This window comes from Lederbergia lenta NBRC 16444, from assembly GCF_001591545.1.
Classification (GTDB): Bacteria; Bacillota; Bacilli; order Bacillales; family Bacillaceae_C; genus Lederbergia; species Lederbergia lenta.
The window spans coordinates 1-57,671 of record NZ_BCVC01000005.1 but is presented as its reverse complement, the minus strand read 5'-3'; the positions used below and the strand labels follow the sequence as shown (position 1 = coordinate 57,671).

The 57,671-nt window shown below is 34.2% G+C and carries 43 protein-coding genes and 1 pseudogene (1 of these 44 running past the window's edge); 10 read left to right on the top strand and 34 right to left on the bottom strand.

Features of this window, described 5'->3' with window-relative positions; genetic code table 11:
• The 11 genes from BLE01S_RS15390 to BLE01S_RS15340 all read right to left on the bottom strand — a co-directional run.
• A protein-coding gene (locus tag BLE01S_RS15390) for an O-antigen polymerase (protein ID WP_066144282.1) crosses the window boundary here: on the bottom strand, nt 1-1,059 show its 5' portion. Its footprint begins 330 nt before the window's first position; 1,059 of the gene's 1,389 nt are visible here — the first part of the coding sequence; the start codon lies at nt 1,057-1,059; its stop codon lies beyond the left edge, outside the window.
• 219 nt (nt 1,060-1,278) lie between these two features.
• Complete coding sequence (locus tag BLE01S_RS15385; protein WP_066144279.1) at nt 1,279-2,430, bottom strand: glycosyltransferase family protein; 1,152 nt, start codon at nt 2,428-2,430, stop codon at nt 1,279-1,281.
• Nucleotides 2,431-2,627: 197 nt separating this feature from the next.
• Nucleotides 2,628-3,758, bottom strand: coding sequence for a glycosyltransferase (locus BLE01S_RS15380; RefSeq protein WP_066144276.1), 1,131 nt, complete (start codon nt 3,756-3,758; stop codon nt 2,628-2,630).
• A 167-nt stretch (nt 3,759-3,925) separates the two neighbouring features.
• The gene (locus BLE01S_RS15375; protein ID WP_066144273.1) at nt 3,926-5,782 is read right to left on the bottom strand and encodes a heparinase II/III domain-containing protein; all 1,857 of its coding nucleotides are present in this window, start codon (nt 5,780-5,782) and stop codon (nt 3,926-3,928) included.
• The gene (locus BLE01S_RS15370; protein WP_231955857.1) at nt 5,779-7,056 is read right to left on the bottom strand and encodes a glycosyltransferase family 4 protein; all 1,278 of its coding nucleotides are present in this window, start codon (nt 7,054-7,056) and stop codon (nt 5,779-5,781) included. The genes BLE01S_RS15375 and BLE01S_RS15370 overlap by 4 nt, the downstream gene beginning before the upstream one ends.
• A gap of 14 nt (nt 7,057-7,070) precedes the next feature.
• Nucleotides 7,071-7,919 carry an NAD-dependent epimerase/dehydratase family protein gene (locus BLE01S_RS15365; RefSeq protein ID WP_066144270.1) on the bottom strand — a complete coding sequence of 283 codons (849 nt, stop codon included), beginning with the start codon at nt 7,917-7,919 and terminating at the stop codon, nt 7,071-7,073.
• A complete protein-coding gene (locus BLE01S_RS15360) occupies nt 7,916-8,542 on the bottom strand; it encodes a sugar transferase (protein WP_066144267.1) in 627 nt (208 codons plus the stop codon). The genes BLE01S_RS15365 and BLE01S_RS15360 overlap by 4 nt, the downstream gene beginning before the upstream one ends.
• Nucleotides 8,543-9,265: 723 nt before the next feature.
• Entirely contained in the window at nt 9,266-11,089 is a 1,824-nt protein-coding gene (locus BLE01S_RS15355; protein ID WP_066144532.1) for a polysaccharide biosynthesis protein, read from the bottom strand.
• Between the two features lie 292 nt (nt 11,090-11,381).
• A complete protein-coding gene (locus BLE01S_RS15350) occupies nt 11,382-12,149 on the bottom strand; it encodes a tyrosine-protein phosphatase (protein WP_066144264.1) in 768 nt (255 codons plus the stop codon).
• Nucleotides 12,150-12,249: 100 nt separating this feature from the next.
• The gene (locus BLE01S_RS15345; protein ID WP_066144261.1) at nt 12,250-12,948 is read right to left on the bottom strand and encodes a CpsD/CapB family tyrosine-protein kinase; all 699 of its coding nucleotides are present in this window, start codon (nt 12,946-12,948) and stop codon (nt 12,250-12,252) included.
• Nucleotides 12,941-13,681, bottom strand: coding sequence for a YveK family protein (locus BLE01S_RS15340; RefSeq protein ID WP_066144258.1), 741 nt, complete (start codon nt 13,679-13,681; stop codon nt 12,941-12,943). Before BLE01S_RS15340 ends, BLE01S_RS15345 begins: the two co-directional genes overlap by 8 nt.
• Before the next feature lie 171 nt (nt 13,682-13,852).
• Here BLE01S_RS15340 and BLE01S_RS15335 point away from each other — a divergent pair, with 171 nt between their 5' ends.
• Entirely contained in the window at nt 13,853-14,650 is a 798-nt protein-coding gene (locus tag BLE01S_RS15335; protein WP_066144255.1) for an SGNH/GDSL hydrolase family protein, read from the top strand.
• Nucleotides 14,651-14,731: 81 nt separating this feature from the next.
• Here the strand turns inward: BLE01S_RS15335 and BLE01S_RS15330 are convergent, their stop codons facing one another.
• The 12 genes from BLE01S_RS15330 to BLE01S_RS15275 form a co-directional block, all read right to left on the bottom strand.
• Nucleotides 14,732-16,222: a response regulator gene (locus BLE01S_RS15330; protein WP_066144253.1), complete on the bottom strand. Its 1,491-nt coding sequence runs from the start codon at nt 16,220-16,222 to the stop codon at nt 14,732-14,734.
• Nucleotides 16,215-18,065: a sensor histidine kinase gene (locus BLE01S_RS15325; protein WP_066144250.1), complete on the bottom strand. Its 1,851-nt coding sequence runs from the start codon at nt 18,063-18,065 to the stop codon at nt 16,215-16,217. The genes BLE01S_RS15330 and BLE01S_RS15325 overlap by 8 nt, the downstream gene beginning before the upstream one ends.
• A 168-nt stretch (nt 18,066-18,233) precedes the next feature.
• Nucleotides 18,234-19,883 carry an extracellular solute-binding protein gene (locus BLE01S_RS15320; RefSeq protein WP_066144248.1) on the bottom strand — a complete coding sequence of 550 codons (1,650 nt, stop codon included), beginning with the start codon at nt 19,881-19,883 and terminating at the stop codon, nt 18,234-18,236.
• A 29-nt stretch (nt 19,884-19,912) separates the two neighbouring features.
• Nucleotides 19,913-20,812, bottom strand: a complete 900-nt coding sequence (locus BLE01S_RS15315) for a carbohydrate ABC transporter permease (protein WP_174521739.1) — start codon at nt 20,810-20,812, stop codon at nt 19,913-19,915.
• A 12-nt stretch (nt 20,813-20,824) separates the two neighbouring features.
• Nucleotides 20,825-21,733, bottom strand: coding sequence for an ABC transporter permease (locus BLE01S_RS15310; protein WP_066144528.1), 909 nt, complete (start codon nt 21,731-21,733; stop codon nt 20,825-20,827).
• A gap of 294 nt (nt 21,734-22,027) precedes the next feature.
• Nucleotides 22,028-22,996: a nuclease-related domain-containing protein gene (locus tag BLE01S_RS15305; RefSeq protein WP_066144245.1), complete on the bottom strand. Its 969-nt coding sequence runs from the start codon at nt 22,994-22,996 to the stop codon at nt 22,028-22,030.
• 258 nt (nt 22,997-23,254) lie between these two features.
• The gene (locus tag BLE01S_RS15300; protein ID WP_066144243.1) at nt 23,255-24,019 is read right to left on the bottom strand and encodes a tyrosine-protein phosphatase; all 765 of its coding nucleotides are present in this window, start codon (nt 24,017-24,019) and stop codon (nt 23,255-23,257) included.
• Nucleotides 24,020-24,115: 96 nt separating this feature from the next.
• Complete coding sequence (locus BLE01S_RS15295) at nt 24,116-25,270, bottom strand: CDP-glycerol glycerophosphotransferase family protein (protein ID WP_066144240.1); 1,155 nt, start codon at nt 25,268-25,270, stop codon at nt 24,116-24,118.
• A 13-nt stretch (nt 25,271-25,283) separates the two neighbouring features.
• Nucleotides 25,284-26,555 (bottom strand): CDP-glycerol glycerophosphotransferase family protein, encoded by a 1,272-nt coding sequence (locus BLE01S_RS15290; protein ID WP_066144237.1) that lies wholly within the window; start codon nt 26,553-26,555, stop codon nt 25,284-25,286.
• A gap of 24 nt (nt 26,556-26,579) precedes the next feature.
• A complete protein-coding gene (locus BLE01S_RS15285) occupies nt 26,580-27,320 on the bottom strand; it encodes an SDR family NAD(P)-dependent oxidoreductase (protein WP_066144231.1) in 741 nt (246 codons plus the stop codon).
• A 3-nt stretch (nt 27,321-27,323) separates the two neighbouring features.
• Nucleotides 27,324-28,010 (bottom strand): IspD/TarI family cytidylyltransferase, encoded by a 687-nt coding sequence (locus BLE01S_RS15280; protein ID WP_066144227.1) that lies wholly within the window; start codon nt 28,008-28,010, stop codon nt 27,324-27,326.
• Between the two features lie 239 nt (nt 28,011-28,249).
• Nucleotides 28,250-30,565: an N-acetylmuramoyl-L-alanine amidase gene (locus BLE01S_RS15275; protein WP_066144224.1), complete on the bottom strand. Its 2,316-nt coding sequence runs from the start codon at nt 30,563-30,565 to the stop codon at nt 28,250-28,252.
• A 397-nt stretch (nt 30,566-30,962) separates the two neighbouring features.
• Between BLE01S_RS15275 and BLE01S_RS15270 the strand changes: the two genes are divergently transcribed.
• Nucleotides 30,963-32,498, top strand: a complete 1,536-nt coding sequence (locus BLE01S_RS15270; protein ID WP_066144221.1) for a glycosyltransferase family 2 protein — start codon at nt 30,963-30,965, stop codon at nt 32,496-32,498.
• A 43-nt stretch (nt 32,499-32,541) separates the two neighbouring features.
• A complete protein-coding gene (locus BLE01S_RS15265; RefSeq protein ID WP_066144218.1) occupies nt 32,542-33,552 on the top strand; it encodes an acyltransferase in 1,011 nt (336 codons plus the stop codon).
• Nucleotides 33,553-33,592: 40 nt separating this feature from the next.
• Here BLE01S_RS15265 and BLE01S_RS15260 read toward each other — a convergent pair whose 3' ends face one another.
• The 6 genes and pseudogenes from BLE01S_RS15260 to BLE01S_RS15235 form a co-directional block, all read right to left on the bottom strand.
• On the bottom strand, nt 33,593-36,187 hold the full coding sequence (locus BLE01S_RS15260) for a C39 family peptidase (protein ID WP_066144214.1): 2,595 nt from the start codon (nt 36,185-36,187) through the stop codon (nt 33,593-33,595).
• A 241-nt stretch (nt 36,188-36,428) separates the two neighbouring features.
• The gene (gene tagH / locus BLE01S_RS15255) at nt 36,429-37,229 is read right to left on the bottom strand and encodes a teichoic acids export ABC transporter ATP-binding subunit TagH (protein ID WP_066144211.1); all 801 of its coding nucleotides are present in this window, start codon (nt 37,227-37,229) and stop codon (nt 36,429-36,431) included.
• Nucleotides 37,230-37,244: 15 nt separating this feature from the next.
• A complete protein-coding gene (locus BLE01S_RS15250) occupies nt 37,245-38,063 on the bottom strand; it encodes an ABC transporter permease (protein WP_066144208.1) in 819 nt (272 codons plus the stop codon).
• 136 nt (nt 38,064-38,199) lie between these two features.
• Nucleotides 38,200-39,381, bottom strand: a pseudogene (locus BLE01S_RS15245) (CDP-glycerol glycerophosphotransferase family protein); the annotation flags it as partial.
• Nucleotides 39,382-39,453: 72 nt separating this feature from the next.
• Entirely contained in the window at nt 39,454-42,765 is a 3,312-nt protein-coding gene (locus BLE01S_RS15240) for a CDP-glycerol glycerophosphotransferase family protein (RefSeq protein WP_066144202.1), read from the bottom strand.
• Nucleotides 42,766-42,865: 100 nt separating this feature from the next.
• Nucleotides 42,866-44,041: an O-antigen ligase family protein gene (locus tag BLE01S_RS15235; RefSeq protein ID WP_066144199.1), complete on the bottom strand. Its 1,176-nt coding sequence runs from the start codon at nt 44,039-44,041 to the stop codon at nt 42,866-42,868.
• Nucleotides 44,042-44,520: 479 nt separating this feature from the next.
• Between BLE01S_RS15235 and BLE01S_RS15230 the strand changes: the two genes are divergently transcribed.
• The 3 genes from BLE01S_RS15230 (at nt 44,521) to BLE01S_RS15220 (ending at nt 48,687) form a co-directional block, all read left to right on the top strand.
• The gene (locus BLE01S_RS15230; protein ID WP_066144196.1) at nt 44,521-46,929 is read left to right on the top strand and encodes an SH3 domain-containing protein; all 2,409 of its coding nucleotides are present in this window, start codon (nt 44,521-44,523) and stop codon (nt 46,927-46,929) included.
• Nucleotides 46,930-47,123: 194 nt separating this feature from the next.
• Nucleotides 47,124-47,522, top strand: coding sequence for a glycerol-3-phosphate cytidylyltransferase (tagD, locus tag BLE01S_RS15225; protein ID WP_066144193.1), 399 nt, complete (start codon nt 47,124-47,126; stop codon nt 47,520-47,522).
• Nucleotides 47,515-48,687, top strand: a complete 1,173-nt coding sequence (locus BLE01S_RS15220) for a CDP-glycerol glycerophosphotransferase family protein (RefSeq protein ID WP_066144190.1) — start codon at nt 47,515-47,517, stop codon at nt 48,685-48,687. Before tagD ends, BLE01S_RS15220 begins: the two co-directional genes overlap by 8 nt.
• A 37-nt stretch (nt 48,688-48,724) precedes the next feature.
• Here the strand turns inward: BLE01S_RS15220 and BLE01S_RS15215 are convergent, their stop codons facing one another.
• Nucleotides 48,725-49,765, bottom strand: a complete 1,041-nt coding sequence (locus BLE01S_RS15215; protein ID WP_066144187.1) for a phage baseplate protein — start codon at nt 49,763-49,765, stop codon at nt 48,725-48,727.
• 210 nt (nt 49,766-49,975) lie between these two features.
• Here BLE01S_RS15215 and BLE01S_RS15210 point away from each other — a divergent pair, with 210 nt between their 5' ends.
• A complete protein-coding gene (locus tag BLE01S_RS15210) occupies nt 49,976-51,016 on the top strand; it encodes an LCP family protein (protein WP_066144182.1) in 1,041 nt (346 codons plus the stop codon).
• A gap of 144 nt (nt 51,017-51,160) precedes the next feature.
• On the opposite strand, the gene BLE01S_RS15205 is transcribed toward BLE01S_RS15210, so the two are convergent.
• Both BLE01S_RS15205 and BLE01S_RS15200 read right to left on the bottom strand, forming a co-directional pair.
• Complete coding sequence (locus tag BLE01S_RS15205; protein ID WP_066144179.1) at nt 51,161-52,216, bottom strand: glycosyltransferase family 4 protein; 1,056 nt, start codon at nt 52,214-52,216, stop codon at nt 51,161-51,163.
• Between the two features lie 132 nt (nt 52,217-52,348).
• On the bottom strand, nt 52,349-53,080 hold the full coding sequence (locus BLE01S_RS15200) for a WecB/TagA/CpsF family glycosyltransferase (RefSeq protein ID WP_066144176.1): 732 nt from the start codon (nt 53,078-53,080) through the stop codon (nt 52,349-52,351).
• 177 nt (nt 53,081-53,257) lie between these two features.
• On the opposite strand from BLE01S_RS15200, the gene BLE01S_RS15195 reads away from it, so the two are divergent.
• Both BLE01S_RS15195 and BLE01S_RS15190 read left to right on the top strand, forming a co-directional pair.
• On the top strand, nt 53,258-53,920 hold the full coding sequence (locus BLE01S_RS15195; RefSeq protein WP_066144172.1) for a hypothetical protein: 663 nt from the start codon (nt 53,258-53,260) through the stop codon (nt 53,918-53,920).
• Nucleotides 53,921-53,941: 21 nt separating this feature from the next.
• On the top strand, nt 53,942-55,186 hold the full coding sequence (locus BLE01S_RS15190) for an efflux RND transporter periplasmic adaptor subunit (protein WP_145981939.1): 1,245 nt from the start codon (nt 53,942-53,944) through the stop codon (nt 55,184-55,186).
• A 43-nt stretch (nt 55,187-55,229) separates the two neighbouring features.
• Here the strand turns inward: BLE01S_RS15190 and BLE01S_RS15185 are convergent, their stop codons facing one another.
• Entirely contained in the window at nt 55,230-55,703 is a 474-nt protein-coding gene (locus tag BLE01S_RS15185; RefSeq protein ID WP_066144166.1) for a hypothetical protein, read from the bottom strand.
• Between the two features lie 160 nt (nt 55,704-55,863).
• On the opposite strand from BLE01S_RS15185, the gene BLE01S_RS15180 reads away from it, so the two are divergent.
• The gene (locus tag BLE01S_RS15180) at nt 55,864-56,268 is read left to right on the top strand and encodes a helix-turn-helix domain-containing protein (RefSeq protein WP_066144163.1); all 405 of its coding nucleotides are present in this window, start codon (nt 55,864-55,866) and stop codon (nt 56,266-56,268) included.
• Between the two features lie 65 nt (nt 56,269-56,333).
• Here BLE01S_RS15180 and BLE01S_RS15175 read toward each other — a convergent pair whose 3' ends face one another.
• Nucleotides 56,334-57,314 (bottom strand): nuclease-related domain-containing protein, encoded by a 981-nt coding sequence (locus BLE01S_RS15175; protein ID WP_066144160.1) that lies wholly within the window; start codon nt 57,312-57,314, stop codon nt 56,334-56,336.
• Nucleotides 57,315-57,671: the final 357 nt, after the last annotated feature.

Genomic DNA, 57,671 nt, shown 5'->3' with positions numbered 1-57,671 from the left:
TCTCCAATTACTCCCATTAAAAAATTCTGACGTATTCTCATATGAAACCTCAAATCCTATACCAGGTAAAAGTCCTACTATATCATTAAACACATCTTTATAATATCTAAAATCATAAAAGCTGACTAATTCTCTAATATTTAAACCTAAACTCATAGGAAATGAAAATTGCCTAAGATATTGCAAATAATTGATTTCTGTGGTTACCCAAACCTGGGTTTGAAAAAAGATAAAAATATAATTAAAAATATCTAAGAGCGGAAAGCAAGCAATCCCCACAAAAATAATCTTAAGCCAAACTCTATTAAAAAATTTTTTCGCAATAAAATATAAAAATATAATTAAAAAGGTCATTAAAGGAGTTCGTCCTGCAAAAGATAAATATAATAAAACTGATAAAATAAATGAAATACTAAATAAAAATTTATCTGAGAATTTCTTTCTATTTAGGATTAAGTAAAAGTACATAATTGGTGCTATTGTAACAATACGGGCTATAATTTTACTTATCCCTGCTAAATAATTAAACTCAGCTACGGATACTTCAAACCCTCTAGTGGTTTCTGCTAATTTTAGGGCATTTCCAATACCACCTACAAAGATAAAGAATAAAATCAAAGCAGATCCGCCAATAATAAGAGTTGAATGAGCTCCAAAATTAATAATCTTTAATAAAGTATTATTAAAATTACGATTATTATTAATCTTTCCTCTTGAAACTCTATCTTTAACTATAGTTTTATATTTTTTTAAAAATACAATACTATATCCAAAGTTGAAACTTATAAAACCAATTACCACTATCAGGATTAAAAAAAGAAAGCTTTCTGAACCCTTAGTAAAAATAAACTGGATTAACTTGTCAAAACCATATCCGGTATTTGTTTTATAGGCATCTTCACAAAGTATAATGATTATAGGTATGAATACATAATAAACTAACATACTAAAGGTAAATCCAGCATATCCACCTACAAATCCTAATCTTTTATTTTTTTTATATAAATAGCGAATTACAATGCACCCAATTATTATATAAAGAAATAGTATTAAATACATGTATTTCCAACTCCAAATGTTATTAAAGGTCTTTTAAATCGATATGTTCTTGTTTATGTCTGACTTTTTATTTTGTCACCATCTGTTATTAAATTACCTTTTCGCATGTTTTTTAGGGAACTAATCTGAAGTAGAGAAAACGTTCGAAATTCACAGAGAATAAATTTGAAGCAATCAAACGGAATGTTTATTCGTAATAGCTATCTAGATTCTATCTAATTAAATTAAATCAATAAATTTCTGTGCTATATACTTTGGTTCAAATTCCTTACAAGGCATAAATTCTTTATTACTGGACATTATCTCTTTAATTTTATTAGATATACTATTAACATTATTCTCACACATATAATATCTGTTAAATGATTCTAGATACTCTTTCATTTCTTCCTTTTGATCTCCATCTAAGATCACTAGTATAGGTTTATTTGTTGCAGCATAATGATAAACTTTTCCTGGAATTTGAGTACCTCTACTATTTAGCATACAAACCAACAGATCTACTTTTTCTTCATAACTCGATACGTTCCCTCTAGGCTGGATATTTACATTATTAGTTTCTGTTAAAGTGATATCCGAATCCCCAATTATATCTAAGTGAATTTGTCCCCCTAATTCTAAACAACTATTATACAAAGGCATAATATTTCTAACTCTACTACTATAGGCTCCATAATAACCAATTACAAACTTCTTATTTTGTGATCTCGGGTAATACTTCTTTTCAAGATAAGGAACAGGGAGAAAATGCATTTTATTCGCAATGTTGGGAAATGTTTTTTTTTGCTTATTTAAAGTAAATGGTGAAACATAGACAATCTTATCAGCTTCATCTAATAAAGCTAACTCCTTTTTCGCAATAAACCAACTGGGATAAACCGATTTATTTGTGATGTCATAAGTCATAGGGTCCCCCCAATACTGTATCCATTTCCCATATTTTAAACCTTGGGCAATCAACCTTTGTATCGCAATATGTGAAGTCTTTGGATCAGAAACAGAAATAATAACATCATAATGATCATTCTTTAAAAGTGATATATTAACCCTTTTAGCAATTGAATAAGTATAATTATAAAGAGATAGTTTATGGTAAATTTTCCTCAGCATTCCAACTGATAGTTTTGCTATTCTCCCTTTTTTTCTTTTCGAAATAACTGAATCATAATTTGTATTAGCGCTAGTTCTTATAATATTGATTTTATCTAAAAAAGTGTAACCACTTGCCTTAACATGTGTATCACTTATTGGAATTGTTAAAAAATCAATATTATGTCCTAAGGAAATCAAACCTTTTGTTAAAGATAAGGTTCTGATCATCGATGAATTTAATCCTTCTATTGGTGATAATTTCACTATAAGAAATTTCATTTTTTCACCTTCCTAAATAATTATCTTCCAACTAAGATTATAAGAAATTTATAAAATTTCACTATTATGTCTCTATCCAAGTTTTAACTTTAAATATATCACCTATTATCAGATTCATTCAGTTCTAAAATAATATAACAGTACAATTATCCATACAAAATAAAGTTAAATCTTACAAGTGGGTGATTATTTATCATTTATGATTCAATTGCATTTATTAATTCTTTATTAAAATTCTCTAAAATCCATTTATTACTTAAATGCGACATATTATTCTTAATCCCTTTAATTTTTCTTTCATCATCTTTCAAACTATTAATAACTTCTACTAAATCTTTAATGTCATTGTATTGGATCGTTTCTCCAATATTATATTCCTCAACTAACTCCCCTAAGTATGTATCTTTTGCTACAATAATTGGAGTTTGCGTATAAATAGCTTCATATAATCTATTTGGAAGAGCTATTTGCACATTTTTCATACTTGCATTATACACTGAATAAATACAGTCTACTTTTTCATATAGTAATTTTATCTCTTTATCATATTCATATTCTCCGTATATTTGAACATATTCTTTTCCTCTTGCGTATTTTTTAACTCTTTCGTAATCTATTCCTTTTCCCGCAATAAATACTTCTACATCAGTGAGCTCAGCTGCATCAATAAGCATTTCTATTTGTTCAGCATACCTAACAATTCCAATAAACCCGATAGTTAGACGTTTATTTTCTTTACGTTTTAAATTTTTAAATATCGTAGGATCTGGAGTGTTAGGGATGAATAGAGTCTTTTTTGCTTCAATAAAGTTTTGATAATAATATTTATAAAAATATTCAGAAGTCACAATAAGCAATTTAATATTTTTGCATAGAAACTTTTCTATTTTATTAAGAATCTTTGATATTATTTTTCTAGAAATTATCTTTTGTTCATCAATCATTAATGAATGTATATCGCTTACCTCATACACTATTTCTACATTATTATTAAAAAAGCGTTTATAGATATAACCTATCAATAACATATCTGTTTTAGATATATACAAATACATTGGCTTTGCTCTTCGAATAAGTTTTAATGCATCTATCATAACTTTTATAGTTGTTCCCACGCGTTTCAAAGGATTACCTTCGTTGGCATTTCTTAGAATCACATTTTCTTTAATGGTAGGTAAAATATGATTTCTCCTATCAAAATTAATTCCTCGATCCCAATAAATTACTTCTAACTTGTAATTTTCTTTCAACGCATTAATCCTTTTAAGCATTCTAGGATTAGGTATATGGGGAAATAACAATAAAATCTTATCTTTGTTATTATTCATAAATTAACTCCTTAAAATAATATCTGTAATTGAGGAAAATATCTAAATACTAGAGTTTAAATAATATATTTGTATGTTTAACTAGCCTATTTCCCCTCAGTTATTAAAAGATATCTGCTCTTCAACAAACTTAATTATTTATATTCATACTTATATTTCGTTTATGTTTAGTCACTACTGAAAATCACATTAAATTCCATAATGCATTTCTTTTCCACTAAAAAACCTTTTATTGTTACACAATTAATCTCATCTTTTTTGAGATAATATATACTTCTAAATGCATTCTTATTCTCTATGACTCCACTGGTTTCAACACTACATATATATTGATCATTTTTATACAGTTTAAATCCCGAGTTATCTATCTTCACATCACAAGGCGTATGAAAATAAAATTCACAGTAATCTCCATCTCCAGTTATTTCATCATTGATCAAATAACCTTGATCAGTTCGTTTTATAAACCTCGTATGCTCATAACCATTTTTTGAAATCATGGTTCCTCTAAAACTTGAATTATCAATGATTACATTTTTACGTTTAGTCCAATCAGTTACCAAAAATGCACCATTTTTATTCATTTGCTCGATCTCTTGAAATTTCACAGTATTATGAGCAGCAGTGGAAGATAGCATTTTTCCTAATCTACTGGCATACGAGTAGGTGCCATTATCACAAAAAACATTTATTCCTTTATGCCATAAATCAAAATGAAGTTGGTCCATATGTGCTGGTCTTGAATTATAATTTTGCAAGCAAGTCATTAAAAAGCCCTCATCATGGCGAAGGGTATAAAATCCGGTGTCATCAAAAGCTGATGGTTTTCTTTCTACACTTTCCCGTGAAAGAACTTTCCCTTCTCCAAACCATAATAATTCTTCATCATACACTCCTGACTCATAAAGCCTTTTACCTTCAATCAATGCATATACTGTATTCAAAACTGGACGAAAATCCCGATAACTACATGAAGTTACGGGAAAAATAAGTGCACCATCATTTGAACCATAGTTTGGTACATCACCATTATCATTTTGAACTTGATATAATAAAAGCACACTATTTTTTATTCGCTCGATTTCAGTGACTTTTAGCTTGGTTTTCTCGCTTATTTTAAAAACACACTCAATAATCTGTAACGTAAATCTATGATAATTAAATGAGTATTGTGTAAAACCACCATCTGCTTGAAACTGATTTATTATTTCCTTATCAAGAAGTTTATATGCCTTTTTAACCCCTGGCATATCATCACAACACCAAGCCCCCACAATTAAACCACATATCTCAGAAAACGTATGATTATTTTTAATACACTTATGAGCATAGAAAAAGTTTGATAAAACCTTCTTATAACATAATTCTACTAGTCTAATAACATTATTTTTATCATCATCAGTTGTAATACCACATTTTTCAAATACAGTATAGGCTATAAGTGCATTTATCATCCGAAGGGTACATTCTTGTCCACACTTAAAATTCGCCCCATATGGGTATGGGTTGTTCTTCAACCAATTTTCGAGTTGACTAGAAAATGCATCATAATATTTTTTATCATCAGTTAATAAATATGCTCTAACAAAATAGTAAAAATGAGTTAATCGCGATGCTTCCCAAACAACTTTTATATCTCCTCGTTCATCATCAAAATCGGGTATTTGATACCACTTAATATCTTTTCTACTCTCCACACCTGTCATCGGATTTAAATGCCAATTAATCGGGGCTCCATAATCTAATTCAATTGAAGAAAAGCCACAAATAATACCGGCAATTGCTTTATCTGCGATTGAAACTATCTCCTCCTTTTTCTCTTCCGATAGTCCCCTTAGAAACTTTTTGATCTTTGTAACATCAAAATCGAATATATTAATTCTTTTGATATTCACATTCTTTTCAAAAACAATATCGGATAAAGGCATTAGTGACATCATTTTTATTTTTGTAGAGTATAACGCACGGTTGATTGTCCAGTTTATTCCATATTCAGTTAATAATGACTTTATTATTTTTTTCATGAAATTACATTCTCCATTACAGTAATCAGTTTTTTGGTTAACTTTTTGTAATCAAAATCTTCCGCACCAAGCTTTGCATTTTCACTCATCTGAATATACGATTCTTTTGGCATGTCATAAATTTGCATGATCGCTTTAGCTAGATCTTCCGGTTTATCGGTTTCTACTGAGATACCGCAATTATATTTTTTTAGTGGGCAATATCCCATAATAACTGTTGATATAATAGGCTTTCCAGATGCCATGTATTCAAACATCTTATTTGAGCTATTTCCTCTTGACCAATTATATTTTGATTGTGAATAATTTAATATATTAACTGACGATTTACTTAGGACATAGGGTATATATTGTTTATCAACATATCCTTTAAATTTCACATTTCTTAACCCTTCATCATGAACACGTTTTTTTAATATCTCTAATTGATTTCCGTCTCCATAGATTAAAAACTGAATATTATTATGCCCTTTCAATATCTTCGCTGCATCAAGAATATTTCCGACATTGTTAACTGGACGTATTGCTCCCGTATAAACGACCTTAAATTTGCTATTTATTAAGTCTTGGTCTTCTATAACTTGATTATTAATCTCCTGCTTAAAAGCTTGGATATCAACACCATTATTGATGTAATGACATTTTTTTAAATCAAGATCCCCACCTTTTTCTTTAGTCCACATTCGATCCTTTAAGTAGTCGGTATCGCCTTCTTTTAAAAAAATTAGGGCGTCTGCTTTCTTATAGATCCAATATTCTCCCTTAAGTAGTAGTTTTCCCAAAAAACTTTTTTCTTTGAGACTTCCACCCATAAAAAATACTTCTGGCCAAAAATCTCGTATCTCACATATACATGGGACCCCATACTTTTTTGCAATTTTTATCCCTGCGACCATCGCTAATGGATGTGGTGAAGAAGCAATAATCAAATCTGGCTTTCCTCTGTTTTTCGAGTATTTTTTTACAGTCTTAAATAGATTCTTATAATACTGAAGCATATTTAATACTCTTTTGATTCCTTTATTCGCTGAAGTCGGTGTATTTACAAATACAAAAGGTATTTCAGTTTCATTATTAAGTGTAAACAAACTTCCATCTTCAATTAAATTAATATCAGAAAAATGAAGGTAGGATGCAGAAAAAACTGTTACTTTATAACCACTATTTTTTAAATTTAATCCGAAGTTGAAGGGCCTAATAAACCCGTTCATAGTAGGAGGAGTAGCATAATGGTGGAAAATCCAAATATTTTTATTTATTAATTTTTCATTCATGATACCCATCCTTTTTATAACTTTAGCTCAGTTTTTTCTATTGATTCATTAAAACTGTAAATTTGATAATCTCTGTTATATTTTGACATATCCTTTGAATATACTAGGTTACCAAACACTTTATTTACCACGGAAACCTTTTTAATAATCAATAACAGGTTAAATATCTTACTAAGTTTTACTTCCTTTTTATGTTTTTGAGCTATAAGTTGCACCATCTTACTAGTATTTACGTATTCTTTATTTTGGGGGAAAAATATACCTTCACTACAGTCATCAATTAAGAGCCTTACAAACTCACATAAATTACCAATATAAATCATACTTCTCTTATTCTTAACTTTGGGGAAAATCGGTATTTTAACAGCTAGCTTTGCTAATCTAGGGTAATTTCCTTTACAACCCTTACCATAAATCATAGGTGGACGCAAAATTGAAATTTTGAAATTTCTTTCAGCTAACGTTAAAATTAAATTTTCCGCTTGTAACTTAGACTTTCCATAATTACTTTTAGGTGTTAAATCTGTATTTTTATTAATCACACCATTATCAATTCCATAAACACTCATCGAACTTACAAATATAAAATGTTTAACACCATCATGTTTTGCTTTTTTAGCAGTTTCATATGCTAAATCACGATTCACCTTATAATAAAGATCTTCGTTTTCTTTAGTTTCTTTAATATGCGCTATTCCTGCAACATGAAAAACGGTATGATATAAAGAAAAATCCTTTTCCTTCCAAGAATCGTTCCTTAAACTCATTGACTCTACTAAATATTGATTCGGAAAGTTAGCTAACCACTTTTTAAAGTTTGTACCAATGTAGCTACTAGCACCCGTGATTAGTATTTTTTTCATCTTGTAATTGACTCCTTATGACTAGCAACCTCTTTCTCTTTCCCAGGACCTTCAACCACTCCATCGCTTTTCAAAACACTAACGATTGTTCCTATAAAGCACTTAACATCCATCAAAAAACTCAGATTTTCAACGTATTCCCCATCAAGCTTAGCTTTTATTTCAATTGGAAGTTCGTCCCTTCCATTAATTTGTGCCCACCCACTAAGCCCTGGTGGAATATCATTAGCTCTATATTTATCCCGTTCTGCGATAAGATCATATTGATTCCATAATGCCGGTCTTGGACCAATAATACTCATTTCACCAATAAAAATATTCCATATTTGTGGTATCTCATCTAATGAAGTTTTCCTTAAAAGTTTACCAATCTTAGTAATATATTTATCTGGATTTTCTAAAAGGTGTGTCGGTGTATCTTTAGGTGTATCAATACGCATTGTTCTAAATTTCAAAATATAAAAATGTCTTTTATAAATACCAACCCTCTTTTGCTTAAATAATACAGGCCCTTTTGACTCTAACTTAATAGCTATAACCAATACCAGAAAAAGAGGTGATAATATAATCAACCCTACTAAAGTTAAGACTATATCAATTAATCTTTTGATTTTCATATACATATACTAACACTCCTTAAGCAATTTATTAGTGAATTATTATTTTGCTGTATTTAGAATTAAATTAACAATTAATTCGCTAATCTTAAGAAATACCCTCTTATACATTAGAATGAATATGTGGTCCAAAGTAATTGTGTGTCAACCTATATTATCTATTAGAAGGGTAGTTTCTTATTCTGCTTCTCAACAAAGTTCATTTCCTAACACCGACGGTATTCAACTGTTTTAGAATCATAAATCCAAAATTCTAACGATTCATCTCTTTCTAACACTAGTTATAAACCCACTACCGTTCTCTGCATCATTCAATTATTCTATTAACTCTCGCGAGCAAAATATTTAAATTTGAATAAGTATTATAAAAGAAAAACAGATACTCGTTTCCAATAATCGTCCCCATACCATAGTTTGAACCCTTTAGGTATTTTAAAGGATATCCTAAATCTTTCCTCTTGATTATCGCTTCACTCTATTAAGTTGATCGAACTACTCCTTTTTACAAGATAACCTTATATATTTCGTTTGCCTTTATCAAAGGCGCTATCATCGATACCTCTCAGAAGCAATTGCTTTACTACTAAATATAGAACTGTAACTTCACCGGCAATCAACAACATTTCTTCAAGCATCTTCTTTAAGGACCTTATCAATTATCATTCCTTATATCAGTTATTAGTATAATGTACCTTTTATTACTTCATATCTTGACTTACAAAGAACTCCTTAGCTGCTTTTACTAACTAAAACCTTTGAATTCTTCTTATTTGCTGAGTTAATTAACAGGTCCTTCATCTCTTTTAGTTCAATAGAATTTAGCTTTTCTATCATTTGATGCAACTCGCCTCTTTCCATCGGCTGCGCCTTTCCAATATGAATCTTCGGAAATATTTGCTCTTTTTGCACTTCATTCTCATTCAATAGTTCCTCATACATCTTCTCTCCTGGACGGATACCACTGTATTGAATTCCAATCTCTTCTATTGTATATCCGGACAGAGTGATAAGGTTTTTAGCCAAGTCAGATATTTTCACTGGTTCACCCATATCAAGCACGAAAACTTCTCCACCTCTTGCAAGTGTTCCAGCTTGAATGACGAGCCTCGATGCTTCTGGAATTGTCATAAAATATCGCGTCATATCCTCATGAGTTACAGTAACAGGTCCCCCAGCTTCAATCTGTTTCTTAAATAACGGAATAACACTTCCACGGCTCCCAAGCACATTCCCAAAACGCACCGCAACAAATTTCGTATTACTTTCCTTCGCCAAGTTTTGAATAATCATTTCTGCTACCCGTTTTGTTGCTCCCATCACATTTGGAGGATTAACAGCTTTATCTGTAGATACTAGAACAAAAGATTTCACACTAAAAGTCTCAGCCGCTTCCGCCACATTTTTTGTTCCAAAAATATTATTCTTAACTGCTTCCCTTGGATTTCCTTCCATTAAAGGAACATGCTTATGTGCAGCTGCATGGTAAACAACATCCGGTTTGTATTTTTCCATCACTTCAAACATTCGATTCCGATCCTGAACATCAGCAATCACTGGAATGATTTCAATTTTATCTTTGTATTTTGGTCTTAATTCCATATCGATATTATAAATACTATATTCACTGTGACCTAAGAGTACCATTCTGCTTGGATTAAATTTACATATTTGCCGACAAATTTCTGAACCAATCGATCCCCCTGCACCTGTCACCATTACAGTTGATCCTGTAATTGTCTCCGATATGGCGCTAATATCCAGTTCTACCGGTTCACGACCGAGTAAATCTTCTACTTCGACATTTCGTAATGCACTTACAGATACTTTACCCGTCATAACGTCTTCTATCATCGGCATAATCTTCACATTAGCCTCTGTTTGTGCGCATATTTCATAAATACGCCTTACTTCTTTTTTGGGTAGAGATGGAATTGCAATAATAACATCTTTGATTTTTTGCTCTTTCACAATTTCGGGAATGTCATCGATATTTCCACACACTGTCAAACCGTACATCTCAAGCTTATATTTTCTAGGATCATCGTCTACAAAAGAGACTGGTTGTAAATCTACATCATGATTAGCTAATAATTGTCTAGCAACTGTCGTACCAGCTGAACCGGCCCCAACGATTAGCGTTCTACTTTTCACATTTTTCGACTTAATATAGCGATCCCGATACATTCTCCACGAGAACCTTGAACCGCCAATCAGTAACATATGTAGCATCCACGTTATTAATAATACCCTAACGTAGATATGTCCAACACCAATTGCCTGTGCTATACCTGCTGTAAGAATTGAGAAAGTAATTGCCTTTGCAATCATCCATAACTCTCCAACACTCGCGTATTCCCAAGCCTTGTGATATAACCTGTATATGAATGCAAACACATGGTGACTGATAAGTAGTATAATTGAACTCAGTAACAATAATTTTGATGTGTAAAAATCCGAATACGGATGCAATATGAAGTATCCTACATAGATAGAAAACATTACAATAATCGAATCAAGCAGCATCAAGAGCGGAACACGCTTTTGATAAGTCAACATATATCCCTTCTTTTCTAAATAGATTTTATTAAGTTTGATTTTTCTTCAAAAAAAGTAAATGTCTAAAGAAAACGCACACATTCACTATGCACTTTCATTAGACATCTAGTTTTATATTTTGAAATGACAGGCATCTAACCCACCCTCACGCCATACTATTGATAACAAATGCATCTAAGGTAGAATCATCCACCCACAGTACAGCCGAGTACCTCCGATGATAACGGGTAGGAGACATAACCGAAACATTTATTTCACATCTATGTAGTGTGTCGTCATGTTGAGTGTATCAGAAGATTCCTAATATCTTCTTTCTTTTGATCGGTGTTGGAATTTCTCTATCTATATCTTTTCCTTCTGTAATCAATTCCGCATTGTCCATAAAATAATATAGGGAATCGGTTCCGTATTTCTTTTTAAGCAGTTCATATGCTTCTTCCATTTTAAAGCAACGCTTAGTCGTGTTATGTGCATCTGAGGCGAGAAAATGCGTCAAGTTCGATTCAATCAAATCAAATGTAAACTTTTGAATTTTCTTTCCGAAATAGCCAGTAAAGCTTCCAGCAGTAATCTGCGTCGCCACACCGTTTTTGACAAGTTTATACAACTTATCGGGATGTTCAATTAGCTCTGAATTGCGCTCTGGATGGACAATTACTGGCGTTAACCCCTGCATTTGAGTATCAAAGCAAAGCTGCTCTGTATATCCCGGAACATGATTGGAAGGCAATTCGATGAATAAATAGCTTGATATATTCGCTAATGTCAAAATCTCACCAGCTTCATAGTCTTCCAGAAGCTCACCGTAAATGCGAGTTTCTTGGCCTGGTAAGATTTCGACGTTTATATTCTCAGTTTGCAAATACTCATTTAATTCAGCTGTCTTTTCTATAATATCCGCTTTATAATTATTATACCTGCCATTTTGGTGATGAGGTGTTGCAATGATTGTTGAAATCCCTTCTTTCTCCGCCTGTCTCGCCATAAGCAAACTCTCAGTAAAATTATCCGATCCGTCATCAATACCGGGCAATATATGACAATGAATATCAATCATTTACAAAACCTCCTTTTTTATTATCGTAACCGCTCCACAACAACAAGAGCAATAGTACTATACAACTATTTTTCCAGCAATAGAAAACACTAGGAAACTATTACTCTGTTCCATAATAATAATAGTTATCGTTTTTCCCCATTTTTTTATTATTCAGCACCACACCAAGTATTTTAGCCTGTGTCGCATGCAGTAGTTCCTTCGTCTTTTGAACATTTTCCACTTCTGCTTTCCCACTTGAAACAACTATAATGGTACCATTACATTGGTTGGCTAATATTTGCGCATCTGTCACAGCAAGCACTGGAGGTGTATCAAAGATGACCATATCATACTCTTCTTTTGCCGTTTTCAAAAAGTCCTGCATTCCACGAGAGTTTAATAATTCTGATGGGTTCGGCGGAATTGGTCCTGACGTTAGTACATCTAAAGTTTGCATATCTGTAGACTTCACTGCCTCTGAAAGTGCTGTTTGGCGAGTTAATACATTTGTTAAGCCAGATGCATTCGTCATTCCAAAAGTATAATGAACGGTTGGTTTTCTCATATCTGCATCAACTAGCAATACTCGTTTACCTTGCTGGGCAAACACAATTGCTAAGTTAGCTGTCGTCGTTGATTTACCTTCTCCTGGACCAGATGAAGTAACCATTAATGTGCGGATTGCTTCATCAATCGCGGAGAATTGGATATTTGTCCGAATTGTCCGGTATTGTTCAGAAACTGGTGACTTTGGATTTAATTTTGTGATTAACTTACGCTTTCCTGTCTGAATCGCATTTTGTTTGTTCTTAGCCAACGGATTCACTCCTTACCCTCGTCTTCTGTGGCGTTCTTGCTGAACGTCTAATTTCTTGATCCTCAAACGTAGCAATCGCTCCAAGTACTGGGAGTTCAAGAAGTTTTTCTATATCTTGCTCAGTTTTAATTGTGTTATCTAAGTATTCAAGTAAGAACGCTACACCAACACCTACCATCACGCCAACAACTAATGCAATTGTGATATTCAACACTGGCTGGGGTTTGACAGGTGAAGCATTTTCGCCCACTTCTGCTTTTGTTAGAATACTAACATTATTTACATTCATAATGTTTCCAATCTCCGCTTGGAATACTTCGGCAATCTTATTCGCTATATCCGCTGCTTGGTTTGGACTTGGGTCTTGAACTGTTACATTCACAACTTGTGAATCTTTTTCACTTTGTACAGTAATTTTTTCATTTAACTGGCCTACAGACATATCTAAGCCAAGATCATCAATGACTTTATCCAGAATAGCCGGACTTTTCATAATGACATTATACGTATTAATTAATTGTAAATTGGTTTGAATCTCGGCTGGATTATATACTGGCTGATCACTTTTCTCCTGATTTACTAGTAACTGAGTAGAAGATTGATAGATTGGAGTCAGCACAAAAAAACTGACAGCTCCACTAATGACTACCGCTGCCAATGTAATAAGTACAATTAAATTCATTCGCTTGCGCAATGTCTGCATAAGCTCCTTCAAACTGATTGTTTCTTCCATGTTATCCTCCCTGGACGACTCATATTAATTTATGTATTATTGTAACATAGGTTTTCTTGTAGGAAAAGAGCACTAGAAGTAATTATATGTCGTTTCATTTGGAAAAGGAAGGTGTTTTTCCAATTTTTTTGCTATTTTACTAAGATGAGTCATGTTCAGGGGGGGAATTTTATGCGTACGGCATTAACGTATTTAGCCGTCATAGTTTGTGGAATCTTTCTAGTTAGTGGGTATGTATACTGGAAAGATAAAACGAATAATTCAGTAGAAACTACCGAGAAGCAAGCACCTGTTGTTTCGGACACCGAGAAGAACAATAAAGAAGAAAAGAAGGAACCTGCTGATCCAGCCTTACTTTCGCTAACAGAAAATTGGCCGAAACAAGCACAAGAGACTTTTGCAAAAGCACTCGAAGATGGACGGGCTTATAAATTAGCGATTGTCGGTTCTGCAGCACTTGGGCAAGAGGATAATGGTTGGTCTGAATTATTAAAGGAAAAGTTAGTGCATACATATGGAGAAGATAATCTCGAAGTAACTATTTTCGAATATCCAGTTAGATCTGATCAATTTATCGCAGAAGGTTACGATGAAGAGGTAGCAAAGTTTAAACCTGATCTTGTATTGTTTGAACCTTTTGCATTAAATGACAATGGAAATATTGAAACGGAAGATAATCACGATAATATTATGTCCTTTATCTCAACGGTAGAAAAGGAAAATGAGGATGCCGTTATTATTTTGCAACCGCCACATCCAGTTGTTTCTACTATTTATCCAGGTCAAATAGAGGAACTGAAGGAATTTGCTGAAGAGCAAGACCTTGTCTACCTAGATCACTGGTCTGTCTGGCCGGATACAGATGACGATGAGTTATATGATTTTGTGCTAGATCCAGCAAGTGCACCTAATGAAAAAGGCCATCAACTTTGGTTTGAATATTTAAAAGAATACTTTATTGCTGAGTGAAGACAAGCTAATCAAATGTTTGATTAGTTGTATAAGAAAGAGGGGATCCACAGTAGACTGTGGATCCCCTCTTTCTTATACTCAGACCCCTTTAAATTCCTTCGGCGATACTCCTTCTAACTCTCGAAAGACCCTCGTGAATTGTTTTGGGTTTTTATAGCCGACCATATGGCTGATTTCGAATATCTTTAAGTCTGGGCTTGCGAGTAGAATTTTCGATTGGTCTACCCGGACTTTTTTTATATAATCAACGAAATTATGTCCTGTGTATTCTTTGAACATATGGCTAAAATAGGAATAATTAAGTGATACATAATTAGAAACAACGGCTAAGTTTAAGTCTTTATGGTAATTCTCATGTATATATCTAATGGCCCTCTCCATATTCTTCTGCTCTGAATAGATGGATTTCAACTGTTTATTATACTCATGTAAAAGTAAGACCAACTCTTCAATAGCATAATAATATTCAATGAAACTAGCATAGTTATACATATTCCCTACTTTGTCATGTCGCCTCACAATTTCATTCGCTTCTTCTCCGAGCCTACCAATTGCAGAGTCTAGAATAATTCTATGAATGGACGCATGGAGCCCTTCCATATACTTAATTCCACGCTTCGATATTTCCCCTAGATTTAATACTTCTAATAGATGTGCCCTTATCTCTTGGTCCCTATTCGTACCAATCATATTAGCGATTCTTTTCAATTTATCTAGTGGTAGGCTATGATCAGCAGCGTTATCATGCTTTACATCTGAATAAGAGATGATTGTTTTCTCTGAAAATAAAAAGTGACTTTTTAGCGCGAAACTAGATTGTTCGTATGCTATTTTTAATTTATTATATTGATCTTGCTTATCACTTACAGCAATTGCTCCAATATTTTCGTGAGAATGAGAACTGATTTCTTCAAAAATTGTATATGTTGATGTAATGATAACTACGTTTCCATCTTTATCAGCAAAACAAAGTACTTCTTCCTTAGCATATTTAGTCACTATCGCTTTTACACGGGTAACTTTTTCTGCATCCTTTCCTTTGAGCAGTCCTACATAATAACCTCCAGAATAATGATCCGCTAACACATTCACACAGATTTTCTCTATCTCTTCCTTTTTTATAACGGGATGAATAAATATATAATTTAATTGATTGGCTAAATACTCATCAAATTGATTCATCTTATGATGAACCTCTTTAAGATCTGCGGTCACTCTTTCTATTGTTTGATGGAGTTCTTTTCGATTAATCGGTTTTAATAAATAATCCTTTACTTGAAACTTAATGGCCTCTTTCGCATATTCAAAATCATCATACCCACTAATGATAATTACTTCAGGTTTGTGTTCCAGCTTTTGCATTGCTTGTACTAAACGAATGCCATCCATTTCTGGCATTTTAATATCTGTTAGCATCATATCAATTTCTTCTGTTTTTAATATTTGAAGCGCGCTAACCCCATTATTGGCTAATAGAAATTCAAATGTATGTGGATATTCTCTCGTAATCATTGCCTGAATTCCTAAGCGTATATTTCGCTCATCATCTACAATTAATAGCTTATACATTTTTTCTAGCCCCCCTTATGACTAAATAAGGTAGTTTAATCACAACAGTTGTGAACGCTTCCCTTTCACTCATTACATGGATGCCATATTCTTTCCCATAGAATATGGCAATTCGTTCATTTACATTCCTTAAACCAATCCCTTGTCCCGTTTCCGACTGGAGCTCATTTTTATTGGTTGCCTTTTGAATGTTTTCATTTAAAGAATCTACCTTTTCCTTACTCATCCCCACTCCATTGTCTTTCACTTCAATATAAACAATTTGATTCTCCAAATATACTTTTACATGTATGATTCCTTGCCCGTTTGCCCCATGAGGCTCTATCCCATACTTGATGGCATTTTCAACAATTGGTTGCAGTGATAATTTTAAAATTTCCTGTTCCAATAGTTCCTCTGGAATATCTACTTGAAATAAAATAGGCTCGTCCAAGCGTAGATTCATTATGTCGATATAATTATTAATATGACTGACTTCTTCACTTAATACGACGAACTCATTTTTCCATTTAATATTATAGCGCATCATTTCTCCTAGAGATGTGAGTGAATCGGAAATTTCATATTTACCATCGATTTCTGCCATCATTTTAATATTTTCCAATGTATTATATAGGAAGTGAGAGTCAATTTGATTTTTCAATGCCTTTAACTCGGTATCCTTTGTCACCGCTTGTTTATACACTGCGTCGGCAATTAACTTATTAATTTTATTAAGCATGTTTCGAAAGTGAAATGCGAGTACGGCAAATTCACCATGTCCGTCTATATCAATCTTTGTAGAGAAATCACCTTTCTCCACTTGCTTCATATTATCTATTAATCTGTACATTCTTTTTAGCAAAAACGAGATCATTACATACGTTATGATAGAAAGTAATAATAAAAAAACGAACGCCATACCTAATGTGAGATTTCGAGCTTTTCTCGTTTCCGAATAAATATCCTCAAGGGAAATGATATTTACCATATAGGCTTCAATCCCTTTAATATAGGAAGAAACAACTAAGTAAGGTATTTTTCGATTCGTCAAAAGAAAACTATCAGTCTTCTCCTGATGATCTAAATGGCTGAGGATTTTCTCATAATCAGCACGGACGAACTGTTGATCATCTAAAAATGAATTGGCAGGATTTCTGTAAATATTATTTTGATTATTTATGACGATTATTTCAGATGAACCATCTGGAATAGGGCTGTACATTTTCGGAAAAAAGTTTTGTTGTAGCATGGAAATCTCGATAATACCTAAATGCTCCGTATATGGTTCATTTACTTTTCTTAATAAGGAGATTTTAGGACTATCCTTTCTGATATTAGATAGTAAATGATAATCCTCTTGCTTCAGCCACCATAATTCAGTTCCATTTCTCTGGATTACTTGTTCATACCAAGGCGTTTCCTTTATTCGACTTTCACGGAATAATATTGGCCACATTTCATTTAAAGCAGGATGATCAATAAAAAATCTAAAATCGGCAATACTCGGATTCACTGTCTGCACTTTGACCATCTTATTCATATGATTCGTTTGAAATGCCATTAATTCCTCAATGCTTTTTTCTCTCTTATTACTTACGAATTCAATGATGTCATAATCAGATGCAATGATCTGAGCGGATTCGCGCATCGTCTCGATATTTTTATCAATATGAATTCTTTCCATTTCCATTAAGTACTCATTATTTCTCGTTATATCCTTGATTGCGTTTTTATAAAATATATTAGAATAATTAATAACAATGATAATAACTGGAATCATAAACAAGGTAATATATAACACGATTAATTTATTCTGCAATGATAGCTGACTGAATCTCATATATATCTTTTTAATAAACATTTCCACCACATCCTACTGAGTACAAACTCCCGCTCCTTCCATCTCATTATCCCACATATTCGAGGGTCAGACCCCAACAATTTTAAAAGAGGAAATCCACAACCCCATACAGGCCGCAGACTTCCCCTTTAACACTTTAACGCGCTAGGGGTCAGACCCCACTAAAAATTACTCTTGCATCGCTTTATCAATTTTCTCTTTGTTTTCTTCATAGCGTTTTTGCTGATATTCACGGACTTTTTCTTGTCCGAGCTTTTCCCGTTTATCTAAGAATTCTTTATGAATTTTATCAAATTCACTATCGGATTTTGCTAAGACAAGTTTCGGTAAGGTTTTACCCCATTCTTGTGCAATCTTACTGTTTGCGACACCTTCTGATGACGTACCTTGCGGGTTAATATCATCAAAGACTGCAAAGCTATGTGTTTTTCCTTTTGTCCATTCTTCCAATTGTTTGATTGGCTCTTCCGTAGGTGGCTGCCATTGCAGCTGCATATCCGTATCCATGAGCATCCAGAAGGTATGGGATGCACCATATTTTTGGTCAAATGCTGTTCTATCACTATTTAGTAATTCAAATACTTCTGGTTTCCATTGATCTTTTCCATCAATATTGTCATATGTGACCCCTTCAGGTCCTAGGTAGATATCCTTTTGTCCTTCTTCGCTTATAAGGTAGCTCATGAAGCGAATCGCTCTTTCTGGGTCTTTCACGTCTTTTGAAATTAATGTAATCGTCCAGCCAGATAGCCCGTCACCAGATAGAGTTGGCGTATCTAGGTTCTCATTATTTGGCCCATCGACTGCGACATAGATGGAATCCGGGTCATTTTGGTATAGTGCTAATTGCTGTGCAGCCATGTCACTGCGTTGATAAAGCATAGCGAAGTAACGACCTTGCGCAATTTTCTCTTCCATTTGTGGACGCTTATCAATAAAGACATCTTTAGCAAGCAGCCCATCTTCATTCGCTTGTCTAAATACTTTTAACCATCTTAAATATTCAGGATCTGTGGAGCGATCATATAATTCACCGTCTTTTTCCATTGGGATGGCTAAGAAGTTTTGTAAATAGCCTTCCAATGAATAGTTGCCTGTATCACCAAATTCATGTAATCCAAGCGGAATAAGTGGAACACCATTTACATCAGGGAATTTTTCTTGCGCTGCCTCTAATGCGCCTAAAAATCCTTCAGGTGTACGCATATCTGGGCTACCAATTGCTTCATACATATCTTTTCTCACTAAAAACGTTTGGTTAGATGGCTTTTGATCTTTGTATTTATCGAAATTAGCTGGAGACGAAGATGCGTTTGGATAACCATACACATTCCCATTTTCCTGTCTGTACCATTCTAGTTTTCCTTGATCAGACACTTTGAAAAAGTATGGATCATATTTGTCAGCAAGCTCATTTAGGGGAAGAACCAGCTCCCCTTCAATCATTTGTTTTACCGCATCTTCTCCCCAACCCAATGTAACGAAGTCAGGCAGTTTACCTGATGCGATCATCGTATTCATTTTTTCTGCTTCATTACCTGCTGGAGCAATCAAATTAAGTGTTACTCCTGTTTTTTCCGTAATATATTTAGATGTTGCATCATTTCCCCACTTATTTGCAAACCAAGAGAAATTTACATACCAGTCAAAAGTAATTGGGGAAGTATCCTCTTTCCAACCTGGATCATCTGCCGTTAATTCTGTTTGTGGCTTTTCATTAGAAGATGCCTTTTCTTTTTCCCCTTTCGATGAACAAGCTACCATCAATACCGCCATGATGGCGATGACAAACATGAGATACAAACTTTTTCTGTTCATTTTCTAACCCCTCTCTTTTTTTATATTTATTAACCTTTTACAGAACCAATCAACATGCCCTTTACAAAATACTTTTGTAAGAATGGATAAACAAGGACGATTGGTAATGTAGTGACAACCATGGTTGCTAATTTAATAGATTGCGAGGTCACCGATTTATTTGCTACCCCGCCTGGTGCATTGACCATCATTTGATTAGAACTCGATTCCGCTACAACTTTATATAAATACGTTTGTATCGGTTGCAATTCTGGATCATTCACAAATATAATGCCGGCAAAATAGTCATTCCACTGATAGACTCCCTGGAATAATGCAATCGTTGCAATAACCGGCATCGATAATGGGATAATTACTTTCAAGAATATCTTTATATCACTCGCACCATCCATTTTCGCTGCCTCTTCAAGTGAAGTCGGTATTTCTCTGAAGAAAGAAACAAATATGATTAAATGAAAGAAGTTAAATAACGCCGGTACGATATAGACGAGAAAATTATCTAGTAATCCGATGTCTCTTAGCAAGAGGAAATAGGGAATCAATCCGCCGCTGAAGAACATCGTGACGATGCCCACGAACATATAGATATTTCTTCCACGCAATTCTCTACGAGACAAGGCGTAAGCCACCATTGCTGTGAATAATACATGGGTAAGCGTACCAATCACCGTTTTGGCAATCGTAACCCCAAAGGAAGTTAAAATACCTTGGTTTGCAAAAACAGCCTTATAATTAGAAAGTGTAAATTCCCTTGGCCACCAATAGATGCCGCCTTTCATGGCATCCATGCCTTCGTTTAAAGAATTAACGATGACGTACCAAATCGGATAAAGTGTGAGAAAACAGATCACTAACATAATGAACAAGTTCAGATTATCAAAAATATATTCACTAGTCGTTCGTCTGTTCCGTTTTAGCAGATTGAACATGCATGTGCCTCCTTAAAACAAAGATGTGCCATCTAGTTTTTTCGTTATTTTATTGGCCGATAATAAAAGAATGAAAGCAATAATTGATTTTAACAATCCAACCGCTGTAGCATAAGAATATCTAGCGTTTTGGATACCTACTTGGTACACATAAATATCAATCACACTACTAGCACTCTCATTTAACGCGTTTTTCAACACTAGGATTTGATCAAAGTTCGTATTTAAAATACCACTGACAGCTAAAATAAATAAGATCGTAATCGTCGGTCTGATAGCTGGTAATGTGACATGCCACATCCGTTGAAACTTATTCGCTCCATCAATGGTAGCGGCTTCATATAATTCAGTTGAAACACCAGCAATCGCAGCTAAATAAATAATCGCCGACCAACCTAACTCTTTCCAAATGTCTGAGATAATCACAATCCCCCAAAAGTAATCGGGTTCCGCTAAAAAGTTCAAACGTTCATTAGAAATGCCTAAACCTATTAAAATATCATTCATAATGCCAACATCCGCTAACCACGTCGTTAAAATACCGCCCAAAACAACCCATGATAAGAAATGCGGTAAATACGTGATCGTCTGAACAGCCTTTTTAAATTTCAATGATGTTAATTCATTCATAAGTAGCGCGAAAATAATTGGTAATGGGAAACCAATGATTAATTTAATCAAACTTATCCCTAAAGTGTTCTTAATCACGATCCAAAAATTATCATCCTGAACAAATTCCCGGAAATGCATGAGCCCAACCCATGGCGCTTCCGCTATCGTTCGAATCACACTATATTCCTTAAACGCAATAATCAATCCATACATAGGGATATAATTGAACACAATCATCCACGCGACCCCTAATATCGCCATCACTTGCAATTGCTTTTGCGAGATAATATCTTTCATCACTTTTTTCATCTTATCTTTCTTACTTACCTGTACCACATGATGTTGCGGTCGTTTTTCTAGTTCCACCTGTTCCTTCATATCGCTACCACCTCATCCCCCACAACTGACATCTCTCTACTTCATAGTAGTAAAATACACCTACCAATGTAAGCACTTAAATTTTAGTTGAGGGTGCGGAATTTTGGGGTGCGGAGCGGGAGCAAAACAACATACTATATATTATTTGCACCACTTTGAAGATTATTTGCGTCAACTCGCCAGTAATTGCGTCACTTTGAGGATTAATTGCACCACTTTCCTACTTTATTGCATTTCTAGATAGTACACCCTACCTTTCGTATTCCCTGAATGAGGTAGGTTCATAGATCGTAATAATTTCGTAGCTACGGTACGTGATGTAACTTCGAGAAAATCACAAAATTGTTTGTTCGTAATTGTCGTTCTAAGTAAAAAAGTGTAATCCATAATGGAGTCTTCATAAGCCTTTTTGGAGGAGTATTTACAAGAGGGACATATCCATTTCCCGTAACATCTTGTCATCGGCAGAAATGAACATTTTGGACAGTGTACGCCAGTTAATATTTCTTCTGGGCGGATGTTAAAATGGTGTAATATATTATACTTTTCTGGTACATGCTGTTTGATCAGCTTCTTTGCAAGTCTCGTCATCTCTTTTTTGGTAAAACGTTCTACTTTATAAAGTTTTTCTAACTCTTTCATTTTAAAGGTTAAGTAAGTGCGATGGATAATCTGCTTAAAGTGATTCGAATTACCAGTCGTTTCAATAATGGTAGAGGGGTTACTGATAACAACCAGTGGATGAATAGGTATGCCAGTAAACTTATTATTTTGTAGCCAGATTTTAAGTTGAGACTGATGTCGCATGACTTGAGAGATTGGATCTTCATATGCTTTCATATTACCATTTGAATGTGTTTGGATTAATTGATTAAATTTAGCATCGAATCGGATAGTGCCGCCGTGATTTTTCACTTCGATGATAGTAATGAAATATGGAGAAATAAGCATTGTGTCTATTTGAAAAAACGTTCCGACGTGATTCGGAAGCCGGAGACTATGGAGGATGTAATATTCTTTCTCTGGTAAAAAGGTTAAATAGTAGTTGATCGATTGCTCTCCTCGATATCCCGAGCGACGATTATACAATTCTTGCTCGATAAGCGCTCTTTTCGGATGAGATACAGGAAGCCTCCTTGCCAGCGCCTCCACTTTTTGTAACTTTAACGGAATGCTCCGCTCTTTTTTTATCATTTTATCCACTCCATTTAGTGTTTTAATTGAGTCACGCCTATAAACTTCGATAGAAGTGATAAAAGTCCTGCCACTTTCTTACTTATGATTGATAATTTGGTTAAGAAATTCTGTAAAAAGAGTGAATTGCGTTGGATCTCGGGCGAATTGCGTCACTTGGCCAACTAATTGCACCACTTACAATGTTAATTGCGTCACACAGCATAAAAAGCCATGATTTCGAGAAATCATGGCTTTTCACTACAGGGATCAAGCATCTTAAAACAGTCCTAGTATTTTCTTTTTTATTCTTTGCGGAGCCTCTCGGTGTATGTCCTTTCCTTCCAATATAAGTTTTGCATTATCCATAAAGTAATTTAAGGAATCTGTTCCGTATTTCTTTTTCACTAGTTCATATGCTTCTCCCATTTTAAAGCCGCGTTTGTTTCTATCATGCGCATCTGAAGCTATAAAATGCGTAAGGTTTGACTCGATTAAATGGCTCGTAAATCTTTGGGCCTTTTTGCCATGGTAACCAGTGAAGCTTGCTGCTGTTATTAGTGTAGCTACACCATTCTTTACGAGCCGGTACAGCTTATCAGGTTGTTCCATTATTTCCGAATTTCGCTCTGGATGCACGACCACAGGTGTTAAGCCTTTCATCTGAATATCAAAGCAAAGCTGATGAAGATAATGAGGTAGATGATCCGATGGTAATTCAATCAATAAATAAGTTGATATATTCGCAAGTGTCATAATCTCACCCGCTTCATAGTCTGCTAAAATGTCACTATAAATTCGAGTCTCTTGGCCTGGAAGAATCTCCATATGTACATTCTCAGCCTTTAAATAATCATTCAACTCTGCTGTTTTTTCTATAATATTGGCCTTCAGATTATTGTATTTTCCATTTTTGTGGTGGGGAGTCGCAATGATTGTCCGAACCCCTTCTTTTTCCGCCTGTCTTGCCATCAATAGACTTTCAGTGAAACTCCCAGCCCCATCATCAACTTCAGGTAATATATGACATTGAATATCGACCAACCTCTTCCCCTCCCACTTCAGTGAAACTTCTGATTGAGTTAAGGCCTGACCCCTGTTACAGCTTTAACGTAACAGGGGTCAGGCATCTTAAAAACTTCAACCAAATATGTTCTCCACAATTCTCTCTGTTGCTTTTCCATCTTGGATGTCAAAAAAGCGATCTCTAAAATGGCTAATTTGATCAACATTATATAAGCCTTCTTTTATTAATTCTATTAATGTTGCTGTATCCATTGCCATTGGCCCCGGAATGATATCTTCGTAAGTATAATAAAAGTCCCTGCTTCTTTTATAGTCTTCCAAGTCATATGGATAGAAGATCATTGGTCGATTCAGCAGGCTATAATCAAAAAATACAGTTGAATAATCAGTGATCAAAATGTCTGACACAGCTAAGAGCTCCTGAATCACAAACGCATCCTTGATATGATACGCAAAGCCTTCTCCACTCACTTCTAGCGCTTTTTGCATATATGGGTGTAAATGAATAAGCAGTGCATAATCATCTCCCAAGCTGCCTTCCATTTCTTCTATATCAAACGGCAATTCAAACTGATCTTGATAATGACTTTTCCCTCTAAAGGTAGGTGCATATAATAGTATCTTTTTATTGGCTAGATCCGGGTATGTTTCATATAACCTAGACCGTAATTCCTCGATCATGTCTTCGGCGAAAAAATAATCAGTTCTAGGCACGCCGAGTGGGTGAATTTGCTCTTTCGGCATATTAAAGGCTTCTGAAAAGTATGGGATTATTTCTGATGAGCTCACAAATACCTTCGTATAATTACTATGAATACTCACATGTTTTAAATATTCTTTGCTTGGCCCAAATGATTTTCCTACCGTACTAAAGCCAAATTTTTTCAATGCCCCCGCACTATGCCAAAGTTGAATGATATCCACTTCTTTACGTGGCTTAATTACATAGATTGGAAAATAATAATCATCCACAATAAAATAACGAGAAGTCGCCATATGAAAGCATGCGTGAATCATATGAAAAATATAAGTAACTTTTCCTACTGCTGAACTATCGAACTTTTTGAAAACAAAATGTCTCTTATACATTGGGTATTTTTCAAGTAATTCTTTATTGATAAATGCAAGGTTATCTTTGATTTGATCAGACCTATAGGAAGCGAATGTAACTTTATACGGATCTACTTTAAATAATAAGCTAAACAGCGAATAAAAACCCCTTAATACATATTTCACAACTATAGTAGGCATTAATCTGAGATTCCCCATAATTACCTCTCCGTTATAGTTTTAGAATTTCGCTATATATATAGTCTACTTGTTTCTCTAAAACCTCTTTTTGATTATCCTCAGAATAAAAAATATCTAACACTCTTTTCCTTTCCTTTTCATATTGGCTTGGCTGCTCCATGGATTTTTCCAATTCCTGAATAAATCCTGAGAAGTCATTTACTTTCGGTCCTGGCGTTACATCAAAATAGTTAAAATACATCTCATTCGATTTTTTCAAATAGAGATTTAAATCATAGCTATAAAAAAGCACTGGCCTGTCCAACAGCAAATAATCGGTATAACAGCTAGAATAATCCGTTACTAAAATATCGGTGTATTTTAGTAATAGTTGTGGATCATATGACTCATCGCTAATATCGATAATATGCTCATACGTCGTCGGAACTTGTCCACTACTATACATATGCCGCTTAACAAGGAACTTATGCCCCGTTTTTGCACATAAATCATTTAACTTTTGAAAATCAAATACGAGGTTTATATCCGTTTCGAGCTTACCGAAGTTTCTATGTGTAGGCATGTACATGATGATTTTTTCATTTCTAATCCAATCAGGAATTGCTAAATCCTCTTCTGTATCTTTAAAAAATACGTCGTTTCTCACTTGGCCTAACTGTAAAACATTCTTCTTACTTACCAAAAATGTTTCCGGATAATAAGAGGTGACTGCACTGCTTGTTGAAATGACATAGCTGACTTTTGCTTGATTCGTCTTTACAACAAATGTCCCAAAAAAGCGTTTGATCGCACTTTTATCATGTAAAACCTTATATGAAAATGTATTTTTATTTGCCCCCCATACTTTTTTTAGACCTACACCATGCCATGTGTTAATAGAAATGGCTCCTCCTAAAAATGACTTACTAAAATCATCATTTATCGAATGCGAATGAATAACTACTTTCGCTCGTAACTGGTGGTAAATACCCTTGAATGAGTGATGTTTGTAAGCTAAATACCCCTGCTTAGTAAGCAAATCTACCACTTTGTTATTACGTGAAATCCACACACATTTTATATTGGGGTTTTTCACCATTTCTAAAAACAAGTATTTAGTATTACCTCTAAATCCCTGACCATTCTCCCCTCCAAAAACTACTAGTTTGCTAGATTTCGGCACAAGTCTTGATAAAAAGTGTACCGTAACTACAAGCGTCCGTTTACCAATTAATCTGCATTTTTTTAATAAAGGTCTGTTTACAGAAATCAAAATAAGGATTAATAAAATGGTATGTAACAAGTCTAGTTGTTTACCGTTCATACATTACCGCCCCATATGTGATAATTATATAATTTGCTTTGTTGCTTGCTGCTGAAATGCCTTTACCGTTTGTTTACGCACAACAATATTTTGTCCATCCAAACAGATCCCATCATTAGACAATAGTTGATTTACTACCTCCCCAACATGTTCAGGCTGCATGATCGTGCTCGGATCCTCATCAGGAGCTAATACTTTTCTTAATTCCGTTGCACATCTTCCAGGCGAAATACAATAAACAAGTATTCCATAATCCGAAAGTTCTTCTGATAACGTTTGCGACATACTAATAATTGCCGCCTTTGACGAAGCATATGCCAACCACCCTGGACGAGCGGAAGTCCCTGCAGTAGAAGCCACATTAAGTATTTGACCACCCGTTTTTTTCATATACTTTACTGTTTCTTTCGTGATATTAAAAATCGAGTGAACATTTACACTATAAGTTTCTTCCCAGTCATCAATAGATGTTTCTAGTAATGATTTTGGATTCGCATAACCGGCAACGTTAATAAGCATATCAATTGTCTCGTATTTTTGACCTACTGATTGAACTAACTCCTGAGTTGCAAGATAATCAGTGAGATCAAGCGCAGAAATTTCAATATTTTTATCAGCATTCATTTGGCTTGCTGTATCCTCTAGCCCAGCTTCCGTTCTAGAAATTAATATGAAGTTAGTAATATCCGTTCGATCGCTTAAAGAAATGGCAATTGCTCTTCCTATCCCACGACTTGCCCCCGTAATCATACAAGTTTTTGACATTCATTACCCCTCCATATATATAGATTCTTTATAAATAACCTCAGCAATCTTTCGGTCAACAGGTTTGGTAATTTTAATATTATATTCACTACCTTGTAGAACCTCAATATCTGACTGATAATAGTAAAAATAGAGACTGGCATCCTCAGTGAATTCCCGACCATCCTCACGAGCACATTCGTGGGCATATAAAAGTTTTTTCGTATGAAACTTATGTGGTAGCTGCACGTTGATTAACTGATCACGTTCTAAAATCCCTTCTACCGTCTCATTTCCTCGAAGAACCGTAAATGGAATGTCCAAACCAAAGATAACGCTTTCATTATTAGTGTGAATTAATGCCTCGTATTCCTCACTCGATACAAAAGGACGAACAGCTTCATGAATAATCACATTCTCAAATGCCGCTTCTTTTAGCCCCTTATACACTGACTCCTGTCTAGTAGTTCCTCCTTCTATACAGCGAATCGGAGTGGAAAATCCATAATCATCAATAATCTCTCGCGTTTTAACCATAAATTCTACCGGACATGGGATAATAATCTCTCTTATCTCTTTAATTAAATCAACCTTTTCCAAAACATGAATAAATATAGGCTTCCCCGCAAGCAATAAAAACTGTTTAGGAATATTCAACTGCATCCGCTTGCCAATCCCACCAGATAGTAAAATTAAACTATACCCCTTCATGTCAAACCTCCCATTTTTTACAAATTCTCTATTTATAATTGTACTGATAATAACCCAAGCTGTCACTGAGAGACGTACGACAGATAACGCGGTGTTTATGTCGATATTCGTTACCTTTTGTCTAAAGGGATCTGACCCCTGCTACGTTAATTGATTAAAGTATTATAGATGCGAAGCAACATTAAAAAAAGGCAGTTTTGTAAGTTGTATCTCTAACTTACAAAACTGCCTTCACACACTTATTTAAAATACTCTAATGTTCCTGATAAAATACCTTCCGCCAAAAGTTGTTTATAACTATTTTGCCTCAATTTAGCTGCATCTATCGGGTTATCTACAAAACCAACTTCCAAAAGAGCACTCGGTATTTTTGTTTCTCTAATTACATGGAAATTACCTTCTTTAACACTTCTATCGTCACTTTGCGTTATGTTAACTACATTTTTTTGCAAAGCAGTTGCTAGCTGAATGCTTTTAGCTTTTTCATACTTTCCATACCAAAATGTTTCCACACCTTTGGCATTAGCATTGAATGAATTTCCATGAATACTAATAAAAATATCAGCATTCGATGTATTAGCAATGCGAGCTCTCTCCTGTAAAGAGATAAAGACATCCGTTGTTCTTGTCATAATTACAGTGAATCCGGCACTTTCTAATAACTTTTTGGCACGTATGGAAATATCTAAATTTAATGTTTTTTCAACTAGACCTATACCAAGTGCTCCAGAATCTGATCCCCCATGACCAGGATCTATAATAACAACCTTACCTATATTAGTACCAACATCATCTTTATGGATATAACCAGTTATTGCTTTTCCATTCACATACACTGTTGCTTCATACCAATCTGTCGTGAATGTTCGATATGTCATGTTCTGACCCATTTTGTAACTTTTTAGAACCTTTGAGCCACTAGATGGCATAGCATAAACCTTCGTTGGATTTTTCAAGGCTAGTCCTTTGATTGTTTGTTGTTTCTTTATGATTTCTTCAAGATCTCCTGCAGAAATATATCCAGTATGAGCTTTTCCATTTATATAAACTGTCGCCTCATACCAATTCGAAGTAAACTCTCGATATTTTAGCAAACTACCATGATTATAACTCTTGAGCACTTTTGAATTAGTTGAAGCAGAAGAATATATGTGAGTTATGCTCTTTAGTGCTAAACCTTGTAAGGTGGACGGAGAGTTTTTTGCTGTTTCCACGTCATTTACATGAATATATCCAGTATGAGCTTTTCCATTTAAATAAACCGTCGCTTCATGCCATTCAGAATTATACGAACGATATTGTAAAATCTGTCCCTTATTGTATGCTTTCAACTTTCCGCTATTTTTGGATGGTGTATTGTATACAGTTGTTGAATGAACTAAAGCAATTCCTTTTAAAGGTGTTTGAACAAGTGGAGCTTTTTCACCTACATCAGATGAATGAATATATCCTTTTTCGGCCTTGCCATTTACATATACAGTCGCTTCATGCCACTGAGAAGAAAATGATTTATATGAAAGTGCATGACCTTGCTGATAACTTTTTAATACACCTGACTGTCGTGTCGGGGTTGTATAAACATTTACAGGCTGCTTTTGAGCAAATCCTTTAAGTTGGTGCTGATCAATAATTGCGTCAACATCATTCGCATATATATAACCAGTCTGGGCTTTTCCATTTATATAAACTGTTGCTTCATACCATTCAGGAGAATGTGCACGATAAATAAGGAGATGTCCTTGTTTATAAGCTTTTAATACGGATGAACTTTTAGAAGTTTGTGAGTAAACGTTCGTTGAATTTTCAATCGCGACTCCACGCAATTGTTTTACTGAAGTAGAGGCTATGGAAAAGGATCGAAATAGTGTTGGTTTGGAAATGGTAGTTTCTTCTGCTTTGTTCACTTCCAACTCATCATTCTGTCTTGAGCTTTGTTCGTCCATTTCTTCTACCTCAGATTGCGCTATTTCTTCACTAAGATCTTCATCTGCATTCTCTTCAATATCTACTTGGTTTGTTAATTCAGTTTCATCTAACTCAAGTTCACTATCACTGATAGTTTCTTTGGTATCCGGAAGTATCTGTGTTTCATTACCCTCTTCATTCTCTAACAATTCTTCGCTTTCTTCTTCTCCAACAGACTCTGTTATTACTTCCTTTTCTATAAGAACTTTATCTTGGCGGTTTTTCTTAAATTCTTCTACATTGAATAATTCGATAACATGGGTAGACCGAACATACCCTTGAAAAGCAGTTTCTGCACCTGTCGAATCTTCATCGTCCACCTCGGAAGTGTATTTGATTAATGAAAACTCACCTTTTTCTTCCATCAATTCAACTACAGTTTCATCTGGGATGTTGGCCATTACTTGTTTTGCCGTTAAATCTTGATATAGTTCGATTTCGCTTTCGGGTTGCGTAGCAAATAATATAACTTCTCTATCCTTATTCGGAATAGAAGGTTCATTTAATTCTGCAGCAGCATACTGCGGAAAAACTTGAATAAGTAAAGCTAGTAGCATGAAATAAACACTTATTTGTACAGATTTGTTCATTTATATCCTCCATCTAGTATTTTGAGTAAATATTAAGCTAACAGGTAAACTTCAATGTTTATTATCTATTACTGAGTTGAATCACACTCCTACGCTAAACTACATAATTATTATCGGTTAATCATAAAGAAAGTTTAGAAGCATCTAATCTACGTTTATAAATTAATTTTATGATGGTCAGAACGTTGTCAGTTACTATAACTTCAAGTAAATTCCTTTTATTTCCGTAAGGCTAAGGTTTAATCGAGACTTACGTCGTCTTTTCGAATATAATAAAAAAGAGTTTATCCATTCAGTTGAATGGGAACAATTTATGAATGTATATTATTTATTCGAACCTATTTGTCTGATTAAAAAGAATGGTTTATTATCATTCACAAAAGGGAGAGTTATCTTCATGATTGCAACAAATGGCCAAAAAGCGAGAGATTTATTAGCTGATCAAAACCTGCACATTATTAATAATCCTTCTAGCTTTTTCAAAAGTTTATTTAATAAACCTAAACCTAAGAAAGTAACTGTCATTACTGCCGTTTATAATGGCGAAAACTTCATTCGAAAAACAATCGAATCTGTTATTAGTCAAACAATTGGATTTGATCGGATACAGTATATTATTGTAGATGACTGTTCTACTGACAGCACACGAGATATAATTCAAGAATATACATCTAAATATAAAAATATTAGTTTAGTATGTCTCCCTTACAATATTGGTTCTCCTGGGACCCCCAGAAACATTGGTATTGAAATGGCACTAAGCAAATATATAACTTTCCTTGACGCGGATGATTGGCTTCACAATAAAGGACTAGAGACTCTATGTGAAATTTTAGATGAAACAAATGATGACTATGTTGTTGGCAAAACAATAAAAGTGGAATCTGATTCTCAGAGCGTTATTGGGGAATATGCATCTGTTATGGAAAGACGGAAGGTTTCTCCTTTTAGCATTCCACATTTCTTTTATCATATGGGCCCAACTTCTAGGATGATGAAGTTATCTTTACTTAAAGAACATGAAATTAGATTTCCAGAAATGAGATTTGCAGAGGATAAGTTATTTTTCTGTGATGTATTCTTTCATGCTACAAGTGTCTCAACTACTACAAAACCGATTTATTATGTGAATCGGACAGCAGAGAATTCAAATTCTTTAACCCGTACAGTAAACGTATTGGAAAAAAGGAAGTCAGATATTCAAGTTATTGAATATATTAAGTCTAAAAATTTACCTATTGAACAAGAGAAAGTAGCACTCACTCGTTTATATGAATATGACATTGTAAAAACATTCGATAGTCAATTATTCGTAAAATCTGAAAAGAAAGAGGATTTTCTGAATATTTTAAGGCAAGCTGTGGAAACAACACATAATCTGAGATATGATTTTAGGTCTGAGTTTAAAACACCTATTTATAGAGCTGCTATTGACTTGTTTGTAGAAGATCGAATGGAAGATTTCATTAAACTTTTTGAGTGGCTGAAAAAGGATAAAAATAAGAAGATTATCATTAAAGATAATCTACCTTATTATGAGGTACCCTTTTTTAACGATAAGTATCAATATATCAGGATACCAATGTTAGCTAGAGCCTTGGATTCCCATATCATTGATCATACCTATTATCAATCCGTCGAAGTTTTTGGAGATGATATTGCCAATATAAATTATATATTGATCCGCGATCGTACTCGGGTCGGCAATGAAGTGAAAATTGACTTTGAGAGAACAGGAAATATCTTAACATTCAAGGTAGATATTCAGACATTATCTGATATAGAGAATTCTCTATTCACCTTTTTTATCAGGTATAATGATTATCAACTGCTTAACATAAAAAGGATTTTAAAGAATCAAATATCTTATTCAAAAAGGAATTATTCATTTTACACGTCAGTAGCAAATAATTTAGGCTTATCCATTAAATAGGTTACATTAAGTTATAATTATATTGGTCGAGATGGTGATTAATTTGATATTCTATGCAACAAAACTAAGAGCCTTGGCTATTGTGGGTGTATTACTCATTCATATATCAGCAAGGCTCGTTCGGCAAGAAGTAGGATCTTTTGAGTGGTGGATTGGTAATATTGTGGACAGTAGTGTAAGATGGGCAGTCCCCATATTCTTTATGCTAAGCGGCATGCTCCTATTAGGAAAAAAAGAGGCACAATCTGTTGTTATAAAAAAAAGAGTTCCCAGATTAATATGGCCACTTCTCTTTTGGTCCTTTATTTATTCACTTTGGGCATCAAGATATCAACTTCATACATATTCTTTGGAACAATCTATCATAAATCTCTTTAATGGCACCATAAAGTATCATCTATGGTATCTTTATACCATAATAGGTCTATATCTTTGCATGCCGTTATTTAAAACACTCATTCAATATGGAAAAAAAGTAGACGTACGCTATTTTATTTGTCTGTCTTTTTTAACTAGTGCCATTTTCATATCCCTTTCTTCCTTCTTACAAATCAAACTAGCAGGCGGATTCGAATACCTTCTTGGATTTGGAAGTTATTTTCTTCTTGGGCACTATTTGGCCAATACGGATATAAGTAAAAGGGTGGCTTATTTCTTTTATATTATGGGTGGAATTGCATTATTCGTTACTATTATGGGAACATGGTTGTTTAGTTTACGAGATGGGACACTTAATCAAGGGTTCTATGAATACTTATCACTCACTACACCTTTTGTTGCCATTTCTATATTTATCCTATTTAAACACCATGGTAATAACCTTTGTGGAAGATTTACAACCTATGCTGCAAAATACAGTTTTGGAGTATACTTAATCCATCCAATTGTATTAGATATTTTTAGAAGTAAAGAGTTTATTCAAGCTACAGACATATCGGAATTATCTACGAACCCTATTATATATATCGCCATTATTCTTTCGGTCGTATATATCTTCAGTATTTTATTGACCATGTTTCTACATAGAATTCCATACATAAATCGCTTAGTATAAAAAATGGCCTTCAGAAAGAATAATTTCTGAAGGCCATTTCTTATCTAACTACAAGTGCTCTTCTTCCAAATGAATTAAATACCTTATTAAAAGTGGACTTACTAACCTTACTTGAGACTAAGCCGCCAGCAGGATCTGTATAAAAATACTCATTATTGTTATAGCCAGTTAATGAGATTACATGATATTCTGTTGGAGCATATAATCTATTTGAACCTGAATAATACCATTTCCATTGGACTGGTTTGAATTTCCAAACGACCCAAACTAAAACTGAATTTCCTTTTTGAAGCTCTGATTTGATTTGAGCCTCACTAATCCCATTTATCACTTCGCTGCCTGGCTGGTATTTTTTAGCTAATCCTATTAATCCTTCAGGATAAATTAAATTGGGATCCCCTTGCTGACTTCTGAAAGGAGAACCAACGTACCCCTTGTATGGATCTTTCGAGTATGTCATTTGATTTGCCATCGATACTTTATCTAATTTATGCCCTTTAAAATTCAACGATTGAGTTAAGGAAACAACCGCACATCCCCATGGCATAACAGGATTTTGTCTAATTCTAGGAACATCAAGTAGCATATCTTTAATTCGCAACCAATGGTTTACATACTTTGTACCAGATATAAAATTATACTGGCCTTTAACTGTTTGCGAAGATTGTTCCCTTAAGTTTGCTCTTGAAAGAATACCATTATTATTTATATTAAAGCTATATTTAAGATTTTTTGCGCGATTCGCCATTGTTGTATATGGATAATATTCATACGCTCTAATAATGGTGGCTGTGCCTTCCTTACGAGTGACTGAATTTGTCAAATAACCCGCATGATCAAAGTAAAAAATAAATTTAATTTTTGATCCATGCTTCCCATAGATAGCTTTATCGTAATAAGTATAACTAGCAATCGTTCTTCTAGAGTTCTTCGCTCGCTTCGTAGCATTCGTAACATAGGACTGTGCATTTAGTTTGAAAATATATTCAATATTATTCCCCCGCTTGTTAAAGGGAGTATTGCTGTAATACTGATACCAACTCTGAATCTTCTGGGTACCCTTTTCTCTTTGTGTTGCCCTGGTAACATAGCCTCCATTGTTTATTTCATAAAGATATTTAATATCTTTAGCATGTTTTCCATATCGAGTATTTGGATAATATTCATAGCGGGTAATGAACTTTTTCGTGCCCTTTTCTCTCTTACTTGCACTAATAAGATTGCCTGAACTGTTCAAATCAAATATATACAAAATATTATTACCATGCTGACCAAATTTTGTTCCAGGATAATATTGATATCTAGAAGTAATCTTTTTCGTGCCCTTCTCCCGCTTACTAGCATTGGTCAAATTACCTGAGTTGTTTAGATCAAATACATATAATATATTATTACCATGTTGACCATATTTCGTCCCCGGGTAATATTGATACCTAGATGTGATTTTTTTCGTGCCCTTTTCTCTCTTACTTGCATTTGTCAAATTACCTGAGTTGTCTACGTCAAATACATATAAAATATTATCGCCATGTTGACCATATGCTGTATTCGGATAATATTGATACCAGGACATGATGCTTCCAGTACCTTTTTCCCTTTTAGTAGCCTTTGTAACATACCCTGCGCTATCAACATCAAAAACGTATAATATTTTTGTTCCATGACTTCCATAAGTAGTTTGCGGGTAATACTGATATTTAGATGTAACCTTTTGAGTTACTTGGCTAATTTTGGATGCTTCAGTTATGTATCCATTACTTAATTCATATTCATATTTAACTTGCTTATTTTGATCCTCGTATCTGGTTTGTGGGTAGTATTCATAGCGTTTTATAATTTCTTGTGAATTTTTTACCCTTTCAACAGACCTAACAACAAATCCATTTACCACAACATACCCATAATGAATGTTATTACCATGTTGTCCATATGTCGTATTCGGAAAGTATTCGTAATATGCAGTTATCTGTTGTGAACTCTGATCGTGCTGTTGTGCATACTGAATGATTCGCTTATTATTAACAAAAAAGACATCTTTAATATTATTCTCTGCATTTTCTACTTTTGTGTTTGGATAATATTCTTGAATCTTAATTAACTGACCTTCTGAGTATACCTCTGCATTAATAATCTCACCTTGTTCGTTCAAAAAGAATTTCGTATCCCCTTTTTCTACCACATCTTCAGAAACAAGGGCCTCAAGGTTCATATCATTATTAGTATCTTTAGAATTTTCCGAAGAGGTTTCTTCATCAATCTCTATTTTCTCAGGATCGGCAAGATTATTATCGTCCGCCGGTTCCTCTACTGAACTTTCACTTTCTTCGAGATTAGCACCAGAGTCCATCTCTTTATCTGGCAATGCCTCTTGACTATCCGATTGATTTCCCTCAGTTGTACCATTATTCTCTTGAGACGAATCTTCCTCATTTCCCAAGTGTTCTGTGGAGTCACTTTCTTCTCCCTTGTCTATAGAAACACTATTTTGCTCATCATTATTGACTGGTGGTGTTTCTGTATTCTGATAATCTTGTTGATCTGAAGATTCAATGACTTCACTCGCTAGAACAGCACCTTCCACCGAAGGCAAAATGAGCAGTATGCAAATCATCGAAACTATTATTCTTCTAAACATTCTTTTCTCCTTTCTAATTATATTATTTAGTTATTTATACCTATAAATCATAGTACCTTAAAAAAGATTGCGATTAAAGTATTTTGTCCAATTTTCGAACATTTCCGCGGTATTTTTTCAAATATCGCAACTTATTTGCAGATTCCACCCAAAAAAACAGAGAGTGCAATACACTCCCTGTCTCTTCTTGTTTCGTATAAAAGATCTTATTCTGTTACATCTTGTTAAAATTGCCCTATGTTTAAACCTCTAATACTTTTTGCTGAAGCTCAATTGCCTCTCTTTTATACGTTTCCTTTTCCTTTTTCGACATCTTTTGATACTGCTTTAAAAACGCCTCATATTTTGGTATAACTTCTTCAACCGTCCCAAAATCTTTTACCATACCATACTCTAGCCATAAAATCTTTTCGCAAAACTGTTTCATTTGACCGATTGAATGACTAACAAAAATCATTGTTTTTCCTTTTTGTTTAAATTCTTTCATTTTATTTAAACTTTTTTCAGCAAATGCTTTATCACCGACTGACAAGGCTTCATCAATAATTAGAATATCTGGGTCCACATTCACAGAAATCGCAAAGCCTAATCTTGACTTCATTCCGCTCGAGTAAGATTTTACCGGTTGATCAATGAATTTATCTAGTTCCGAGAATTCAATGATTTCAGGCTCCAAAGCCTTAATTTCTTCCTTGTTAAAACCTAACATTAATAATTTTAATTCTATATTGTCCCTACCGGTTAAATCACCTTTCAAGCCTGAGGCAACAGCAATGAGCGATGCTTGTCCATTTATTTCAACAAATCCTGACGTTTCCGGAACAATTCCTGCAATGATATTGGAAAGCGTTGATTTTCCGGAACCATTGATTCCAATAAAACCAATAACATCTCCTTTTTCAGCTTCAAAGCTCACATTTGTTAACGCATAAAAATCTTCACCATAACTTTTAGGCGTAATCAAATCCAAAATGCGCTCTTTTGTTCCATTATATAATTTATATTTTTTCGTAATATTTTTAGTAATAATTGCCTTTTTCATTCTCATCACAACCATTTATAAGTAATCAATAAAATGTCGTCTAAATTTCACATGGAGCATGGACCCAAATAATAACAATACAATCACTAACCCCCAAAAGTAAAGGCTATATTGCCAATGTACAATGAAGTACCAATCTAAACCAAATAACGCAGACCGATACCCTTCAATGAGATAATATAGTGGATTGAGTTTCATAATAGTTGGTAATGGTTCCTCCAATATTGTTATTTGCCATAATATTGGTGATAAATATAAAACCATTCTTAAAGTTGCATTCAGAAACATATGAACATCCCTGATAATCGTAGACAACGTAGAAGTAATAAGTGAAATCGCAAAGATTAAACAAAAAGCTGCAAACATAAAATAAAATAATTGTAAGAAGTAAATATTGAAATAGTATCCAGATAACAAAAAGATAATGGTTGTAGCTATAACCATAATTATATGAATGTAGAATTGTGAAAAAATTGCAATGTTTGGGATCACACTCATCGGAAAATTCATTTTCGATAGCATCCTAAGTCTACTATAAATTGACTTCGAACCTTGGATGGTTGACTGATAAAAGAAAATCCAAAGAATAAATCCTCCTAACAGCCAATAAATAAAGGGAACGTCGACTCCTGGAGCAATCTCAATATTAGCACGTTGACGGATACTGCCAAATACAAACCAATAAATTAATATCTGAATAAGAGGGTTAATAACTTCCCATGCCATACCTAAATAATTACTCTTATTTTTACTTTTTAATTCATATACCGAAAGCCTTCTTATCAAATAAAAATGCTCTATTTGTTCTTTAATAACCTTAATCGCAGAGTTCATAAAGATATCCTTTCAGATCATATAACACGTTTTATATTATAAATATATGTGATTAAATTATACAGTCATCAAACATAAAAGACAACAAAGAGTAGGGAATGTTTCAGTTTAAGTACTTATAAACATCCCCTACTTTTTATTTGAATACTTCTTTCACCACGCGCTCACTAGCATGTCCATCTTCTAAATAACAAAACTGTTTATAAAAAGTTTCGGTAGTTTCAAATGGAACAAAATTTCTTTTTTCAAGTTTCTTAACCTCTTCTATAATTTCATCCGTTCTTTTTACTAATGGTCCTGGTGCCTTCTTTTCAAAATCAAAGTAAAAACCTCGGAGATTGTCTCTATAATCTTCAATATCATAAACATAGAAAATCATCGGTCTTTTTAAATTTGCATAATCAAAAAATACAGATGAATAGTCAGTAATTAATATATCTGCAATAAGGTACAGCTCTCGAATGTCTTCGTGATAGGAAAAATCAAAAACAAAATCTTCATATCCTTCTAAATCGAGGTTTTCAGCTACGAGGTAATGCATCCTTAACCCAATGACGTAATTATCACCTAAAGCAGCTTTTAACATCTTCAAATCCATTTGTAAATCAAATTTGTATTTCCCAATAGCATGGAATTGATTGTCACGCCAAGTAGGTGCGTATAATATAATTTTTTTATCTACAGGCAATTTGCACGCCTTCTTTATATCATTCACTCGTGTTCTATTATTATTATTAATTAAAAAGTCATTCCGTGGATATCCCGATTCAATCATCTTTTCCTTAAATCCAAACGCCCGTTTAAAAATCTCCGTTGAATAGGCATTCGGGGAAACTAAGTAATCCCATTTACTAGCTTCTTTCAAGAAATTTTCTTTATACATCTTAGAATTGGTACCCGGCATATGAACTTCCTCCATATCTGCAGCAAGTCTCTTTAATGGGGTTCCATGCCAAGTTTGCAAATATATTGTTCGCTTAGGCTTCGGTATCCATAATGGCAATCTGCTATTTGTTACCCAATATTTTGCTTTAGCCATTAATAGAAGCCACCTAACAGAAAGTCGCGATACATATTTAATATCATTATGTTCTAACTGCTTGATGCTTCTACGATCAACACTCCAATACATGTCATATTCTGGATGATGTTTCTTCATGTATTCATAAATAGCTCGAGGGCTATCGCTATATTGTTTACCAAGAAAACTTTCAAATATTACTAGCTTTTTATTTGCGGGCAGTTTGCCTAAAATGAGGAAAGCTATCTTAAATATTCTTTGTATCAAACTTGATATGATCCTCCTCATCGCTTTAACTCCTTATAATCCATTTTATTTTAAAGGGCTATCCAACTAAACATCATTGGAAAGCCCTTTTGAACGTACTCGTTAAAAAACCTTATCCACTACTCTTTTGCTCGCATTGCCGTCTTCTAACGAGCAATACTTTTGTTTGAAGGCTGTATATTTGTGCAAGTAATCTTTATTTACCATTTGAATGTTTAATACACTTTCAATAATCTCGTCTGTATTAAATACAAGTGGACCAGGTGCTTCATTCTCAAAGTCCATATAAAAACCTCTTAAATTATCACGATAGTTGCCCAAATCATAAGTATAAAACAAGATTGGCTTACTCGTATTCGCAAAATCAAACATAACAGAAGAATAATCTGTAATCATAATATCTGTAATTAAATACAATTCCTGTATGTCAGGATAGCTAGAAACATTATATACAAAATCACGCAATTCATCGTCTAGCTTTATTTTATTACTTACCACTACATGCATCCTTAACAACACTATATACTCTTCGCCTAACTTTTCTTTCATTTTATGCAAATCCATATTAATATCAAATACAAATTTATTCTTCTTTGTTGTTTGGTCATCCCTAAATGTTGGAGCATATAGAATGATCTTTTTTTCAGGAACAAGATTTAATTTATTTTTTACGATGGAAGCTAGCTCATCTTTTTCTTCTTTAAAGAATATATCATTTCGTGGATATCCTACCTCTAAAACTTCCTTATCATACCGAAATGCACTCTTAAATGCTTTTGTGGCATAGCTACTTGGTGAAATGAGGTAATCCCAATTTTTAACTGCTTCTCCAACCCTTTCAACATACTCGTCATTTCTGCCATGTACTTCTTCGATATCATATAGCATTCTCTTTAATGGAGTGCCATGCCAGGTTTGAAGATAGACTGTTTGCGGCCGCTTCTTAATATAGGTAGGGAAATTTTGATTGTTCACCCAGTATCCTGCCTTTATTAAATAGTAATAGTATTGCGGACTTAAACGGGCAACACGTTTTGTTTTTGGATCTTTAAATCGATGTTGTTTATTATATACCCATACTTTTTTATAATCTAAATCTTGATTCAATATTTCTTCATATATATTTCTTGGACTATCACCATATTGTTTTCCCAATCCACTTTCAAACAGAATAAGCTTTTTATCAATTGGAATGAGCTTCTTCCCGATCTTATAAAAAAGCTTCATAGTCGGAAAATAATACTTACTTTTTCTAAACCTTTTAAATAATTCTTTTGCAATCATCGTTATTTTTGGTTTAGCTAATAAACTTTTCTTCACTTTACTTTCATTGATCACATTATAAATTCTTTCAGATGATAGCTGGTCCTTATATTTAATAAACTTATTTGCACGTTGTTCATATTCAGGCTTCATTTGAAAATTATCGTTTGCGTATTCCTCGACTAATTGGAGAATTTGCCCTTCTTCTATACATATCTCACCGGGTAAATCATTATCTAAATCTAAGTGTGAGGGTCTCTTCCCTATAAATCTTGAACGGTCAAATTGATAATAAATAACCGGTTTACTTAAGAAGCTGAAATCAAAACCAACACTGGAATAATCGGTTATCATTAAGGCACTTTCTTTAATTAAGTTCTGTACATCCACTTCTCCTTGATTAATAACCTTCACAGAAGAATTCTCAAAATAACTACTAAACCTTTGCATATTTGGATGTAAACATAATAAAATATTAAAATTATGTTCAGTCGCTAATCTATGCAATTGTGGATCATTAACAAGCTGTTCATAACGATCATAATATTCACTTTCAAAAAACAATTCATCAGATACAATCCAATCGCGCCAAGTTGGTATAATTAGGATTTGTCTTTTCTTTTTCACATCTTCCATGAACAATGTATCAAATCTAGATAGCCCTGTAACAAATACATTTTTCGGTGAATAACTAAAATCATTTACAATCATTTCTTTTTCAAAATCAGAGCTTACCATGAATAAATCAGTATCAAATCCATGGGCAAATTTCCCATAGTTAGCTACCATGTTTTTTGTTCCCATTACTCCATGTTGCAAAAATACTTTGTCTGCCTTTACTTTATTCTTAAATGAATTAGTACGTAATGGATATAGATAATCAGGGTGATGTGATGATATAACTTTTTTAGCTATTATCGTATGCCATATATGTTCTTTAGATTTAAAATCCAATACATTCCCATATTTTTCAACATTTTCTCTTTCAGGAGAATCCTTCTCTATTACATAATAGACATTCTTCTCAGGGTATTTCATTCTCATATGTTTAAAGAACGCATATCCCGTATCTTGCGCTTTATAAGTTCTCTCTCCCACAAGCCATGTGTTATTTTTATAGTTCATTAACTGTATAAACCATGACCAGCGCATGATCTTCCGTAGATACTTGTAAGTTTCTAGAGGATATTTATATACTTCGAATGATAAATTAAACAATTTAAATGTAAAATAAGGATTAATCACGATTGCTTCTTCAGTGTTCTTCACATAAAGATCTTTCAAAAAAATTCGCGCTCGTAACGTCGGCCTTCCAATTCGTACATACTTTTCCTCAAAACTATCATTTAAATCTAATTTAAAGAATAAATCATAAATATCTTCTTCCAACAATTGACCGTTATTAATGTTAGCAAAATCAATTACTGTAGAATAAGTATATCTATTTAATCCAAATCTTTTTTCTACCTCTTCTTCTTTCATATTAAAACTGATACTTGAAGAGCTTAGGACAATTCCTGTTTCTCTCCCTCTTGCAACGATTTCTCCTTTATTGATCCTAGCGTTTTTTGTAAATATCTTACCTTCAATTTTCAATTTACCATCTGACCGCTTTAATTTATCAATTTGATTTTTTATTGGAGACCCTATCTCATTATTGATAGTTACCGATAAATTTCCTTTTTCGGTAATATAATTAATAATCGAATCTTCTTTTTGAAAATGAAAGGTCAATCCCTCCATTTTTGTATGCTGAAATCTTCCGCATCGGATAAAATATTCTGCATACATTTCTCCATCTACTTCGGTTATCTCCACATTTTCATTTTCTTGTGCCGTTAAACTTAATTCGGAAAATGGTCTAGTTATTTTAAAGAACCAATCAAAGCGTTCCTCTTGCTCTTCCTTCAATAGTGTTAGTAAATCATCAAGGGAAACACTAAACTCAAACTTGTTTGAAGGAGATATTTCACTTATTTTATATCTGGACTTTGTTTCACGTGAAAAAAGCCACAGTTCTTTAGCGCTGTATTTTTCTTTATTAAATACACCAGAGATAGTTAACGTATTATTTTTTTGCATTACTAGTAATTGATATTTTAATTTTTTCGTCTGTTTTTTGTTTTTAAATCTAGAAAGTAATCTTTTCATACATAGCTCCTACCAGAAAGATATTATTTATATTACATTCTCCAATTAAGTTGTTTTTAGCCGATTAATTCGTAAAAACTATTCCAATATACGATGGAATTTATTCCTTATTATCTTTGCTACCAAAATTGATGCCCATTGTAATAATTAACCATTGTAGCATCGCGATTGAATAATTGTTTTGAAATAAAGTTAACTCCAAATTTTCATATACCAAGATACCTATAAAAAAACTAGCTGACAATCTTGCTGCATAATTTTCTCTTTTTTTCATGTATAACTTCCAAATGCTATTTAATAAAATGAAGAAAATAATAAAGCCAATGGCCCCAAATTCAATTAACATTTGTAAATATTGATTATGTGCCGTTAAATTTATTGACGTAATATCGTTAGCATTGGTACCTATCCCATAACCAAAAATTGGTTTATCCGTAATCTTTTGAATGATCTCATCCCAAAGAACACTTCTTCCCGAGTATAGGGATTTTCCAAATAACTTTAAACTTAAGTTATTTAAAATTACACCAACATTCGAATTTTGCATAAGTATGTATGTAAATATAAAGGCAATATTCATAATAATTACCATGCGAAAAATATATGGAATTACATTTTCTGCGAATTTGAATAATATCCATACACCCACAGTAACTCCGATAGCTAACATTACTGCTCGAGAATTTGTATTATAAATTAATATAAGATTAATAATGATTAGAAATCCAAAGTAGATTCTTTCTAAGGTATTTCCATATTTCGTTGCTAGCAGTTTATAATACAATAAGGTATATAATAAAATTGCCAAATAATTAGGATTGCTGAATATACTTTTAAAACGATATCCTGGAAAATTTAGTAGTATCCAATGAAAGAATATTATTAGAGTTACTGCTCCTACTAAATGAGCTAATATTCTTATATGTAAAGGACCCCATTTCATTCTAACAGAACTTACGATAAATGAGATGAAAAGCATAAGTTTTAATACATACAATTCGTCAACATTTTTACTTAAATAGAAACTTGCACTATACATTGTTAGAAATAAACATGCTGAAAAATAGATCATTGAAAGCTTTACATCAAATGATCTTTTCTCCACAAATCCTTTTACCAACAAAATAAACATTAAAATTAACGTAATATGAATTCCCATATCCCCAATATCTCTTAAAACATCAAATTGCGTGCGTGTAAAAGTATTAATCATTAGCAGTATAAATATCGGGATCAGTATCATTAATTCAAATCTGTCGGAATAACTACTCTTCAATACAAAAACCTCCTTCTCTTCTGAGTCTATAACTGTACTCCATTTAAAACTAAGATTTTTGCAAAGTATATTTCTTTACTACACTAAGAAACCCCTTTTCGAGGGGTGGAAGTAAGACTTGATCTTGCAGGTTTTTTTTATGTATTGTGTTATATATTCTCTCATAATTTGATTTATCTTGGAACACCTACTCTAGACATTTCTCCATTATAAGTTTTAATTTAATTAGCTTCTACTACTCACTAATCTATAACTCTAAGAAATGCTATAAAACGATAATTTTTTCAAGAAAATTGTAGTATTATAGGTAATTAGTTACGTTTTATGAAAGTATTCTTCTTTTTTCTTGAAAACTACTTAACTTTTTGACATATTTAGCGATAATAAACCTATGAAACTGTTTAAATATTATTGGAGGTGGTTAGAACAATAGAAGCTTGTAGAAAATTAAATAACTTTATAGGGAGGAACATACTTAATTGAGAAAATCTCAACCTAGGGCACTCGCAATTGTTAGCTGTTTTTTAGCATTATTTCTCATAATATCGAGCCTACCGATTAACAATAATAAAGCTTATGCAGCAAATCCTTTGTATGGGGTTGCACTCAAAGCCCCTACCAACGTACATACTAGTACTTCCAAAAGTTCAAATGTACTAAAAGGTTATGCTCAAGGCTCCATTTTAAAATTCAATTCTCACAATGCTGAATGGTATAGTGCAGTTGTTTATTTAAATGGAAAAGCTCAAAATGGGTATATTCACAAAAGTGATGTGGATGTAGCGACACAAAACCAAACACAAGTAAAAGGTGTGGCACTTCAAAGCCCAACAAGGGTATATAAAAGTGCTTCAACAAGTTCTGGTGCTTGGAAATCATATTCAGTTGGATCCATATTAGTATATCGAACCTTTTCCGCAGATTGGTATGAGGCTACGGTATATGTAAATGGAAGCCCTAAAACCGGCTATATCCATAAATCACATGTTGAAAATGTGGTTACAAGCCAAGAATCTCTTAAAGGTGTGGCACTTCAAAACCCGACTAGGGTATATACAAATGCTTCTACTGGTTCAACAGCTTTAAAAGCATATTCTGGAGGTTCCATTTTAAGTTACCGAACTTTTTCAACCAATTGGTACGAAGCTACAGTTTATGTAAGCGGAAAGCCAAGAACAGGTTATATCCATAAGTCACATGTTGAGAATGCCGTTAAGTCGCCCGATAACTTAAAAGGTATCGGTTTACAAAATCCGACCGCTGTATATGCACAAGCTTCTACTGGAGCAAAAAAGCTTAAAACATATGCACAAGGCACTGTATTAAATTATCAAACTTTTTCTAGCCAATGGTATCAGGCAAAAGTATATATTAGTGGGAAACCTACGACTGGATACATTCATACTAGCCATGTTGAAGGCCTTCTCAATACTAGTAATTCTCTAAATGGTGCTGCATTAAAATCTCCAACAAATGTTTATTCTAGAGCTTCTAAAAATGCAAATGTTTTAAGGGGCTATCCAAAGGGAAGCTTTCTGATTTTCAAATCATTTTCACCCAATTGGTATGAAGCTACGGTATATATAAATGGAAAGCGTACATCTGGTTATATACACCGAAATGATGTGAGCCAAGAAAGAATCATATCTACAACGACTTCATATCCTACAAACTTTAAAACTGTGGTAGATATTCAGATGACGAAAGATCCCAAAGCAGATGGCGCAGGAAATGTTCTTGCATCACGAGCACAAGTTGAATATTATGTAAATTCATCTAATTTCAGCAAGAGCTCAAGTGATTACTTCCAGTTTCTTGTTTTATCTGAACCCGCTAGGTTAAATGCAAATGAAGTGAACAATAAAATTTTAAATAAACACGGAATTTTAACCGGGAAAGCCAAATCGTTTATAGAAGCAGGAGAAAAGTTTAATATAAATGAAGCTTATTTAATCTCCCATGCTTTACTAGAAACAGGGAATGGAAGCTCCACATTAGCAAGTGGCGTTCCTGTTGATAGCAAAGGTAATGTGGTAGATGCTAATAAAGCTGTATATACTGTATACAATATGTATGGTATAGGAGCCGTCGATTCAAACGCACTAAAGGGCGGTGCAAAGAGAGCTTTTGATGAAGGCTGGTTCACACCGGAAGACGCAATTGTTGGTGGCGCTGCGTTTATTAATTCTTATATTGATAGAGGACAAGATACACTTTATAAGATGCGGTGGAATCCGATCAGCCCAGGCTTTCCACAATATGCGACAGATGTGGCATGGGCAGTTAAACAAACTGCTAACATTAGCAAAATTTATAACTTGTTAGATAATTATGTATTAATATATGATATCCCTAGATATGCTAATCAACCTGCATCATCGGGTGATCCAAATGCAACTGTCCCTGATAAAAAGCCGGAAACTAATACTGGTTTCCCAAGCGGTGTTTATGGAATTACAAATACCTCAGGTACGTTAAACTTACGCCAAGGATCCAATACAAGTACTTCAATAGTCGCAAGTATCCCAGGTGGTTCTAAACTTGAAATTATTTCTGAAGCCAATGGGCAAACAGTTAATAACACTGCAACATGGTATCAGGTAAAATACAGTGGAAAAACTGGCTGGGTACACAGTAGTTATGTAGATTTATTAAACCTACTGGAAGTTACTGCAACTAGCGTAAACGTTCGTGACGGCGCAGGTACTTCGTTTAAATCTGTTGGGTCAGTTACAAGTCGCAATTTAATTTCAGCCCAACTAGATGCTAAAAATAACCTAATTACCAAAACAGCTAATGGGCATGTTTGGTATCAAATTAACTTTAACAACAATCAAGCATGGGTCAGTGGCGGCAAGAATGGTACTGAATATATAAAAATCAGATAAATATTTTTACATCCTATAAGCTAACCCCTTATAGGATGTTTTTTTTGCAAAAAAATCTACTAGAAATAAATACTTGTTTTTATTCTTGACATAAACTGATATAATAGGTTATGTAATTTATCGAAACAGAACAAGACTTGTTTAATCTTGTAATATAAATATAAAATATTCAATTTATGATGGAGGTTATCTGAATGAAAAAAGTAATCACGTATGGAACATTCGATTTGCTCCATACTGGTCACATAAACATTTTGCGTCGTGCTAAAGAATACGGCGACTATCTGATTGTTGCTATTTCATCTGATGAGTTCAACGCCGGAAAAGGTAAGAAAGCTTATTATAGCTTTGAGCAGCGTAAAGCTATATTGGAAGCAATTCGTTATGTCGATGAAGTTATTCCTGAACATACTTGGGAACAAAAAGTTACTGATGTGCAAGATCATAATGTTGATGTGTTTGTTATGGGCGATGACTGGGAAGGTAAATTTGACCATTTAAAAGACTATTGTGATGTTGTTTATCTACCAAGAACTGTTGGTATTTCAACAACTAAAATTAAGCAAGATTTAAATAAAGTTAAAAATGGCTAGAGAATTCGCTATAACTATGTATCTATTTGTTTTCCGTATAATCTTTCATATTTTTACATTATTTCCCCAAAAGAAGAAAACAACTTTTGTTGCTTCGTTTGGGGATAATGTTTTATATACTGTAAAAGAACTGGAAAAACAAATAGATAATGAGCAAATAGTGATACTTAAAACTTCCCAATGCAAAGTAAATTTTACGGATGATCCAAATAGAATGGTTATCGGTTTTGAAAACAGGAATGTTATTCATTGGTTTCGCTCTATTTACCACTTAGCAACTTCTTCCAAGATCATCGTTGATAATTATTTTGGTTTTCTAGCTGTCACACCATTCAAAACTAATGTCGTTTGTATTCAGTTGTGGCATGCTGCTGGTGCTATCAAGCAGTTCGGTCTCAAAGACCCTTCTATTCAGCATCGTTCTCCTCGAGCAATCGAGCGTTTTCGACAAGTGTATGATCGATTTGATTATGTCGTTGTTGGCTGTGATAAGATGGCGACTATTTTTCAACAGAGTTTTGATATATCAGATGATAGAATTTTACGTACTGGCATCCCTCGAACCGATTTCTTTTTCGATTCACTCGCTCAAAATGAAGCGGAGCATTCACTAACATCTATATATCCAGTGATGAATGAAAAAAAAGTAATCTTATATGCCCCTACTTTTCGCGATCACGAACTAAATGTATCTGCTTTACAATTAGATATTGAAAAAATGTATACGGAACTAAAGGACGAGTTTGTATTATTTTTACGTCTCCATCCAGCGGTGAAAGTGGATTTAACAAATCTATACCCTGGGTTTGTATTTGATGTTTCGGCATATCATAACGTCAATCATTTATTGGTTGTGACAGATATATTAATTACGGATTACTCTTCTATTCCTTTTGAATTTTCCCTACTGGATAAGCCAATGGTATTTTTCGCGTACGACTTAGAAGAATATACGCAATCAAGAGGCTTTTGGGAAAAGTATGAAGAGCTTGCTCCTGGCCCTATTGTATATAATACAAATGAGCTAATTACTGTTTTGAAAAATGAGCAATTTCATATGGAGCAAATTCGTACTTTTGCACAGCAATGGAATGAATATTCAACTGGACGCGCAAGTGAACAATTAGTTAAAAATATATATCAGGAAGTGGAAAGAAGTTATTAATTTTTATAGGACTGGATCATATTTTCCAGTCCTTTTTTTATGATGTAAAATCCTCAAATCCGTAAATACTCACTAATTTTGACTTGTTCGCTTCTGAAATAGTAGAAGCAAACCCAAAATAAAGACGTGCTTTTTCTGGTGCATCAGGATTTGGTATATACACACCCATCCCCTCTGGCTCCCTAAAGGATAGATCTGAACCCGCTGTTATTTGCTTTTTGTTGATGACCTTCCCTGTTATTAAATCCACTACTGTTATATATGTGTTACCAATCGGTTTTACGGAGCCCTTCGTTCCGTATGGTGCGCCTTCGAGCAAATATATATAGCGGCCATAGGAGGCAAATCCCTGGAATATGCCCATTTTCGGTTGTGCAATATCGGAAATCGCAGAGTAATTATGTTTTTTGACCTGTTGTAGCGAATAAGTTGCCAATCGATATTGCCCACTTATTCGATAACGCATGGTTAATAACCCATAAGCCATATCAATATTTACCGTTGTTCTATCTGCATCAGAAATAAGTTCATATTTGTCCAATCTTGGTGAGTTAGATGACAGATGTGATCCTTGTTTAAAAGGAAATCGTGTTAACTTCGTGCCCCATCCGTTTTTCCCTTCAGCAACAGCATCTACTTCCATCCATATATATGGAGTACTACCCTCTATTTCTACCCCTATTGACACACCGTGGCCAAATCCTTTTAGGAACATATGCCCTAATATATTTCCTTGCATATCAAGTTGTGTCAAGGCTATATCCCCATCTATTGCTCTCTTCGCTCCACTAACTGGATTATTCTCATCTGGGAGTTGTTGTCCTCCAGACATTAGCTGGGCAATATATACATGTCTATTGACATGATCAAAGGCTATAGACTGTAATACCGTATCGTTTTTCAATGACTTTTCCCTAAATAATTCGGAGGCCGGAGCCGAAATGTCAAACATCTTTGAGCGCTCCATTTTTAATGCCGCAGAGACTTTCACTGGCATGATGCTTAGACAGATTATGACAATAAGCACGGTGAACTTGATGCCATAATTATTTTTACGAGAGTTCGAAAATGAATTCATTTTTTCTCTCCTATGCTTTAAACTTAATTATTCCATTTATTACATTCAATTTTGCATACTTTCGCCTTTAGTTCTACACATTGCCATTTTTGTAACCAAAATGTATTTTACGTTTCCGACAAAACATAGTATTATAAAGAATAGCTTATTATTTTTTCACCCGTTTAAAAATGACATTGGATAATTTACTTATAAAGGAGCACTACCCTTATGGGACGACAACAGTTTACTATAAACAAAAAGAAAAGAAGACGTGGTCGAATATTTTGGTTTATCGTTTTTCCAATTTTGCTCGTCGCTGGTATTGGTCTTAGTTATGGAACCTATTTATTTAAAAAAGCTGAGACCATGATGGGTGATTCCTATTATGAAGATCGGGATGGCAAATCAGATCTTCGTGATAAAAAGGTCAATCCAAAAATAGATGATGTATCTATCTTATTTATTGGTATTGATGAGAGCTCGAAGCGTAGTCAAGGCGATAACACTCGTTCAGATGCGCTCATGCTTGCTACTCTAAATGAGAAAGAAAAATCAGTAAAGCTTGTTACGATTCCACGTGATTCTTATGTGTTTATCCGTGAAGTTGGATATTCAACAAAGATCAATCACGCTCATAGCTTTGGTGGACCAAGAGCAACGATTGAAACAGTCGAAGATTTGCTTGATATACCTGTCGATTATTATGTCCGTTTGGATTTTGAAGCATTCATGGAAATTGTGGATGCGCTTGGAGGAATTGACATTGAAGTTCCTTATGCCTTTTCTGAGCAAGACTCAAAAGATAAAGCAAATGCGATTTCTTTAGAAGAAGGCATGCAACGCCTAAATGGAGAAGAAGCTCTCGCACTTGCTAGAACGCGTAAATTAGACAGTGACATTGAGCGAGGCAAACGTCAACAAGAAATTATGAAGTCCATTATGAAAAAAGCAGCTTCTGGAACATCCGTACTCAAATATGGACAAGTCATCGATGCAATCGGCTCTAATATGAGAACAAATATGACTTTCGATGAAATTAAAGCATTTATTGATTATGGTGTTTCTGGAAATCTTGATATTGAGACAATGACTATTGCTGGGGAAGATGTTTATATTCCTAACAGCAGTGGTCAGAGAGTTTATTACTGGCAACTAGATGATACTTCTCTTGAAGAAATAAAAGCGAGCTTGAAACAACACTTAAATGTTGCTTCGGAAGATGGACCTATAAAAACGGCGGATCCTGGTATTCCCGTCACTGAAGAGTAATACTGAACCGCCTTTAGTCGCTAAAGGCGGTTTTTTCATGAAGTTAGCCATTTAGCAACAAAGAGGTTTTCCGTTTTATAGTTTTCTTCCCATAAAAAAAAGCAAGTGCATGGCTTTTACACCATGCACTTGCTTTTTCTTTTATTATCGATCATATCTACCTGATGATCTTGGTCTCATAAACCTTAATAGCGGTTTATAATCTTTACTAACTAACCCTACCGACTCTACAAACAACTCAATCACTACTAATAGCACGAGCATTACGAGCAGTGAACCCCAAATCGTTGCCATCGAAAAGATGACCGCTGCTAAACTAAACATTGTTGCTACTGCATATATGATTAAAACGGATTGACGATGTGTAAATCCTGCATTTAATAATACATGATGAAAATGTTGTTTATCCGCTGCTGATATCGGTTGTTTATTCACAATCCGACGAATGATCGCAAAGAATGTATCAGAAATCGGTACTCCGAGTATAATAACAGGGATGACTAGTGAGAAAAAAGTAATATTTTTAAATCCAAGCAATGAAAGGATCGCTATCATATAACCAAGAAACATGGCACCTGTGTCACCCATAAAGATTTTAGCTGGATGAAAATTATAAAATAAAAATCCAAGCGTGCTGCCTAATAGAATTAATGCAATTGTAAATACGAATATGTCGCCTTGGAGAAATGACATGATACCCAATGTAATTAAGGCAATCGAAGATACTCCTGCAGCAAGGCCATCCAATCCATCGATAAAGTTAATCGCATTCGTAATACCGACAATCCATAGAATCGTTAACGGTACGCTTAAAAATCCAAAGCTTAGCTCCCCACCAAAAGGTAGATTGATATATTCTAAGTTAAAACCACCAACAACAGCTACTGTTGCTGCAAATAATTGGCCAATCAATTTATATCTTGGTGATAAGTTAAACGCATCGTCCAGAAATCCTGTAATTACGATGATCAAACTTCCGATCATGATAGCTGGCATATGTGGATCATCTTGTCGTGATACGAATATCCCTATCATAAAACTTATATAAATGGCTAAACCGCCAAGTCTTGGCATAATTTTATCATGTACTTTTCTATGATTTGGCTTATCTGTTATCTTCCATCTCAACGCAAGTTTCTTCACTACAGGCGTAATGAGTATAGAGGCGACAAAACATAGAATTAAGTATAGATATTCCATTTTGCAACCTCCTTTAATCGAATGAAGACCCATAGATCGCAAGTTTATCTATCTTTTTAAAAACACTCTATCTACCATAGTATACAAATATGAGTTCGTTATCAACTAATCTTGATAACTTCCAGTAAAAATCTAGTTCTTCCTTTTTTTATATTGGATAACTTTCTTTATGAATAATGGTATAGCGAACATTCTTTTCCATCTAGTTGGTTGTTGTATCAATCGGTATAACCATTCTATATTTAACTTCTGCCAAATGAGCGGTGCACGTTTTACTGTCCCTGCTAAAATGTCAAAGCTTCCTCCTACACCCATGAAAATGCCCTTTTCAAATAGATCTTTGTTCTGCATAATCCAATTTTCTTGTCTTGGATATCCTAATGCAACAAATATAAGATCGGCTTTTGCATTTTTGACCATATCTCTTACTCTATGATCGTTTTCCTTAAAAAATCCATGGTGATACCCACCAATGATTAGATTAGGATAATCCTTTGCGACATTTGCAACCGTTTGTTTGATCACTTCCTCCTTTGAACCAAGGAAAAAAACAGTGAGTTTGTCCTGATCGGCAATATGAAGCAAGTCCTTCATTAAATCAAAGCCTGCTACTCTTTCCGGAAGTGGATCCTTTAACATTTTTGCCGCTAAAATAATTCCAGCTCCATCGGCAATAATATGATCGGCTTTTCGCATTGTGTCCATATAATTTTGATCTTGCAATGCATACATCACAATCTCTGGATTGGCTGTCACAATAAATGTCTTTTTTTCCTCTTTTATATTCTGATGAATAACATCTATTGTCGCTTGCTTTGTTCTATTATCAAACTCGACACCGAGTATGTTTACTTTTTCCTGCATGTTTTTATCTCCTGTAAGGATAATTCCCCTCATTAACTTTTACTAATCATTATAGCAAATTTGGCGGACTTTTGTTTGTTTTTCATCGTTATTAAAACTTTGAGTAACTATTTGTAGCTTCTTTACTGAATGTTAAGATAAAATGAAGATGTTAACTTAAAAGTAGGTGACATATAGATGATCTATCAAACTAAAATATTTACCGGGTTATTCCGTCCATTAAGAAGTTTTTTTCAATTAGAAAAAGCGGAAACGATATATGGTTTGCGTAGAAGAATTACTTTTTTATTTATTGTTAGCGCTATCGTTTTTATGATTAGTGGTTGGTTCGGCCTTGGCACACATGTTATTTCACCTTTGTTTTCAGGGAACACAGAAGCACAGTATGAAGGATTAAAAAGTTTTTTTATCGTAGGTCGTTTTCTTTTAGGTTTGTTTTATGCAGGTGTCATCCTTTATTTCCCTGCTCTTTGGTTTTGGATGATGACTGATACATATTATTCAAAACTGGTCGTGATGCAGGTCCTTGTTTTACCTATCTTATTGTTGGAGCAAGTGTCATTTATTTTATTGGCGATTGGATTGGATCTTCCTTGGTACTCCTCTCCCCTTTCGCTTGGAATTATCGCACAATACATATTTAGCCATACATATTTTTCTTTTCTATTTGGTTGTATATCGATTTTCAAAGTATGGATGATGGTAATTCAATTTAAAGGATTACGGACGTTAACAGCAAAATCTCCTGTTGCTATTATCTCCATGATTATTTCGATTCATCTAATCTTTTGGGTGATCACAGCATTTTTTGCTTATATTAACTTCCAGATTTTTTTATAAAATGAAACGTGGTGAATGTTTGTGAACCGGAGATGGATGTGGTTTCTTGGAACGACTTCTTTCATAGTCATCATTGGACTCAATATATTTTTAATGGAAAAAGAAAATAGTAAGGTGGATCGCTTAAATTATGTGGTGGATTGGAAGCGCGTAACCGCTGGAGATGTCGTGGAGACAACTGCTACAGAAGGTGTGATTGTGCCAATGGAAAGACATCCGATTTTTATCGATCCTCATACGGAATTCAGTGAGTTTTTCGTCAAAAAGGGAGATCAGGTGGACAAGGGCACTCCGTTATTTGCGTATGCGAGTGATAATTTGGAGCAGCAAATAGCATTGCTTGATGCGGAAATCTCCAGTTTACTTACATCAAAAGATCATATCAATGCTTTTATTCAAAATTTGGAAGGCATGAAATACGCTTTGCCCCTCCCTGTGTCGAGCTCTTATTTCGGTGATGAGCAGGTAGATGTGGCTAGACAAGCGCATGAAGAAGCCATGTCTATGCGGGTCCTTTCCGTCTCTATAGATCAGGCGATTGCGGAGAAAGAGTTGGAAAAGGACAAGGTCGATCAGGATATTAAAAAGTATGAAGATCAGCGACGAGCGATTGAAAATGGGAGAAGTGGTTTAACCGTGTTGAGTTCGCATGCGGGAATTGTGGAAGATATTTCTTTCGCGCTCGATAATCCGGTGATCACGATCATTTCGGAGACAACCGTCATGGAAGGTAAAGTATCAGAGGAACAAATGAAAGTTGTTCAAGAAGGCATGAAAGCGAATATTACTTCGAGCTTGTTCAACGGTCGTATTAATGGGGAAATCCATCATCTTGAACGTTTGCCGATTGATCAGCCTCATATTGATAAAGATAGTGCCTATCGGTTCTTAGTCGATCTTGGCGACCACGAGAAAGAGCTGAATATTGGCTACCATGTGGAAGCGGAAATTGTAACGGCAGAGGCGAGAGATGTTCCTGTTGTCGAGACGGAAAGCATACAGGGAAATCAATATATGTGGATGTTGAACGATCGCGGTATGACTGAAAAACGCCCAATTGAGCCGGGATTAAAAGTGAAGAAGCGGCATGAAGTGAAAAATGGTGTTTCATTAGGCGAGTTTTATGTGCTTGATCAACGGGAAGTTGATTACGAAGCTCGTTTCATTACACCGTTTAAAATGAATAAGCTCACAAAGACCACTTGGAAAGAAGCGAGCACAAGAAAAATAATCAAATATATGCTTATTGGCCTTTTGCAGAGGTAAGCCGTGGAGGAAGAGATGATGTATCTCATCCTCCTTTTTATATCTAATCGTAGTAATCCTCATTATCGAGGCCTTCTAGCTGCTCAAATTCAACATGGCGATGAAGGTTGGAAGATGCCAATGATGAAAGACTTCTTGCGTCCTTTCCTCTTTTTATTCCAAATGAAGATAAAAGATAATAGGCCAATTCGTTTGGCAACGGTGCTGATTCTTTTTTATACGGTTGAACAGAAAAACGCCAGTTATAAATATCTATTTGAATCATTTGCAGCCATATATTTTCTTGATGTCTGACTCTGACAATGATGTTTGTATTAGCGCTAAATGGTGCGGAGTAAACTTCCGTTGAGGTACAATGATTAATAGACTTACCATTAACTTTCCCTTTATACTGAGCAATAGGTTTTAGTGAGATAATCCTATTCCTTGTCAAATTTCCGTTACAAATCAAAGTATATTTGTCACTTCTACCATTGCCAAAGGAATAGACTCTTTCTATTTCAATATAGATCCCCAATAAATTCCCTCCTAGTATATAATGTTTCTATTATAGTAAAATATACCCATTAACTCGATGTATATTCAACTATACCAGTTATAGATTTATATTAATGTTTATAACAAAATGTTATAAGTCTAAACTGTATTGATTTTTACGAAAAGAGGATGTAGGCCAAATGGCATTATTATTTCATGAAGCAATTCGAAAATATCGTGAGGAAGTATTATGTTTAAGTCAGGAAGAGGCCAGCAAGCGTCTGCATATCACCCAACCAGCACTTTCTCAATATGAATCGGGGAAACGCCAAATACCTATTGAAGCATTAATACAATTTCAAAAAGCTTATTCAATCCCGGCAGAACACATGATGAAAATGTTGTTCCAGGTGGACGTTGGGATAGAATATTCCCCTATGGTGCTACGTGAACATTCATATGATGCCGACTTACAGCGTGTAGTCGAAATGATCTATAAACATAGACCGTTGTTTGATTTTCTCAAAACACTTACGTATGCTGACGAAAAATCACTGACGAAAACGGCAGAATTTCTCCCCCATTTTAAGAGGTTTGTACAGTAGTAATTAGAATGAATGATGCTAGAGTTGATCGTTAAAAATCAGCTTTAGCATTATTTTTTTGACGTTCACAACCACTTCTGCAATTCTTTGATGGATAAATGGTATGCTCTATTTTTATATTCTCCTGTATACGGTAAGTGTAATGATCGAAGTAATTTTGATGAAATGGAACTTGAGGTAAGTTGAAGGAAACTTCTACATTGTTGATTTGTGATGGATGGACCCATTAGTAAGCAGTAATCGACTAAAGCATGAATGAAACGAATATCATCAACCTTCCCACATTGCGTGCATCTCCATCTTCTTTGCAAACGAATAATTGTGCGTTGTTCACATTCCTCGCAAAAAACACCTGGCAAAATCTCGTTCTTCTCTATTTGAAACTGCTCAATAATATGAGGATCAGATGGTGTATGCATCTTTATTAATTGCCGAGAAAGCTTCTGCAATTCCTTTTTTTCGATTATATCTTTTTGATATTCACTGTAGAATCTACTAACCCTTGGCCTGATGACAGGAGGGCCAATTACTTTTTGTGCAACTGCACGGTAGTCAGGATTAGGTTTGATAATCGAATTGGAGTTTGTCATCACAACAAATGAAGTATTAGGTAGGATTAAATTCGTGTGGTTTTGTATTAGATTTCCGAAATGATATTGTTGATTTTCCGCTTGGTGAATGGGATTGGGATAAGAAGCCTTCGCATCATCGATCGTACGCACTAATTGATTCTGATCAATGAAAATAGTACCTGCAATATTTTTTGCTTCCAATATAAGAAAATGACGTTGTGTTAAAAGCAGAAGATCGATTTGAAAGAAATAATCTTTCGAAAAAGGTAGACGGAGATCTTGAAAAATGAGGTGGTCTTTTCCTGGTATTTGAGCAACGTAGTAATCTAAAGCCTGTTCGCCTCGATATCCCGAGTAACTTCTCGCTAGTTCCTCTTCAATATATTTTCTACGCACATGATTTGCGGGAAGCCGCCGCAATAACGCCTCCAATTTAAGTATTTTTATCGGTATTTTCCTCTCTTTCTTTAACAATGGATCACCTCTTTTATTTAGTTATATAACAATTCAACATTTTCCCCGAAAATCCTGCAAATTAGAAGAATTTTTTACAATATTTTCGAATGATATTAGGTTGTCTTGCTGTTTACTGGCGGTCCATGTCATAATACTAGCCATCGCCAGAGATATACTGGCTGTCAAGATGCAGTTACTAGCCGTGGGTTCCTACTTTCTGGCTGTCGCAACACATTTACTGGCCTTCAGTATTTTTGCCCGCTCAGCTGCAGGGGTGACTAGTTGATGGTCAACTTTTGCTCGATTGAATTGATAGTTTCACCCTGTATCCGATGGATCTCAGGCTTTTTAGAGATTTGCGGCATCTTTATAAGC

Coding starts and splice junctions, on each gene's coding strand:
- BLE01S_RS15385 (WP_066144279.1), bottom strand. CDS start 2,430: ATGAAATTTCTTATAGTGAAATTATCACCAATAGAAGGATTAAATTCA.
- BLE01S_RS15380 (WP_066144276.1), bottom strand. CDS start 3,758: ATGAATAATAACAAAGATAAGATTTTATTGTTATTTCCCCATATACCT.
- BLE01S_RS15375 (WP_066144273.1), bottom strand. CDS start 5,782: ATGAAAAAAATAATAAAGTCATTATTAACTGAATATGGAATAAACTGG.
- BLE01S_RS15370 (WP_231955857.1), bottom strand. CDS start 7,056: ATGAATGAAAAATTAATAAATAAAAATATTTGGATTTTCCACCATTAT.
- BLE01S_RS15365 (WP_066144270.1), bottom strand. CDS start 7,919: ATGAAAAAAATACTAATCACGGGTGCTAGTAGCTACATTGGTACAAAC.
- BLE01S_RS15360 (WP_066144267.1), bottom strand. CDS start 8,542: ATGTATATGAAAATCAAAAGATTAATTGATATAGTCTTAACTTTAGTA.
- BLE01S_RS15350 (WP_066144264.1), bottom strand. CDS start 12,149: ATGATTGATATTCATTGTCATATATTGCCCGGTATTGATGACGGATCG.
- BLE01S_RS15340 (WP_066144258.1), bottom strand. CDS start 13,681: ATGGAAGAAACAATCAGTTTGAAGGAGCTTATGCAGACATTGCGCAAG.
- BLE01S_RS15335 (WP_066144255.1), top strand. CDS start 13,853: ATGCGTACGGCATTAACGTATTTAGCCGTCATAGTTTGTGGAATCTTT.
- BLE01S_RS15330 (WP_066144253.1), bottom strand. CDS start 16,222: ATGTATAAGCTATTAATTGTAGATGATGAGCGAAATATACGCTTAGGA.
- BLE01S_RS15325 (WP_066144250.1), bottom strand. CDS start 18,065: ATGTTTATTAAAAAGATATATATGAGATTCAGTCAGCTATCATTGCAG.
- BLE01S_RS15320 (WP_066144248.1), bottom strand. CDS start 19,883: ATGAACAGAAAAAGTTTGTATCTCATGTTTGTCATCGCCATCATGGCG.
- BLE01S_RS15315 (WP_174521739.1), bottom strand. CDS start 20,812: ATGTTCAATCTGCTAAAACGGAACAGACGAACGACTAGTGAATATATT.
- BLE01S_RS15310 (WP_066144528.1), bottom strand. CDS start 21,733: ATGAAAAAAGTGATGAAAGATATTATCTCGCAAAAGCAATTGCAAGTG.
- BLE01S_RS15305 (WP_066144245.1), bottom strand. CDS start 22,996: ATGATAAAAAAAGAGCGGAGCATTCCGTTAAAGTTACAAAAAGTGGAG.
- BLE01S_RS15295 (WP_066144240.1), bottom strand. CDS start 25,270: ATGGGGAATCTCAGATTAATGCCTACTATAGTTGTGAAATATGTATTA.
- BLE01S_RS15290 (WP_066144237.1), bottom strand. CDS start 26,555: ATGAACGGTAAACAACTAGACTTGTTACATACCATTTTATTAATCCTT.
- BLE01S_RS15285 (WP_066144231.1), bottom strand. CDS start 27,320: ATGTCAAAAACTTGTATGATTACGGGGGCAAGTCGTGGGATAGGAAGA.
- BLE01S_RS15280 (WP_066144227.1), bottom strand. CDS start 28,010: ATGAAGGGGTATAGTTTAATTTTACTATCTGGTGGGATTGGCAAGCGG.
- BLE01S_RS15275 (WP_066144224.1), bottom strand. CDS start 30,565: ATGAACAAATCTGTACAAATAAGTGTTTATTTCATGCTACTAGCTTTA.
- BLE01S_RS15270 (WP_066144221.1), top strand. CDS start 30,963: ATGATTGCAACAAATGGCCAAAAAGCGAGAGATTTATTAGCTGATCAA.
- BLE01S_RS15260 (WP_066144214.1), bottom strand. CDS start 36,187: ATGTTTAGAAGAATAATAGTTTCGATGATTTGCATACTGCTCATTTTG.
- tagH (WP_066144211.1), bottom strand. CDS start 37,229: ATGAAAAAGGCAATTATTACTAAAAATATTACGAAAAAATATAAATTA.
- BLE01S_RS15250 (WP_066144208.1), bottom strand. CDS start 38,063: ATGAACTCTGCGATTAAGGTTATTAAAGAACAAATAGAGCATTTTTAT.
- BLE01S_RS15240 (WP_066144202.1), bottom strand. CDS start 42,765: ATGAAAAGATTACTTTCTAGATTTAAAAACAAAAAACAGACGAAAAAA.
- tagD (WP_066144193.1), top strand. CDS start 47,124: ATGAAAAAAGTAATCACGTATGGAACATTCGATTTGCTCCATACTGGT.
- BLE01S_RS15220 (WP_066144190.1), top strand. CDS start 47,515: ATGGCTAGAGAATTCGCTATAACTATGTATCTATTTGTTTTCCGTATA.
- BLE01S_RS15215 (WP_066144187.1), bottom strand. CDS start 49,765: ATGAATTCATTTTCGAACTCTCGTAAAAATAATTATGGCATCAAGTTC.
- BLE01S_RS15210 (WP_066144182.1), top strand. CDS start 49,976: ATGGGACGACAACAGTTTACTATAAACAAAAAGAAAAGAAGACGTGGT.
- BLE01S_RS15205 (WP_066144179.1), bottom strand. CDS start 52,216: ATGGAATATCTATACTTAATTCTATGTTTTGTCGCCTCTATACTCATT.
- BLE01S_RS15200 (WP_066144176.1), bottom strand. CDS start 53,080: ATGCAGGAAAAAGTAAACATACTCGGTGTCGAGTTTGATAATAGAACA.
- BLE01S_RS15195 (WP_066144172.1), top strand. CDS start 53,258: ATGATCTATCAAACTAAAATATTTACCGGGTTATTCCGTCCATTAAGA.
- BLE01S_RS15180 (WP_066144163.1), top strand. CDS start 55,864: ATGGCATTATTATTTCATGAAGCAATTCGAAAATATCGTGAGGAAGTA.